Annotated in this window: 40 protein-coding genes and 3 pseudogenes; 22 read left to right on the top strand and 21 right to left on the bottom strand. The window is 71.3% G+C overall.

Going from position 1 to position 43,222, the window contains the following annotated elements; translation table 11 throughout:
- Window positions 1-1,186 (bottom strand): hypothetical protein (locus tag ACZ4VI_RS31510; protein ID WP_468004809.1); only part of this gene is annotated, 1,186 nt, incomplete at its 3' end.
- Between the two features lie 297 nt (window positions 1,187-1,483).
- A complete protein-coding gene (locus ACZ4VI_RS31505) occupies window positions 1,484-1,879 on the bottom strand; it encodes a hypothetical protein (RefSeq protein ID WP_468004807.1) in 396 nt (131 codons plus the stop codon).
- Between the two features lie 140 nt (window positions 1,880-2,019).
- Between ACZ4VI_RS31505 and ACZ4VI_RS31500 the strand changes: the two are divergent.
- Window positions 2,020-2,222: pseudogene (locus ACZ4VI_RS31500) on the top strand (IS630 family transposase); the annotation flags it as partial.
- Window positions 2,223-2,350: 128 nt separating this feature from the next.
- Here ACZ4VI_RS31500 and ACZ4VI_RS31495 read toward each other — a convergent pair.
- From ACZ4VI_RS31495 to ACZ4VI_RS31480, 4 genes are all read right to left on the bottom strand, one after another.
- A complete protein-coding gene (locus ACZ4VI_RS31495) occupies window positions 2,351-2,533 on the bottom strand; it encodes a hypothetical protein (protein WP_468004805.1) in 183 nt (60 codons plus the stop codon).
- A gap of 39 nt (window positions 2,534-2,572) precedes the next feature.
- Window positions 2,573-3,388 (bottom strand): bestrophin-like domain, encoded by an 816-nt coding sequence (locus ACZ4VI_RS31490; protein WP_468004803.1) that lies wholly within the window; start codon window positions 3,386-3,388, stop codon window positions 2,573-2,575.
- Between the two features lie 277 nt (window positions 3,389-3,665).
- The gene (gene treZ / locus ACZ4VI_RS31485) at window positions 3,666-5,417 is read right to left on the bottom strand and encodes a malto-oligosyltrehalose trehalohydrolase (protein ID WP_468004801.1); all 1,752 of its coding nucleotides are present in this window, start codon (window positions 5,415-5,417) and stop codon (window positions 3,666-3,668) included.
- Between the two features lie 62 nt (window positions 5,418-5,479).
- Window positions 5,480-6,469, bottom strand: coding sequence for a GNAT family N-acetyltransferase (locus ACZ4VI_RS31480; protein WP_468004799.1), 990 nt, complete (start codon window positions 6,467-6,469; stop codon window positions 5,480-5,482).
- A 129-nt stretch (window positions 6,470-6,598) separates the two neighbouring features.
- On the opposite strand from ACZ4VI_RS31480, the gene ACZ4VI_RS31475 reads away from it, so the two are divergent.
- Window positions 6,599-7,147: an FHA domain-containing protein gene (locus tag ACZ4VI_RS31475; protein WP_468004797.1), complete on the top strand. Its 549-nt coding sequence runs from the start codon at window positions 6,599-6,601 to the stop codon at window positions 7,145-7,147.
- Window positions 7,148-7,547: 400 nt separating this feature from the next.
- Window positions 7,548-8,528, top strand: coding sequence for a cytochrome P450 (locus ACZ4VI_RS31470; protein ID WP_468004795.1), 981 nt, complete (start codon window positions 7,548-7,550; stop codon window positions 8,526-8,528).
- Here ACZ4VI_RS31470 and treY read toward each other — a convergent pair.
- Window positions 8,485-10,869 (bottom strand): malto-oligosyltrehalose synthase, encoded by a 2,385-nt coding sequence (treY, locus tag ACZ4VI_RS31465; protein WP_468004793.1) that lies wholly within the window; start codon window positions 10,867-10,869, stop codon window positions 8,485-8,487. The genes ACZ4VI_RS31470 and treY overlap by 44 nt on opposite strands.
- Window positions 10,870-10,959: 90 nt before the next feature.
- Between treY and ACZ4VI_RS31460 the strand changes: the two genes are divergently transcribed.
- Window positions 10,960-12,171, top strand: coding sequence for an MFS transporter (locus ACZ4VI_RS31460; protein WP_468004931.1), 1,212 nt, complete (start codon window positions 10,960-10,962; stop codon window positions 12,169-12,171).
- Window positions 12,172-12,285: 114 nt separating this feature from the next.
- Here ACZ4VI_RS31460 and glgX read toward each other — a convergent pair whose 3' ends face one another.
- Entirely contained in the window at window positions 12,286-14,406 is a 2,121-nt protein-coding gene (gene glgX, locus ACZ4VI_RS31455) for a glycogen debranching protein GlgX (protein ID WP_468004791.1), read from the bottom strand.
- Window positions 14,407-14,542: 136 nt separating this feature from the next.
- Between glgX and ACZ4VI_RS31450 the strand changes: the two genes are divergently transcribed.
- The 4 genes from ACZ4VI_RS31450 to ACZ4VI_RS31435 all read left to right on the top strand — a co-directional run bounded on the left by ACZ4VI_RS31450 (window position 14,543) and on the right by ACZ4VI_RS31435 (window position 18,872).
- Window positions 14,543-15,367: a Tat pathway signal sequence domain protein gene (locus ACZ4VI_RS31450; RefSeq protein WP_468004789.1), complete on the top strand. Its 825-nt coding sequence runs from the start codon at window positions 14,543-14,545 to the stop codon at window positions 15,365-15,367.
- A 33-nt stretch (window positions 15,368-15,400) separates the two neighbouring features.
- Window positions 15,401-16,699 carry a copper amine oxidase gene (locus tag ACZ4VI_RS31445; RefSeq protein WP_468004787.1) on the top strand — a complete coding sequence of 433 codons (1,299 nt, stop codon included), beginning with the start codon at window positions 15,401-15,403 and terminating at the stop codon, window positions 16,697-16,699.
- 112 nt (window positions 16,700-16,811) lie between these two features.
- Complete coding sequence (locus tag ACZ4VI_RS31440) at window positions 16,812-18,062, top strand: SAV2148 family HEPN domain-containing protein (RefSeq protein WP_468004785.1); 1,251 nt, start codon at window positions 16,812-16,814, stop codon at window positions 18,060-18,062.
- Window positions 18,063-18,149: 87 nt separating this feature from the next.
- Window positions 18,150-18,872 (top strand): exonuclease domain-containing protein, encoded by a 723-nt coding sequence (locus ACZ4VI_RS31435; protein ID WP_468004783.1) that lies wholly within the window; start codon window positions 18,150-18,152, stop codon window positions 18,870-18,872.
- A gap of 37 nt (window positions 18,873-18,909) precedes the next feature.
- Here the strand turns inward: ACZ4VI_RS31435 and ACZ4VI_RS31430 are convergent, their stop codons facing one another.
- Both ACZ4VI_RS31430 and ACZ4VI_RS31425 read right to left on the bottom strand, forming a co-directional pair.
- Window positions 18,910-19,740, bottom strand: a complete 831-nt coding sequence (locus tag ACZ4VI_RS31430; protein ID WP_468004781.1) for an alpha/beta fold hydrolase — start codon at window positions 19,738-19,740, stop codon at window positions 18,910-18,912.
- A 51-nt stretch (window positions 19,741-19,791) separates the two neighbouring features.
- Window positions 19,792-20,655 carry a phosphotransferase enzyme family protein gene (locus tag ACZ4VI_RS31425; protein ID WP_468004780.1) on the bottom strand — a complete coding sequence of 288 codons (864 nt, stop codon included), beginning with the start codon at window positions 20,653-20,655 and terminating at the stop codon, window positions 19,792-19,794.
- Window positions 20,656-20,826: 171 nt separating this feature from the next.
- On the opposite strand from ACZ4VI_RS31425, the gene ACZ4VI_RS31420 reads away from it, so the two are divergent.
- The 4 genes from ACZ4VI_RS31420 (at window position 20,827) to ACZ4VI_RS31405 (ending at window position 26,139) form a co-directional block, all read left to right on the top strand.
- The gene (locus ACZ4VI_RS31420) at window positions 20,827-21,753 is read left to right on the top strand and encodes a carbohydrate ABC transporter permease (RefSeq protein ID WP_468004929.1); all 927 of its coding nucleotides are present in this window, start codon (window positions 20,827-20,829) and stop codon (window positions 21,751-21,753) included.
- An 11-nt stretch (window positions 21,754-21,764) separates the two neighbouring features.
- Window positions 21,765-22,607 (top strand): carbohydrate ABC transporter permease, encoded by an 843-nt coding sequence (locus ACZ4VI_RS31415; protein ID WP_468004778.1) that lies wholly within the window; start codon window positions 21,765-21,767, stop codon window positions 22,605-22,607.
- Complete coding sequence (locus ACZ4VI_RS31410) at window positions 22,607-23,902, top strand: ABC transporter substrate-binding protein (RefSeq protein WP_468004776.1); 1,296 nt, start codon at window positions 22,607-22,609, stop codon at window positions 23,900-23,902. Before ACZ4VI_RS31415 ends, ACZ4VI_RS31410 begins: the two co-directional genes overlap by 1 nt.
- Window positions 23,903-24,006: 104 nt before the next feature.
- On the top strand, window positions 24,007-26,139 hold the full coding sequence (locus tag ACZ4VI_RS31405) for an AfsR/SARP family transcriptional regulator (protein WP_468004774.1): 2,133 nt from the start codon (window positions 24,007-24,009) through the stop codon (window positions 26,137-26,139).
- On the opposite strand, the gene ACZ4VI_RS31400 is transcribed toward ACZ4VI_RS31405, so the two are convergent.
- From ACZ4VI_RS31400 to ACZ4VI_RS31390, 3 genes are all read right to left on the bottom strand, one after another.
- On the bottom strand, window positions 26,078-26,680 hold the full coding sequence (locus tag ACZ4VI_RS31400) for a peroxiredoxin-like family protein (RefSeq protein WP_468004772.1): 603 nt from the start codon (window positions 26,678-26,680) through the stop codon (window positions 26,078-26,080). The genes ACZ4VI_RS31405 and ACZ4VI_RS31400 overlap by 62 nt on opposite strands.
- 118 nt (window positions 26,681-26,798) lie before the next feature.
- The gene (locus tag ACZ4VI_RS31395) at window positions 26,799-27,329 is read right to left on the bottom strand and encodes a transposase family protein (protein ID WP_468004770.1); all 531 of its coding nucleotides are present in this window, start codon (window positions 27,327-27,329) and stop codon (window positions 26,799-26,801) included.
- A 200-nt stretch (window positions 27,330-27,529) separates the two neighbouring features.
- Window positions 27,530-28,624, bottom strand: coding sequence for an alpha/beta fold hydrolase (locus tag ACZ4VI_RS31390; RefSeq protein ID WP_468004769.1), 1,095 nt, complete (start codon window positions 28,622-28,624; stop codon window positions 27,530-27,532).
- Window positions 28,625-28,734: 110 nt separating this feature from the next.
- On the opposite strand from ACZ4VI_RS31390, the gene ACZ4VI_RS31385 reads away from it, so the two are divergent.
- On the top strand, window positions 28,735-29,472 hold the full coding sequence (locus ACZ4VI_RS31385) for a TetR/AcrR family transcriptional regulator (RefSeq protein WP_468004767.1): 738 nt from the start codon (window positions 28,735-28,737) through the stop codon (window positions 29,470-29,472).
- 399 nt (window positions 29,473-29,871) lie between these two features.
- On the opposite strand, the gene ACZ4VI_RS31380 is transcribed toward ACZ4VI_RS31385, so the two are convergent.
- Both ACZ4VI_RS31380 and ACZ4VI_RS31375 read right to left on the bottom strand, forming a co-directional pair.
- Complete coding sequence (locus ACZ4VI_RS31380) at window positions 29,872-30,021, bottom strand: hypothetical protein (protein ID WP_468004765.1); 150 nt, start codon at window positions 30,019-30,021, stop codon at window positions 29,872-29,874.
- A gap of 35 nt (window positions 30,022-30,056) precedes the next feature.
- The gene (locus tag ACZ4VI_RS31375; protein WP_468004763.1) at window positions 30,057-31,376 is read right to left on the bottom strand and encodes a tetratricopeptide repeat protein; all 1,320 of its coding nucleotides are present in this window, start codon (window positions 31,374-31,376) and stop codon (window positions 30,057-30,059) included.
- 224 nt (window positions 31,377-31,600) lie between these two features.
- Here ACZ4VI_RS31375 and ACZ4VI_RS31370 point away from each other — a divergent pair, with 224 nt between their 5' ends.
- The 9 genes and pseudogenes from ACZ4VI_RS31370 (at window position 31,601) to ACZ4VI_RS31330 (ending at window position 37,797) form a co-directional block, all read left to right on the top strand.
- Entirely contained in the window at window positions 31,601-31,972 is a 372-nt protein-coding gene (locus ACZ4VI_RS31370) for a DUF6415 family natural product biosynthesis protein (protein WP_468004761.1), read from the top strand.
- Between the two features lie 87 nt (window positions 31,973-32,059).
- Complete coding sequence (gene tgmA / locus ACZ4VI_RS31365) at window positions 32,060-32,293, top strand: putative ATP-grasp-modified RiPP (protein ID WP_468004759.1); 234 nt, start codon at window positions 32,060-32,062, stop codon at window positions 32,291-32,293.
- 74 nt (window positions 32,294-32,367) lie between these two features.
- Window positions 32,368-32,604: pseudogene (locus ACZ4VI_RS31360) on the top strand (MvdC/MvdD family ATP grasp protein); the annotation flags it as partial.
- 157 nt (window positions 32,605-32,761) lie between these two features.
- Window positions 32,762-33,127, top strand: a complete 366-nt coding sequence (locus ACZ4VI_RS31355) for an MvdC/MvdD family ATP grasp protein (RefSeq protein WP_468004945.1) — start codon at window positions 32,762-32,764, stop codon at window positions 33,125-33,127.
- Window positions 33,120-34,325: a methyltransferase domain-containing protein gene (locus ACZ4VI_RS31350; RefSeq protein WP_468004757.1), complete on the top strand. Its 1,206-nt coding sequence runs from the start codon at window positions 33,120-33,122 to the stop codon at window positions 34,323-34,325. Before ACZ4VI_RS31355 ends, ACZ4VI_RS31350 begins: the two co-directional genes overlap by 8 nt.
- A 283-nt stretch (window positions 34,326-34,608) precedes the next feature.
- A complete protein-coding gene (locus ACZ4VI_RS31345) occupies window positions 34,609-35,811 on the top strand; it encodes a S8 family peptidase (RefSeq protein WP_468004755.1) in 1,203 nt (400 codons plus the stop codon).
- Window positions 35,812-35,885: 74 nt separating this feature from the next.
- Entirely contained in the window at window positions 35,886-36,440 is a 555-nt protein-coding gene (locus ACZ4VI_RS31340) for a DUF1697 domain-containing protein (protein WP_468004753.1), read from the top strand.
- A gap of 96 nt (window positions 36,441-36,536) precedes the next feature.
- Window positions 36,537-37,160 (top strand): mycothiol-dependent nitroreductase Rv2466c family protein, encoded by a 624-nt coding sequence (locus tag ACZ4VI_RS31335; RefSeq protein WP_468004751.1) that lies wholly within the window; start codon window positions 36,537-36,539, stop codon window positions 37,158-37,160.
- 58 nt (window positions 37,161-37,218) lie between these two features.
- The gene (locus tag ACZ4VI_RS31330; RefSeq protein ID WP_468004749.1) at window positions 37,219-37,797 is read left to right on the top strand and encodes a TIGR03086 family metal-binding protein; all 579 of its coding nucleotides are present in this window, start codon (window positions 37,219-37,221) and stop codon (window positions 37,795-37,797) included.
- A gap of 24 nt (window positions 37,798-37,821) precedes the next feature.
- Here the strand turns inward: ACZ4VI_RS31330 and ACZ4VI_RS31325 are convergent, their stop codons facing one another.
- The 6 genes and pseudogenes from ACZ4VI_RS31325 to ACZ4VI_RS31300 all read right to left on the bottom strand — a co-directional run.
- Window positions 37,822-38,571, bottom strand: a complete 750-nt coding sequence (locus ACZ4VI_RS31325) for a sirohydrochlorin chelatase (protein ID WP_468004747.1) — start codon at window positions 38,569-38,571, stop codon at window positions 37,822-37,824.
- 2 nt (window positions 38,572-38,573) lie between these two features.
- Window positions 38,574-39,452: an ABC transporter permease gene (locus ACZ4VI_RS31320; RefSeq protein ID WP_468004745.1), complete on the bottom strand. Its 879-nt coding sequence runs from the start codon at window positions 39,450-39,452 to the stop codon at window positions 38,574-38,576.
- Window positions 39,439-40,233 (bottom strand): ABC transporter ATP-binding protein, encoded by a 795-nt coding sequence (locus tag ACZ4VI_RS31315; protein WP_468004743.1) that lies wholly within the window; start codon window positions 40,231-40,233, stop codon window positions 39,439-39,441. Before ACZ4VI_RS31315 ends, ACZ4VI_RS31320 begins: the two co-directional genes overlap by 14 nt.
- Window positions 40,234-40,267: 34 nt before the next feature.
- The gene (locus ACZ4VI_RS31310; protein ID WP_468004741.1) at window positions 40,268-41,374 is read right to left on the bottom strand and encodes an aliphatic sulfonate ABC transporter substrate-binding protein; all 1,107 of its coding nucleotides are present in this window, start codon (window positions 41,372-41,374) and stop codon (window positions 40,268-40,270) included.
- Between the two features lie 204 nt (window positions 41,375-41,578).
- Window positions 41,579-42,934: a sulfate adenylyltransferase subunit 1 gene (locus tag ACZ4VI_RS31305; protein ID WP_468004739.1), complete on the bottom strand. Its 1,356-nt coding sequence runs from the start codon at window positions 42,932-42,934 to the stop codon at window positions 41,579-41,581.
- A gap of 2 nt (window positions 42,935-42,936) precedes the next feature.
- Window positions 42,937-43,222 (bottom strand): annotated as a pseudogene (locus ACZ4VI_RS31300) (sulfate adenylyltransferase subunit CysD); the annotation flags it as partial.

The following is a 43,222-nucleotide window of genomic DNA, read 5'->3' as shown; positions in this document are numbered from 1 at the left end:
TCATGGCCACCGGCGTCGACCCGTTGCTGCCCTGCACCAGCGTGCCGTCGCCGATGTCGAAGCCGATGCCGTTGTAGCTGTTGGCGGAGATGACGGTGACCTTGCCGGCCCAGTCGCCGCCGTGACCGGCGTCGATCACTTCCTGGGGGCTGGCGAACGGCACCAGAGCGCCGCCCACGGTCGCCGACACCGGCAGGTTGACGTCTCCGGCCTTGGCCTGGACCAGTTGCCCGTCGGCGATCTCATGGTTCATGTGGTCGCGAGCGTCGATCGACCAGTTGGACACCTTCACCGGACTGCCGCAGCTGACCGGCGCGGCACACGAGTCCTGCCAGAGCGGAACCCCACCGACGAACAGGTACACCTGGCCGCGTTGGTCGATGGCGGAGGAGCCGTTGCGCGGTGTCCGCGGGCCGGCATCGATCACCGCCTGCGTCGTGGGACGCGAAGGTGTCGCGCAGATCCCGTCGTCGCAGGTGGCCTGCCACACCGGGGCACCGCCGACCATCTTGTAGATCCGGCGGGTGTCGGTCGTGGCCAGCAAGACGCCGTCGGCCAGCCCGTGCACCGACGTCACCGGCTGCGGGCCGGTCGGTCCAGAGGAGACGTTGCTACCGGAGCCGGCCGCCCCACGCTTGGACCGGGTGCTTGCAGTGCATTCGACGTTCGGGTCGTCGTACCAGAGACAGACCCCGGCGCCCGTCGCGATATCCGCTGTGATCAGCGTCCTGACCGGCGTGCAGTTACCGGTCGCGGCAGCAACCCAGCCCACCCTGTCCAGGTAGTACTCCACGTGCAGCCAGTCTGTGGTCGGCTGGACCCGGAGCGTCTTGCCGGCCGGGATGTTGATGGTGGTGTCGACGCCCGATTCGACCTTGATGCTGACGTTGTTGGTGTACTGCCCCTGGAGTCCGAGCTTGGCATTGACGATTTTCAACGCGAACCCGGCTTCGACGGAGCCGCCGACGTTGATGGTCGTGGTCTCAGTCCTCTCCCACCTGCCGGTGACACGGTAGTTGGGCACCGGCCCTGGGCCATGCGATACGGACGGTGGCACCACCTTGCGGTAGTAGTAGCTGACGACAGGGTCCGATCGATGCTCGTACGACTCGCACGTCTCGATCGGAGTCACCGGCCCGGGCTCGTCGCGCCAGTCGGCATGTGCAGGCGCAGTCACGGCGCTCACTGCGATCAACGTCGCGACCACGAGGACTAAGTAGGTACGGGCTATTCGCCAGCCGGGCCGGCCCAGCACCGGCATAGGTCTGTGACGTGTCAACTCGATACCTCTCGCATGTGGGAACGGAACTTCGCTGCGGTCCTGGCCGCAACGGACGCCGATGACGTTCTCGGCTGGACAGTGCTGATGGACTCCACCGTGTACCGGGTCACCAGCCCGCCACCGGAGCCCTCAAGAAGGGGCACCGGACCCAGACGGGTCCGGTGATCACGCACTGACAGGGGCCGGAGACGCGCCGGCCGGCTATCGGTAGATGGTGAAACAGGGCAGCCCGACGCTTCGCCAGCCGTTGTCCCAGTACCAGCCCTCAGCGCAGATCCGGTCCCCATGGTTGAAGGATCGGTTGAGCGGCACGTAGTCACGGTAGGTGCGGTACGCGCCGACGTATTCGTCCTTCGTGTTGACGTCGAACCCGGGCCCCCATACATGCACGTGATATGTGGCCGGGATGTTCCAGGTCTTCACGGCCACCTCCAGGGTGCCGATCCACAGCCCACTGTCACGGCTGATCAGACTGGTCTGGCGATTCGTGAACGTCCCGGCTGCCGCAGCCGGACCAGAAGAGCCGAACAGAAAGGCCGCGGACGCAGCCAGGACCGTGCAGAGGGCGGCGATGCGTCGGCCGACGAAGCTTCTCACTCTTACTCCTCCATCGTGGGTGGTCACTTCACTCTGGCACCTGGCCCTTTCAGGTTGCTTACAGCCGCCTCAGCGGGCCTGTACGGGCACCCGCAGCAACGGCACCCGGTCCAAGGCCGTGGTGACCGAGGTCGGCCCGGTCGACATCGACGGTTTCGCGGATCTGGCGGGCGTTCGCCCTGGCCCCGCACCGATCACAGACGTTCAAGCTGTCCACGGACCCGCTGATATCGACAAGGTCCGCGATGTCGTCGGCCTCTGGCTCGACCCGCTGGAGAAGGCCCTGGACCGGCCCCAGCCCGTCCTGCCGATGGTGCCTGGCGTCCCCGAACGCCGAAGCCACGTAGTGAAGGCCAGTGCGGGCGACCCGTCCATCGAGGCGGTCGGCGATCCGGTAGCTGATGGTGTGTCGGCGTCGTCGAGAGCGGTCCAGGCCAGCCCCGCGAGTCCACCGAGACATCGGCCGCCCGGTCAGAGCTCCGGCGGCGCGGCGACGGCACTCTTCGCCAGGACTTCAGCAGTGCGCGCGGCCCAGCGCTGTTGGCCGGTCCGGTGGTGGATGTCGAGGGCCAGGCGGGCGTGTTCGACGGCGTCCGTGCGGGCGCCGGTCGCGTGCTCGAGTTCCGCCAGGAGGGTCAGTGCCTGGGAAGGCATCGTTCCCCTGTCGTACAAACCCGGTATACGCCGGGGGGATCAGGTGATGCGCGTACCGCCCTCGTCGCAGGGGAGTGCGACCTTGGGGTGGTCGGTGGCGAAGTCCTCGGAGATGTCGTTCGCCGTCTCCAGCATGGCATCGCCCGTGATCCGGATCTGCCCGGTGAAGGGCCGGTCGATGTCCTGGATCAGCAGCAGGGAGCCGGTGAACAGGACAGCGAGGGTGCACAGGAGGAGAAGGTGCGCCGGGCCGCGTCTGCGGGGCAGGCCGAAGGCGAAGGCCCCGACCGTGGCGGCGAGCGACAGGACCATGAACCAGTAGACGACGGGGGGGATGGCGGGCGTCGCCTCCCCGAGCCGGGTGTGGCGAGCCTGGGAGCGCTCGTCGTCGGCCTGCACCAGCGCGTCGAACGTGGCGTCGCCCTGGTGGGCGAGGTCCTTGAAGGACCTGCGGAACTCGGTGGACCACACGGAGGCGGTGGGCGAGGCCTGGGCGCCGCCGTCGGCCATCGTGGGCCACTCGTGGTTCTCGATGGCGCGCGCGTAGCAGACGGCGGCGGCCTGCAGCCGCTGCCGCTGCGGCTCGGGGGCGTAGTCGGCCACCTCGTAGAGCTGGTCGACCCGCCGTGCCTCCAGGTCGACGGCCTGGCCGGCCGCGCCGAACGACTCGGCCGCGACGACGATGACGAAGGCGACGAGCAGGACGGCCAGGGTCTCCAGCGGGCTGATGAGATCGCTGACGGACGCCTCGGCGTCCTCCTCCGCGTCCGCCGTGCGCTTGCTGCGGACGCGGTTGGCGATCAGGCCGACGGCCAGTGCGACGGCCATCGCGGCGATGGTGAGGATCGTGGTCATGTTCGCGGCCCCGAGGGAGGTCGACGTACCGGACGCCCCCCACCGGCCACAGCCCACCACGCGGCGGGCCCCTCGCGCCAGGGACAGGCCGGGCCATGATCCAACTGGCCCACAGTCCCGCCCCCGGCCGGCTCACCCGTCCGTCAGGAGCACAGCCCGCCCCGGGCCGGCTCCAGCTGTCCGTCGGGAGCACAGACCGCCCCGGCCGGCTCACTCGTCCGTCAGGAGCCCAGCCCGCCCCGCCCGGCTCGGCCCTCCGTCAGGGGACCCGGCCCGCTCAGCTGTCCGTCAGCACCACCGCGCACTCCGCCGGGAGGCGCAGCAGGCCGTCCGGGCCCGGGGGGTCGAGCGGCTCCCAGGCGGCGAGGACACGGTCGCGGCCGTTCGTGCCCAGGGGGATACCCACCGGCTCCTTGCCCAGGTTGACCGCGATCCGCAGCACCCCGCGGCGGAACGCCAGCCAGCGGGCGTCCTCGTCGAAGGCGACCCGGACCGCCGCCAGGTCCGGGTCCGTGAGGTCCGGCAGCGTGCGGCGCAGCGCGATCAGCTCGCGGTGCCAGGCCGCAAGGCGGTTGTGCGGGGGGCGTTCCCGCTCCGTGCGGTCCAGGACCGAGCGGTCCCGGGTGGCCGGGTCCTGCGGATCGGGAATGTCCTCCTCCGCCCAGCCGTGCTCGGCGAACTCCCGCCGCCTGCCGCGCCGTACCGCCTCCGCGATCTCCGGGTCGGTGTGGTCGGTGAAGTACATCCAGGGGGTGGTCGCCCCCCACTCCTCGCCCATGAAGAGCATCGGCACCGAGGGCCCGGTGAGGACCAGCGTCGCCGCGCAGGCGAGCAGACCGGGGGAGAGGGTCGCCGAGAGCCGGTCGCCCAGCGCCCGGTTGCCGATCTGGTCGTGCGTCTGGGCGTACCCCAGGAAGCGGTGCGCGGGCGTACGGACCCGGTCCACGGGACGCCCGTGGTGGCGGCCCCGGAAGCTCGAATACGTACCGTCGTGGAAGAAGACGTGGGTCAGCGTCTTGGCGAGCGCGGCCAGCGGGGCGCGCGCGAAGTCGGCGTAGTAGCCCTGCGACTCGCCGGTCAGCGCCGTGTGCAGGGCGTGGTGGAAGTCGTCGTTCCACTGCGCGTGGATGCCCAGGCCGCCCGAGACGCGCGGGGTCGTCGTACGCGGGTCGGCCTGGTCCGACTCGGCGATCAGGAAGTGCTGGCGGCCTTGCTCGCGCGCGAGCTCGTCCACGGCCTCGCTCAGCTCTTCCAGGAACGTCAGCGCCCGGTTGTCGACCAGGGCGTGTACGGCGTCCAGGCGGAGCCCGTCGATCCGGTAGTCCTGGAGCCAGGCGAGCGCGCTGTCCCGCAGATACGCGCGGACCTCGTCCGAGCCCGGCGCGTCCAGGTTCACCGCCGCGCCCCACGGCGTGTGGTGCGTGTCGGTGAAGTACGGGCCGAAGGACGGCAGATGGTTCCCGGACGGGCCGAGATGGTTGTGGACCACGTCCAGGACCACGCCCATCCCGAGGCCGTGCGCCCGGTCGACGAACCGCTTGAGCGCGGTCGGCCCGCCGTACGGCTCGTGGACCGCCCACGGCGCCACGCCGTCGTACCCCCAGCCGTGCGTCCCCGGGAAAGGGCAGAGCGGCATCAGCTCCACATGGGTGATGCCGAGCCCGGCCAGCTCGCCCAGGTGCTCCGCCGCCGCGTCCAGGGTCCCGTCGCGGGTGAAGGTGCCGACGTGCAGCTCGTACAGGACCGCGGCGCGCAGCCGCAGCTTCGGCGCGTCGTTGAACCAGACGTACGCGGAGTGGTCGACGACCGCGCTGAGGCCGTCCGGGCCGTCCGGCTGGCGGCGGGTCCGGGGGTCGGGAAGGACCGGCCCGCCGTCCAGGGAGAAGCCGTAACGGTCGCCGTCCTTCGCCTCGGCGACGCCGGTCCACCAGCCGTCCCGCTCGGTGTCCCGCTCCAGCGGGTGTCCCGTGCCGTTCAGCTCCAGCGTCACCCGGTCACGGGCCCGCGGGGCCCACACCTCGAACAGCACCGGTCGATCCCCTCGCGTCCACGGGCCAACGACTACAGCGACTACGGCGTCCATCCTGGCAGTCAGGACTGGGCGGCGCCCGGCGTGTCCCACACGAAGTTGATCGCCCGCTGGAAGGTCGCGTACCCCGTGCGGGCGAAGGCCTTCGCCATCGGGACGTTGCCCAGGTCGGTCGCCGCACGGATGCGCGGCACATTCCGACCGGCCAGGATGCGGGTGCCCTCGGCGAGGATGTCGTCGATGTAGCCCTTGCCGCGGTGTGCCGGGAGCACACCGATGTAGGCGATCGTGTGGTGGTAGTTGTTCCGAGCGGGCACGACGAAGCCGACCGGCTCGCCGGTCTCCGGCAGCTGCGCGACCTGCCACCACTCCCGGGGCGAGGCGTAGTGCGCGAACTCCTCGTCGTAGTGCTGCTCCGCCGCCTCGCGGGCCGACATGCCGGACGCGAGCTCGGCCTGTCCGTGCGCGTCGAGCGTGCCCTCCATGACCGGGGTCATCAGGGACACCAGGTCCTCGCGGTCGCGCACCGGGCGGAACTCAAGACGGCCCTTCGGCTCCGGTACGGGAGTGCCGGGCAGCCACTCCAGGCGCAGCCGCTCGACCAGCGGGTGGGCCCCGGAGGCCTCCAGTACGGCGAAGAGCGTCTCCAGCTCGGCGCGGGTCTCCGGCACCTCGCGCCAGTCCGACGGAATGAACCGTCCGAACTCGGGCCGGTCCGCACCCGCCGGTACGACCGCGGCCGTCGCCGTCTCCAGGAGACGCAGGCCGACCTCGGCGCGCTCCTGCTCAGGCAGCCCGGGGTCGAGGTCGAAGAAGTCGAGGGCGAGCGGCGCGCCGCCCTCCTTGTTCGTCCACCAGGCGACCCTGGCGAGGACCCGGTCGCCGCGCAGGGCGACCCACATCCACGCGGGCACGCGGCGGCCGGTGGCGAGGTCGTCCTCGAGTTCGTGGTCGAGGACGTAGCTGAGGCGGCAGAACAGCTCCAGCTCTTGCGGCCCGGAGAGCGGGCGCAATATCAGGCCGTCGGGCGTGCTGATCGAGGACGCGGTCACGTCATATCCCCCTGGGAGTCGAGTGCGTGGAACGTACCAGCGATCTTGGTCGGGTCGGTACGGGGTTGTTGCGTGGGCGGACGGCCCCGTTCTGGACACCTCGGGCCCGTCGGACCGACAATCACGGGTGTGACGACGCCTTTCGAGTTCTCCACGCACCACGCTCGGCTCTCCGACGCCGAGCGTGACCGTGCGCTGGTGCTGCTCCGTGAGGGTGCCGCGCAGGGCAGGCTCTCCCACGACACCTTCCTCTTCCGGATGGAGCGGGCGCTCGCCGCGCGCCGGCCGGACGAACTCGCCCTCCTCACCGCCGATCTGCAGACTGAGTCCGGCTGGACGCGGCGGGTGGTGGGCGCGGTGGAGAAGATGTCCGCGTTCACGGCCAAGCTGGGCCGCGCCTGGCACGCCGAGCGGCTGCCGAAGCTGCTGCTGCCCGAACCGGGGCCGTACCCGCTGCGGATCGGCCGCGACCCCGCGAACGGGCTGCGGCTCAGCCACGAGACGGTCTCCCGGCTGCACGCCGAACTCTCCCTCCAGGGCGGGCTCTGGGTCCTGCGCGACCTCGGCTCGACGAACGGCACGACCGTCAACGGACGCCGGGTCACGGGCGCGGTGGCGGTCCGGGCCGGCGACGCGGTCGGCTTCGGACAGATGACCTTCCGGCTCTCCGTGCGCTGAAGGTCGTTCACCCGTTCACCCGTTCACCCGTTCGGCGGTATGCGGGCTGCGGGGGGTCCCCGTCGGTGGTCAGGTGAGGAGACGCACTCACGCTGGACCGACAGGGGGCGCGATGAGCGACGAGTCGAAGCCGTGGATACGGCCGGACGGCTGGGCGGACCTGCCGCCCATGGCGCCCCACCCCTCCGCGCGCGCCCGGACGAGCGGCGCCGTCACGGCCCCCGACGCGGGGCGGGTGCGGGCGGACGGGTCCTCTGCCGCCGGGCGGGTACGGACCGACGGGTCCCCAACCGCTGGGCGGGTGCGGACCGACGAGTCCTCTACCGGCGGACGGGCGCGGACGGATGGGTCCCCAACCGCCGGACGGGTACGGACCGACGGGTCCCCAACCGCTGGGCGGGTGCGCGCTGAAGGGCCTGCCGCCGGGCGGGTGCGGACCGACGGGGTCGGCGGTGAGCGGGTGGTCAGTGGGGCCGTCGCGCCCAGCCCCCTCGATCCCGGCGCCACAAGCAACCCGTACCGCGTCCACCGCGTCCTGCGCGAGGAGTTCCCGCTCACGTACGACCCGCTGCTGCGCGCCTGGGTCCTCAGCCGGTACGCCGACGTCGCCACCGCCCTCACCGACGCCCGCTTCACCCACGGCCACCGGCCCGGCGACCCGCCCTGCGCCCGGACGCACACCGACGTCGACGAGCACGAGCTCCGCAGCGCCATCGCGCGCACCGCCCATGTCCTCGCCCGCCGGATCGCCGACCGCCCCCAGGCCGACCTGGTCGCCGACTTCTGCCGCTGGCTGCCCGCCGGCACCGTCGCCGCCGCCATCGGCGTGCCCTACCGGGACATGATGCGCCTGGTCCGCGGCCGCGCCGCCGCCGCGCTCGCCGGACAGTGCACCGCCCAGATCTCCGTACGGGAGAAGGCCCTCGCCTCCTTCCTCGCCAACGTGCTCGCCGGCCCCGACCACGTGAGGGACCTCCACACCGCGCCCTCCGGGCAGATCGCCCGCGCCTGGACCGAGTCGCTGCGCCGCGACCCGCCCGTGCAGATCGCCGTCCGCCGCACCGCCGCCGAGGTGCGGGTCAGCGGCGGGACGATCCCGGCGGGGGAGCCCGTCGCCCTGCTGATCGGAGCCGCGTGCCGGGACCCGGAACGGTTCCGGGACCCCGACCGCTACGACCCGCTGCGCGACGACCCCGGCCAGCTCACCTACGGCAGCGGCGACTGCCCCGCCGTCCTCCTTGCCGGGCTCGAAGCCGAGTACGCCCTGCGCGCGCTCCTCGACGCGATGCCCCGGCTCCGGTTCGCCGACGGCTTCCGGCCCGAGCGGACCGGCCTGATCACCCGTGCCCCGCGGAGTCTTCTCGTACGGCCCGGCGGCTGAGCAGCGCCACCGGGCGCGCGTCGAAGAGCTCCGCCGGCTTCACCGCGCCGCCCGCGAACTCCCGTACGCCGTCGAGGAGATCGAACCAGCGGCCCGGCGGCAGGACCAGCTCCGTGTCCTGCCAGCCGCCCGCCTCCGCAAGCCGCAGCGGCAGGCGCGTGACCGCCGTGACCACCTCGGGCGAGGCGCCCGCGCCGCGCGCGAAGGCCAGACAGTACGGCGCCGCGGCCCCGGTCACGGTCAGCGGCGTGTACGAGTCCGGCGCGGCGAACACCTCCGGGCACCGCCTCCGCAGCGCGAGCGCGGCCCGAACCAGCGCGGTCTTGTCGTCGTCCGCGCCGACCTCGAAAGGCCGCCGGTTGTCCGGGTCGACCAGTGCCCGGTACTCCCGCTCGGTCCCCTGGTAGAGCTCCGGCACCCCCGGCATCGTCAGCTGGACGAGGGCCGCACCCAGCAGGTGCGCGCGGATGTGCGGCTCCAGGGCGAACGCCGCCTCCGAGGCCGCCCGGAGCGGAATCCGGCCGGGCCCGGCCGCCACGAAATCGGTCACGGCCCGCTCGTACGCCGGATCGGGCTCGGTCCAGCTCGTGTGCAGTCCCGCCTCCCGTACGGACTTCAGCACGGCCGGGCCGAGCCGCTCCGGGTCCGGCGTGCCGAAGCCGAACGCGGTCTGCCACGCCGTCCACGCCAGATGCGGATCCGGCGCCGGCACCCCGGCCACCTCGTCGATCAACTCCTGCCACACGCCTGGGCATTGGGAGAGCACCGCGATCCCGGCGCGGACGTCCGCGCTGCGCTTGGTGTCGTGCGTGGAGAGCACGGTCCCGGTGCCCGGCCAGTCCCGGGAGAGCCGCAGGCAGTACGCGTGGAACTCCTCGGGCGCGACCGCCGGCCGCCCCGGGTCGCCGCCCACCTCGTTCGCCGAGAGCAGGGGGGTGTAGCGGTAGAAGGCGGTGTCCTCCACGGACTTGGCGCGCAGCGCCGAGGACGTCTGCGCGAACCGGGCCCGGAACGCCCGGTGTTCGGGCCCGTCGCCGAGCCGGCCAAGGGCCAGGTCCCTCACGGTGTCGACCGCCGAGGCCTCCTCCGGCACGGCGAAGGCCGCCTTCGCCCCGCGCGCCGCCTCCGGGGTCAGGACCGACTCCCCGTCGGTGCGGTAGAAGCGGTAGACGGGGACCCGGACGAGGAGTTCGCGGATCGCGGTCAGCAGCGCCCAGGGGGCGTGGTCGCGCAGCCGGGGGTCGGCGGCGCAGATCCGGTCGGCGAGCCGCGTCAGCACGGCGGTCTCCGCGGCCAGCTCGTGCGTCACCACCTCGTACGCGGCCCGGTGGGCGGTGGCCTCCCAGTGGCCGCCCCGGTCCCCGGCCCTCCCCGCGAACTCCCGGTATGCCTCGGAGAGTTCATCGGCCCCGACGCCGTCCACGAAGACGCCCTCCACCTGCCGCAGGGCGTCGTAGCCGGTGGTTCCCGCGACCGGCCAGGTCGGCGGCAGGGCCTCCGGGCCGGTGAGGATCTTCTCCACCACCGTCCAGCACCGGCCGCCCGTCGCCTCCCGCAGCCGCTCCAAGTACCCCTCGGGGTCGGCGAGTCCGTCCGGGTGGTCGATCCGTAGCCCCTCGATCACCCCGTCCCGTACCAGCTCCGTGATCTTGGCGTGGGTCGCGTCGAAGACCTCGGGGTCCTCGACCCGTACCCCGATCAGTTCCGAAATGGTGAAGAAGCGCCGGTAGTTGAGCTCGGTCCGGGCCAGCCGCCACCAGCCGAGCCGGTACCACTGGGCGTCGAGCAGCTCGGCCAGGGGCAGCCCTTCCGTACCCGCGCGCAGCGGGAACTGCCGGCCGTCCAGGTGCAGCGCGCCGTCGGCGACCCGCATCCGGTCCCGTACCTCCGGCAGCCGGGCCGGCAGCACGGGCAGCAGGATCCGGCCGTCCCCCGCCGCCCAGTCGATGTCGAACCAGCGTGCGTACGGCGAGTCGGGGCCCTCGCGGAGCACCTCGCGCAGCGCGTGGTTGTGCGTGGGCGACGCCGCCATGTGGTTGGGCACCAGGTCCACGACCAGGCCGAGACCGTGCGCCCGGGCCGTCGCCGCGAGGGCCCGCAGCCCGTCCTCGCCGCCCAGCTCGGCCCGGACCGAGCGGTGGTCGGTCACGTCGTAGCCGTGCGTCGAGCCGGGCACGGCCTCCAGGACGGGCGAGAGGTGGAGATGGGACACCCCGAGTCCGGCGAGATACGGGACGGCCCGCTCGGCGGCCGGGAAGGGGAACTCGGGCTGGAGCTGGAGCCGGTAGGTGGCGGTGGGGACCTTCGGGGCGGGGGGCTGGGACGGGAGCGAGGGCGTCATGCGAACGTACGTACCCGGCGCGGCGGCTTCTGTGTCATCGCCTCATGCGTCCGTTCGTGTGCATCGCGTTACGTTCTGGCGATGCTCCGGATGTATCGCGACACCCTGGCACTGCTCGGACCGGTCCTTCCGGTCGTCTCCTTCCTGGGGCGGTTGCCCACCGCCATGTGCCAGCTCGGCAGCCTGCTCCTGGTCGCCGAGACGAGCGGGTCCCTGACGACGGCGGGGCTCGCGGGAGGCGCGCTGGCGGCGGGGCAGACGGTGGCCGGTCCGGTCATCGGGCGGCTCGCCGACCGGCGCGGACAGCGCGGGGTGGTGCTGAGCGCGTCCCTGGCCAACGCGGTGGCCGTGGCCGCGCTCGTCCTCGCGGCGTTGGCGCACGCGGCGACCGGCTGGCTGATCGTCCTCGGCGCGCTCGCCGGCGCGACGGTGCCGCAGGTCGGACCGCTCGCCCGGACCCGCTCGGTCGCCCTGGCCCGGCGCTCCGGCGCGGACGACCGGCTGGTGGGCACGGTGCTCTCGTTCGAAGGCACCCTCGACGAGGTCTCCTTCGTCCTGGGCCCGGCCCTCGTGGGCCTCGCCGCCGCCCTCGCGCACCCCGCCGCGGCGCTGCTGACGGCGGCGGCGCTGCTGGCGACGTGCGGCACGGCGTTCGCGCTGCACCCGACGGCCGGGGTGACGGTACGGGCGACCACCCCTTCGGGTGCCGCCGAACGGACGCGGCTGCCCCGCTCCGTGTACGCCCTCCGGGTCACGATGGTGCTCCAGGGCGCCATGTTCGGGGCCTCGCAGGCCGGGATCACCGCGCTCACCGAGAAGCTCGGGGCGCCCGCGCAGGCCGGACTCGTCTACGCCGCGATGGGGGTGATGAGCGCCGCCGTGGGCCTCTCGATGGCGGCCGTCCCCGCGCGGATCGGGCTGCCCACGCGGTGGCGGGCGGCCACCGCCGCGCTCGTGGTGCTCTCGGTCCCGCTTCTGTTCGTGGACTCGCTCGTGGCCCTGTACGCGGTGGTGGTCGTCCTCGGCGCCGCGTACGCGCCGCACCTGATCACGGTCTTCGGCCTGACGGAGCGGACTGTCCCCGCCGCGCGGCTCGCCGAGTCGATGGCCTTCCTGACGAGCGGTGTCGTCGGCGGCCAGGCCTTGGCGCTGGCGCTCTCGGGCCGCTTGGCGGACACGCACGGCGCGGCGGCCGCCTTCGCGGTGGCGGTGGTGGCGGCCGTCTTGTGCGCGGCGCTGTCCTGGTCGGTGCGCCCGAGCACGCCGTCCCCCGCGCCCCCGAATCCGGCGCCCATCCCCTGACCGCCGCACGCGGGTTGTGCCCACCCGTTCCGCCCCAGCGGAACGAATGCCCACAACGGGGGATGGGGAGGGGGCCGCCGCCCCCGCGGGGTGCATGGGGGTGCGGCCCGACTCCTACGCCGGGCGCTTCAGGACCGTTAGGCTCAAGGGGGCCAGGGAGACGCGTTCGCCTGCCGCCACCTTCGGGCCCTCCTGGGGAGGGATGCCCTCCGGGTGGGAGGTGTCGACCACCACCCGCCAGCTCTCGCCGTGGCCCACCGGGACCTCGAACTCCAGCTCCTGCGCCGACGCGTTGAACATCAGCAGGAACGAGTCGTCCGCGATCCGTTCCCCCTGCGGCCCCGGCTCCGAGATCGCGTTGCCGTTCAGGAAGACCGACAGCGCCTGTGCGTGCGCCGCCTGCCAGTCCCGCGCCGTCATCTCCTCGCCCTCCGGCGTGAACCAGGCGATGTCCGTCAGCTCGTCGTGCGTGCCCTCCACCGGGCGCCCGTGGAAGAAGCGACGGCGCCGGAAGACCGGATGGTCCCGCCGCAGCCGCACCATCGCCCGGGTGAACTCCAGGAGCGTGCCCTCCTCCGAAGCGCCCGGCTCCGGCCAGCGCACCCACGACACCTCGTTGTCCTGGCAGTACGCGTTGTTGTTGCCGCCCTGCGTCCGGCCGAACTCGTCGCCGTGGCTGAGCATCGGCACCCCCTGCGAGAGCATCAGCGTCGCCAGGAAGTTCCGCATCTGCCGGGCCCGCAGCTCCCGGATCCCGATGTCGTCCGTGTCGCCCTCGGCCCCGCAGTTCCACGAACGGTTGTAGCTCTCGCCGTCCCGGTTGCCCTCCCCGTTCGCCTCGTTGTGCTTGCCGTCGTACGACACGAGGTCACGGAGCGTGAAACCGTCGTGGCAGGTCACGAAGTTGACCGAGGCGAGCGGCCGGCGGCCGTCGTCCTGGTACAGGTCGGACGAGCCGGTGAGCCGGGACGCGAACTCGGCGAGCGTACGCGGCTCACCACGCCACAAGTCCCGTACGCAGTCCCGGTACTTGCCGTTCCACTCGGTCCACAGCGGCGGGAAGTTCCCCACCTGGTAGCCGCCCTCGCCGACATCCCACGGCTCGGCGATCAGCTTCACTTGGCTGACCACCGGATCCTGCTGCACGAGGTCGAAGAAGGACGACAGCCGGTCCACCTCGTGGAACTGCCGTGCCAGCGTCGCCGCCAGATCGAAGCGGAAGCCGTCGACATGCATCTCCGTCACCCAGTACCGCAGACTGTCCATGATCAGCTGGAGCACGTGCGGGGACCGCATGAGCAGTGAGTTTCCGGTGCCGGTGGTGTCCGTGTAGTACCGCCGGTCGTTCGAGAGACGGTAGTACGAGGGGTTGTCCAGGCCCCGGAAGGAGAGCGTGGGGCCCAGGTGGTTGCCCTCGGCCGTGTGGTTGTAGACCACGTCGAGGATGACCTCGATCCCCGCCTGGTGCAGGGCCCGTACCGCCGACTTGAACTCCAGGACCTGCTGGCCCCGGTCGCCCCAGGAGGCGTACGCGTTGTGCGGGGCGAAGAAGCCGATCGTGTTGTAGCCCCAGTAGTTGGAGAGCCCCGCGTCCACCAGCCGGTGGTCGTTGACGAACTGGTGCACCGGCATCAGTTCCAGCGCCGTGACGCCCAGTTCCTTCAGATGCCCGATGACCGCCGGGTGCGCGAGCCCCGCGTACGTGCCGCGCAGCTCCTCCGGCAGCTCCGGGTGGAGCATGGTCAGGCCCTTCACATGCGCCTCGTAGATCACCGTCCGGTGGTAGTCGGTGCGCGGGCGCCGGTCGTCGCCCCAGTCGAAGTACGGGTTGACCACGACCGAGGTCATCGTGTGCGGCGCCGAGTCGAGGTCGTTGCGCGAGTCCGGCCGCCCGAAGTGGTAGCCGTACACCGCCTCGCCCCACTCGACCGAACCCGAGACCGCGCGGGCATAGGGGTCCAGGAGCAGCTTCGCCGCGTTGCAGCGCTGCCCCCGCTCCGGCGCGTACGGACCATGGACCCGGAATCCGTACCGCTGACCCGGCATCACTCCCGGCAGATAGGCGTGCCGGACGAAGGCGTCCGTCTCGCGCAGCTCCACCGCCGTCTCCGAGCCGTCGTCATGGAGCAGACACAGCTCGATCCTGTGGGCGGCCTCCGAGAAGACCGCGAAATTGGTTCCTGCGCCGTCGTAGGTGGCGCCCAGGGGATACGCCTGTCCCGGCCAGACCTGCATAGATACGACTCTTCCATTCTGATCCGGGTGTTGGGGTGCACTCCGGCCAGATCCTGCCCGAAAGTGGGGCAACCTCCTAGGACTTCGGGCCCTCCTACCGGGTGACCGCAGAACGAGGGGGATCAGAGGGGGAAGTGTGTACGAAATAGTGCGCCGCCATCTGGGGAAGGTGGTGGCGGGCACGGCCCTGGCGGTGACCGGGACCGCGGTGATGGTGGGGATCACCCTGCCGGGGACCGCGGGCGCGGACGACACCGCCGGGAGCTCCCGGGGCCGTACCGGCGCGTCCGTACCGTCGCCGTCGGGGGGCGCGTCCGACGGTACCGCGCCGGAGCCGGCCGCCCTGGCCGACGTGCCGCCCGAGGGGAAGAAGGGCGTGGGCACCGATCCGCTCACGGACGACGAGCTGAAGCGGGCCGAGGCATTGGCGCTGACCCCGCCGGGCGCGTCCGCGCAGCGCGACGTCGAGGGGGCACGAGGCCCGCAGCACCTGGCCACCGAGCTGGCCGATCCGCTGCCGGAGGAGGCCGACACGCCGGGCGCGCCGCGCCGCGCCGAGGTCCGGTTCTACGACTACAAGGCGGACGCTCTGCTCACCCGCACCGTGAACCTGGAGACCGGGAAGGTCGAGCACACCGGCGTGCAGCGCGGCGTACAGCCCTCCGCGCACCCGGAGGAGCTGCGCGAGGCGCTTGAGCTGATCCTCGCGAGCCCGCTGGGCAACGGAGTCCGCGAGGACTACAAGGACGCCACCGGCAAGTCCCTGACCTCGGCCGACCAGCTCTGGTTCAACGGCGACGTCTACCGCACCTACCGCGAGACCAACGTTCCGGCCGCGCTCGCGAAGTGCGGCGAGCATCGGTGCGTCCGGCTCGTCACCAAGATCCTCAACGGCTCGTGGATCGACACCCGGAATCTGATCGTCGACCTCAGCGCCAGGACCGTCACGCGCGTCGGCTGACCACCGACTGCCTACGAGGGAGTTCCGCACGCCATGCCCCACCCGTATCTTTCGCGCGCCCGCAGGCAGGGCGCCGTCCTCGCCGCCGCCGCGCTGCTCGGCACCGCCACGGCGGCCGCAGGACCGGTGAGCGCCGCCACCGCGGCCCCGGCACCCACCCGGCCCGACTGCTCCGCCGCGTACCGCATCGAACAGCAGCTCGACGGCGGCACCACCTGGCGCATGTGCTGGCGCTACGACACCGACTCCGGGCTCGTCCTGGACAAGGTCACCTACCAGCCGAAGGGCGCGACCGCCCCGATACGCGTCCTCACCAGCGCCAAGCTCGCCCAGATCCACGTCCCGTACGACGACGGCAACGCCGAGTACGACGACCTCACCGGCGCCGGCTTCGGCTGGGGCCTGCAGAACCTGAAGCCGGCCGAGTGCCCCGGCGGCACGCTCCGGACGGTGAAGATGCCCGAGCGGGGCAACGTCACCGGCCTGTGCACCACGACCCGGGCGCGCGGCCACGCGTACCGGATGGCCAACGACGAGGGCACCAAGGTCTGGCAGGCCCAGGGCAAGGACCTGCTCGTCTACACCGTCAACAAGGTCGCCTGGTACGAGTACATCACCGAGTGGCGGTTCTCCTCCGACGGCACGATCGCCGCCAACGTCGGCGCCACCGGCAGCCTCTCGCCCGGCGACTACAGCGCGACCGACGGCCGTGGCTGGCCCATCGGCCCCGGCGCCCGCTCCTACGCGACCAGCCACGCCCACAACGTCTTCTGGCGGCTCGACTTCGGCCTGGACGGCAGCGTCAAGGACCGGATCGAGCAGTACGACTCCAAGGTCACCGCCCCCGGCCGCAACGGGGGCCCGACCGTGAAGACGACCCGCACCCCGGTGACGAAGGAACTCGCGGGCGACGCGAAGAACATGCGCTGGTGGCGGGTGGTGAGCGCGAGCGGCAAGAACAAGGACGGCCATCCGCGCTCGTACGAGATCGTGCCCGGACCCTCGAACACCCACGCGGGGCGCGGCTTCACCAAGCACGACATCTACTTCACGCAGAGCCGCGCCTGTGAGCAGTTCGCCAGCAACAACATCCTCGACTGCGGGGCCGGCAAGCCCGACAGCGTGGACAAGTGGGTCAACGGCGAGACGCTCACCGACCCCGCCGTCTGGGTCAACATCGGGTTCCACCACATCGCCCGGGACGAGGACCAGCAGCCGATGCCGGTCCACTGGCAGGGCTTCCAGCTCGCACCCAGGGACGTCACCGCTATGAATCCGCTCACTCCGGCCGATCTCGTCGGCCAGAACGGGGCTCCGAATCAGGGGAGTTGAGCAAGCAGCCTGGCGATCCTGCTGCACCGCCTCCCGCTCGCGGAGTACCCTTCCTTGATCGTCGTCAGACGGCGGTGGGATCGGGCGTCCAACAGCAGAAGGCGGTGCGCGGGTGAGCTCGGGAGGTCTGGAGCTGCCCCCAGGTGACGCGGGTCACGAGGGGGGCTCGCCCGACCCCGTGGACGTACCGCCCGGCGCGGTCTCCGTCGCGAGGCCGATGGAGATCGGGGCGGAGCTCGACTGGGGCGCCGAGGCCTGGAGCGAGGTGCGGACGCGCGCCCAGCGGGCCGGCCGGGCCTACATCTGGCTGAATCTCGTCGAACAGCGGCTGCGCGCCGTGGTCGCCGCCGTGCTGCGTCCGGTGTACGAGCCGGTGCACGGCGAGGAGTGGGTGGTGGCCGCGGCCGGGCCCGCCGGGCAGGAGTGGGTGCAGCGGGCCGTCGCCGTCCGCGAGGTCTCGCGCCGCAAGGGCTACCTCCTGGACCCGGCCGACGACAACGTCCTCAGCTTCCTCACCCTCCCGCAGCTGCGGGAGCTGATGGTGCAGCACTGGCCGTGCTTCGAGCCGTACTTCGACGACCGGCGCGAGGTCGAACTCGCCCTGGACGAGCTGGAGGTGACGCGCAATGTCGTCTCCCGCAACCGTGCCCTGTCGCTGACCGTCCTCGCCCAGTCCGAGCGGGCCTCCGCCCGGCTCCTGGAGATCCTCGGCAGCGGCGCCGGTGTGCCGTCCGCCGACCGGCTGCCGGTCGACGCGGTCGAGGACCTGGTCGGCGACCGATACGCGGACGTGGTCTCCGTCCACCCCGACCGGGTGCGGCTGCAGCGCCAGTTGCCGGCCGAGGACCTCTTCGGCGGGGCGCGCCGCCTCGACGCCACGGGCATAGGCCTGAACCTCCTCGTGCAGAACTTCTCCGGGCGCCGGCTGGTGCGGCTCGCCGAGTCCGGCTGCCGGATACGCCTGCTGTTCCTGAATCCGGCGAGCAGCGCCGTCAAGCGGCGCGAGCGCGAACTGGGCCTGAAGAAGGGCGAACTGAGCCGTTCGGTGGAGATGAACATCCTCCACATGCGGCGGGTGCGGGCCCGGCTGCGCGACCCGGGCGCCTTCCAGATCCACGTCTTCGACGAGACCCCGCGCTTCACGGCGTATCTGGTGGACGGGGACGGGCCGGACGGGGTCGCGGTCGTCCAGCCGTATCTGCGGAAGGCGCGGGGGATGGAGGCGCCGGTCCTCGTGCTCCGCGGGGGCGGGCGGAACGTGGTGCGTTCCGGACAACAGGCGCGTGACGGCGAATTCGGACTTTTCGCCACATACAGGGAGGAGTTCGAGTCGGTTTGGCTCGACTCCCGACCGGTCTCCTGAGCTTCGGGGGAGGTCGCCCGAGGGTCGTTGTCAGTGGCTCGTGCGAGGGTGTTCAGCACCACGGGGGAGATCACGTAAGGAGGCCCGATGGCTTGGCACGGGGAAGCGCTGGTCGGATTCGACCTGGAGACGACCGGCACCGAACCGCTGGAGGCGCGGATCGTGACGGCCTCGGTCGTCGGCGTCCACGGCGGACGGGTGGTGCGGCAGCGGGACTGGCTCGCCGACCCCGGGATCCGCATCCCGGCGCAGGCGTCCGCGATCCACGGCATCAGCAGCGAGCGGGCGGCGGCGGAGGGGCGGCCGGTGGCCGAGGTGGCCGACGAGATCGCCGAGACCCTGACGGGGTACTGGACCCAGGGCGTCCCGGTCGTCGCGTACAACGCCTCGTTCGACCTCACGCTCCTCTCCGCCGAGCTGCGCCGCCACGGGCTGCCCTCGCTGAGCTCACGCCTTGGCGGCGCGCCGATAGGCCCCGTCGTCGACCCGTACACCATCGACCGGGCCGTCGACCGCTACCGCCGGGGGAAGCGGACCCTGGAGGCGGTCTGCGCCGAGTACGGAGTCGTCCTCGAAGCGGCCCACCAGGCGGCCGCCGACGCGCTGGCCGCCGTGCGGGTGGCCGTCGCGATAGCCGAGCGGCACGCGGCGGTGGCCGCGCTGACCCCGGCGGAGCTGCACGAGCGTCAGATCGACTGGTACCGCGCCTGGGCCGAGGACTTCCAGGACTTCCTGCGCCGCAAGGGCACCCCGGAGGCGTTCGTGGACCCGTCCTGGCCCCTGCGGGAGCCGGCCACGGTGACCGGCTGAAGCAGGACGCCTGTCGTGCGGGTGGAGGCCGGCGCCGTCAGCCCATCGGGTTCTCCGCCAGGAAGTCCAGGAGCAGCGTGTTGATCCGTTCCGGCTGGTCGAGCTGGAGCCAGTGGCCCGCGTGCTCGACGCGTTCGTAGCGCCAGGTGCCGTCCACGTGCTTGCCGGTGCCGGTCATGGACTGCTCGGTGAGGAAGCGGTCGCCGGTGGACCAGACGCCCATGACCGGACCCGGCAGCGGCGGGAGGGGCAGGGGCGGACCGAACTGCACCTCGGCGGGGAGGCCCGCCCGGTAGACGTTCAGCGCGGCCGTCAGCGCGCCCGGCGCCCGCAGCGGCTCGACGATCGCGTCCGCGTCCGGGTGCTCGCCCAGCATCTCCCGGAGGTTGGCGAAGTCGTCCCGGGCGAGCCAGTCCTCGGCGAGCCCCGGGAACTGGAACAGGATCATGTACCAGGACCGCTGCTTCTGCTCGAAGCCCGCGTCGCGGATGGCCGCCAGGTGTCCCACCGACAGGATGCTCAGCGACGCCACCCGCTCGGGCGCGATCTGGGCGAGGCCCTGGACGATGCCCGAGCCCCAGTCGTGCCCGACGAGATGGACGCGGTCGGCGTCGAGGCGGGCGAGGAGTTCGAGCAGGTCGCCGACGTGCTTGGCCGGGTGGTACGCCTCATGGCCGCCCTCCGGTCGGTCCGACGAGCCGAACCCTCGCAGTGTCGGAGCGACACACCGGTACCCGGCCGCGGTCAGAGCCGGCATCTGGTGGCGCCAGAGATGGTGGCTGTCGGGGAAGCCGTGCACGAGCAGGACGGTCGGACCGTCTCCGCTCGCCTCGACGTCGAGCGTCACCTCGGACAGTTCCACGCGCATCACAACACCCCGTTCGTGAGTGGGAATTCGCGAGCCGACCCCGACATGATGTCAGAAGGGGTACCACCGGACCGTGGGATCACCCTCCCGCAGCGACGCCACGCGCCGCTCGAATTCGGCCAGCGCCCTGGGGTTCGTCGGCGCATGCTGGGCCACCCAGGCGCAGCTCGCGGTCTCCCGGGCCCCGCGCAGGACCGCGCACCCGTCCCACTCCCGTACGTCCCAGCCGTAGGCCTCGGTGAAGGCGTCGTACGCGCCGGGATCGAGTCCGTACCGGTCGAGGAAGAGGGCGAGCACCACCAGATCGTGTTCGCGCAGATCCGAGGAGAAGGTCTCCAGGTCGACCAGGACCGGCCCTTCGGGGCCGACATGGACGTTGCGGGGGAGGGCGTCGCCGTGGATCGGGCCGGGGGTGAGGTGCGGGGTGAGCGCGGCCGCCGACGGGGCGAAGGAGTCGCGCCGCTCGCGCAGGAAGGCCGCGTCGGCCGGGTCGATCGCGTCGCCGGCGAGCCGCAGCCATCGCTCCACACCGCCGAGGAGGTCGCGGGGCGGGAGCGTGAAGCCCTCCGGCTCCGGCAGGGCGTGGATGCGCCGCAGCAGGGGCGCCAGGTCCCGCGGCTCGGCCGGCCGGACGGCCTCGGGCAGCCGGTGCCAGAGGGTGACCGGGTGGCCGTCGACGAGGCGGGGCTTCGGCTCCGCCGCCCGTACGGCCGGTACGTCCGTCTCCGCCAGCCACTCCGCGAGCGCGAGCTCCCGCTCCGCGCGGGGGAGCAGCTCCTCGCCCCGGCCGATCTTCACCACGAACGCGCCCACGGCGAAGACCGCGTTCTCTCCGAGCGCGAGCAGGAACGCCTCCGGATCACGGGCCGGCAGCCCCGCGGCGGCCAGGATCTCCCGTGCCCGTGCCTCGTCCATGCGTCGCTCCGTCCCTCCCGGCCGGGGCGCCCGGCCTGTGCGAAATCAGCCAAAGTCTCGCATCCGCGCAGGTGGCCTTGACGGGCCGACGGACCGTCAGGACCATGACGGAGGCCGGTGCGGTGTGGCAACAGGCGCATAAGGGGTCAACTCTATGAGTGTGCTGTGAGTGTGGCGACCGCGACGAAGCGGTCCGGCGGACCAGCGGCCGCCGGCAAGAGACCACGCGGTGCCGGGCGGGACCACGGCGCCTGGTTCCTGGTGCTGCCCGCGCTCATCCCCATCCTGATCCTCAGCGTCGGCCCTCTGCTCTACGGCATCGCGCTCGCCTTCACCGACGCCCAGTCCGGCCGCACCCAGGCCACCCAGTGGGTCGGCACCCTCAACTTCCAGGACCTGCTGCACGACACGCTCTTCTGGGACTCGTTCCGGATCGGCCTGCTCTGGGCCATCGGCGTCACCGTCCCGCAGTTCCTGCTCGCCCTCGGCCTCGCGCTCCTGCTCAACCAGAACCTCCGGTTCCGCTGGCTGGCCCGGGCGCTCGCGATCATTCCCTGGGCCATGCCCGAGGTCGTCGTCGGCATCATGTGGCGGCTCGTCTACAACCCCGACGCCGGCATCCTCAACGAGACGATCCGCGACCTGGGCCTCGGCGACGGACGCGACTGGCTCACCGGACTCGCCACCGCCCTGCCCGCCGTGATCGTCGTCGGCGTCTGGGCGGGCATGCCGCAGACCACGGTCGCCCTGCTCGCCGGCCTCCAGAACACCCCGCACGAACTCCACGAGGCCGCCGCCCTCGACGGCGCGGGCGCCTGGCGCCGCTTCCGTACGGTCACCTGGCCCGCCCTCAAGCCGGTCGCCCTCGCCATCACGGCCCTCAACTTCATCTGGAACTTCAACTCCTTCGCCCTGGTCTACGTCCTGACCAACGGCGGACCCGGCGGCCGCACCCGGCTGCCCATGCTCTTCGCCTACGAAGAGGCCTTCCGCTACGGGCAGTTCGGCTACGCCGCCGCCATGGGGTGTGTCATGGTCGCCGTCATCTCCGTACTCCTCGCCCTCTATCTCGTCGGACGGCTGAAGGAGGAACGTTGAGGGAAGGCCCGGTGAGCACACTCCGTACCAGCAGACCCGCGCGGTTCGGCCAGTACCTCGCGCTCCTTGCGTACCTGGTCTTCCTCGCCTTCCCGTTCCTCTGGCTGGTCTCCACCGCCTTCAAGCCGGCGACCGAACTCGGCTCGCTCCACCCGACCTGGATCCCGGAGGACCCGACCCTCGCCAACTTCCGGCAGGCGTTCGACGAGCAGCCGCTGCTCCAGGCCGCCGGGAACAGCCTCGTCGCCGCCCTCGCCGCGGCCCTGATCGCCGTCGTCATCGCCACGCCCATGGCCTATGTGATGGCCCGCCACCGCGGCCGGCTCTCCACGGCCGCCACCGGCTGGGTCGTGATCAGCCAGGCCTTCCCGTTCGTGCTCGTGATCATCCCGCTCTTCCTCGTCCTTAAGAACCTGCACCTGATCAACAGCCTCTTCGGTCTGGTCATGGTGTACGTCGTCTGGTCGCTGCCGTTCGCGCTGTGGATGCTGGCCGGGTACGTACGGGCCGTGCCGCCCGAGCTGGAGGAGGCCGCGGCCGTCGACGGCGCCGGGAAGCTCCGTACGCTCGTCTCGGTCACCGCCCCGCTGCTCGCCCCCGGCATCGTCGCCACCGCGCTCTTCGCCTTCATCACCGCGTGGAACGAGTTCTTCTTCGCGCTCGTCCTGCTCAAGACCCCGGAGAAGCAGACCTTGCCGGTCGTCCTCACGCACTTCCTCGGCGCGGAGGGCGTCGCCGACCTCGGCCCGCTCGCGGCGGCCGCGTTCCTCGCCACGATCCCCTCGCTCGTCATCTTCGCGATCATCCAGAAGCGCATCACCAGCGGGATGCTGACCGGGGCGGTGAAGTCCTGATGCGGGTACGGAGGTTGGCGGCGACCGCCGCCGCGCTCGCGCTGCTCCTCACCGGCTGCTCGGCGGGGGACGAACCCGACGGCGGCCCGATCCGGCTCCGCTTCCAGTCGCTCGCCTGGCAGAAGGAGTCCGTCGACGCCAACAAGGAACTGGTGGCGGAGTGGAACGCCGCGCACCCCGACATCCAGGTCGACTACGTCCAGGGCAGCTGGGACTCCGTCCACGACCAGCTCCTCACCTCCTTCGAGGGCGGCGAGGCGCCCGACATCATCCACGACGCCTCCGACGACCTGGCCGACTTCGCCTACGGCGGCTACCTCGCCGACCTGACCGACCTCCTGCCCTCACGCCTGAAGTCCGAGATTCCAGCGCGCAGTTGGGAGACGACGACGTTCGGCGACGGGATCTTCGGCGTTCCCTTCCTCCAGGAACCGCGCATGATCATGGCGAACAAGAAGATCCTGGAGTCGTCGGGCGTACGGATTCCCACCCCCGAGAAGCCCTGGAGCTGGGAGGAGTTCCGGCAGGTCACCCACGACCTGACGGCGAAGATGGGCCAGGGGAGATACGCGATCGCCTGGCCGCTCAAGGAGCCGGTCTCGGTCAGTCTCAACCTGGGGCTCTCGGCCGGCGGACAGCTTTTCCACCGCGGGGCCGACGGCAAGGTGACCCTCCGCTTCACCGAGCGGGACGACATCGTGCCCGGGACCATCCACGACCAGGTGAACAGCGACCTCAGCGCCTCGCGCTCCACCCTCGGCACCGGCGGATCGGACGCCCTGCCGGGCTTCTTCGGCGGAAAGTACGCGATGGTCCCGCTCGGCTTCTCGTACCGCCAGCAGATCGCCCAGCAGGCGCCGGAGGGCTTCGAGTGGATCGTCCTGCCCGCGCCCGCCGGGCAGAACGGGCTCGCCCAGGGCGTCAGCCCGCAGACACTCTCCATCGCCGAGGACAGCCCGCACAAGAAGGAGGCGGCGGCCTTCCTCGACTTCTTCCTCCAGCCGGCCAACATGGTCCGCCTCGCCCGCGGCGACTGGATGCTGCCCACCGGGACGGCCGCACTCGCGGACCCGTCCCTGCACACGGCGAAGGACGGCTGGGCGACCGGCGCCGCCGTGGCCGAGCATCTGCGCTCGGCGCCCGCGCAGTCGGTCCGCGGCTATCCGGAGTGGAAGGACAAGGTCGCCACCCCGGCCTACCAGGAGTACTACAGCGGCGCGATCGACGCGGCGGAGCTGCGCAAGCGCCTGGAGAAGGACGGCAACCTCGTCCTCGCCCGCTACCAGCGAGATTGAGCCGCGCGAGGACGGGACGGGAGGACGGCAGGGGAGGACGGGACGGGAGGACGGGACGGGAGGACGGGACGCGGGGACGGCAGGGGAGGACTAGATTTGCAGGTATGAGCGGGCAGAATGCGTTGCGCATTCAACTGCTCGGCGGCTTCCTGGCCGAGGTGGGCGGCCGCGAGATCGCCGACGAGCGGTGGCGGCTGCGCAAGGCCAAGGCGCTCGTCGCCCTGCTGGCCCTCGCCCCTGGCCACCGCCTGCTCCGCGACCAGCTCCTCGACGCCCTGTGGCCGGATCTGTCCCCCTCCGCCGGAGCGAACCAGCTGCGCAAGACCCTCCACGAGGCGCGCCGGGTCCTCGACCCCGACCCCGCGGCCACCTACACGTACATCGCCTCCGTCGACGAGTTGCTCCGCCTCGCCCCCGCGACGCTCACCGAGGTCGACGTGGACGCCTTCGAAGGGGCCGCACTCGCCGCGCGCCGGGAGAAGGACCCCAGCGCCTACGAGGCTGCGATCGCACGGTACGGCGGCGAGCTGCTGCCCGAGTTCCGGTACGAGGACTGGGTGGCGGACCGCCGCGAGGCCCTGCACGCCGAACACCTCGCGCTGCTCGTGGGCCACGCCCGGCTGCTCGAGGCCCGGGCGGACCTGGACGGGGCCGCCGCCGCGTTGCACACCGTGCTGGCCGAGGACGCGACGAACGAGGACGCGGCCTCCGCGCTCATGCGCGTCCACGCGCTCGCCGGGCGCCGCCATGACGCCCTCGCCGTGTACGAGCGGCTGCGTGGAGCCCTCGCCGACGAGGTGGACGCCGTGCCCGACGTCCGCACGCAGCGGCTCTTCGAGCGGATCAGGGCCGGCCTCGCCGAGCAGCCGGCCGGACTCACCGGGGAGCTGTGGGAGCAGGTGGGGGACCTGCGGGTGCTGTCCGGGGACGCAGCGGGCGCTGCGGCCGCCTTCGGCACGGCCGCCCGGCTGCCAGGCGACGACGAGGCCGTACCCGCCCGGCGCCACCGCAAGGCGGCCACCGCGCACCTCATGGGACACCACCCGGCCGAGGCGGAACCCCACCTGCGCGCCGCCGAGACCGTCGTCGCGCACCTGGACGACGAGGCCGAGGCGGGCCGGATCGCCGGAGCCCGCGCCACCTGGCTGTACGAGACGGGCGACATGGAGGGGGCGCAGGACCGCGCGGAGGCGAGCCTCAAGGCCGCCGAGCGGTTCGGCACCGGCGCGGACGTGGCCGCCGCGAGCGAGACCCTCGCCATCGTCTGCCACTACCGGGGCGCCTGGCGGGAAGGGCTCCAGCTGGAGATCGAGCGGTTCGGCGAGACGGCCGACACCGACGCCCAGCTGGCCCGGATCTTCGACATCCACTGCTGCATCGGTCAGTACCACCTGTACGGCGACGGCCTGTCCGAGACGGTGGAGGCCTACGCCCGCGACACGCTGGATCTCGCCGAAGCTCGCGGAGCGCGCCGCGCCCAGGCCTTCGCCTGGTGCCTGCTGGGCGAGGCGCTGCTGCTCCAGGGCCGCTGGGACGAGGCGCCGGGCTGCCTCGAACGCAGCGTGGAGCTCCACAGCTCGCTCGACAGCCGATCCGGGGTGCTGCCCTGGCAGCGGCTCGGTGAACTCGCCGCCGGACGCGGGGACAGCGCCAGGGTCTCCGACTGCCTGCACCGGGGGATGGCGCTCGCCTCGGCCGGGACGATGGCCCGGCACGCCTGGGGGCGGCTGTACGCGACGGCCGCGTTCGACGCGTTGGAGCGGGGCGCTCCGGACGAGGCGCTGCGGGCGGTGCGCGCGGCGGCGGTGGCTGACGAGCGGGACGGGAGCTGCCCGAGCTGCTCGGCGCTGCTCAACCCGGTGGCCGCCGAGGCCTTCGCCGCGCTCGGCGACCTGGACGGAGCCGTCACCCGGGCCGGGGCCGCGGCCGAGGTCGCCGGGATGTTCAGCAGCTCGGCCTGGAGCGCGATGGCCGAGACCGCGCAGGGCGCCCGGGCCACGGCGCAGGAGGACCCGGCCGCCGCCCGGACGCACTTCCTGGCGGCCGCCCGGCTCTACGAGCGGGCCGGGCAGCCGTTCTGGTCGGCCCGCTCGAAGGTTCAGGCGGCGTCGGCCTTCCCGGACACCCGTACGGGCACCAGCACCGAGGACCGGGCCCTGTTGGACGACGCGGCGGTCACCTTCGACCGCCTCGGCGCGGTGCGGCCGCTGGCGGCGGTGCGGGCGTTGTCGGCGTAGCGGCAGCGAGCACGTCGTCGACCGAGAGGGTGTCGGCGTAGTGGGCCCCGTAGTGCGCCATGCGGACCACCCCGTCGGGGCCGATCAGGAAGTCCGCCGGATGCCCCCGGATACCGCCCTCGTGCCCGAAGGGCAGCATGCCGAGGTAACCGGCGCCCATGGCCCGCATGTTGTCGCCCATGACCTTCGCGTGGAGCATCCCGCCCAGGGACTCCTCGACCCCGTACGCGCGGAACAGCCGCTTCTCCGGGTCGGCGAGCACGTCGAACGGGATCTCGGCGCCCTTGAGGAGCTGGGAGCGGATCGCCTCGACGGGGGAGTGGAACACGGCGAGCGTGGTCAGGCCCGCGGCCCGCACCTCGTCCGCGCGGCGCACCCATTCCCGTACGTGCAGGTTGCACAGCGGGCAGTTGGCGAAGCGGTAGAACTTCAGGATCACGGTCTGCCCGGGCCGCCCGACGGGGGACACCTTCTCCCCGGTCAGCGTGGTGCAGGCCAGGTCGGGAGCCCGGTCGCCCACCGCGAGTCGCGTGCTGGTCATCGAAGCCTCCTCGGTCCCGCGCCTCGCCGGCCGACGGTCGGGCCGGGTCCACGGCGCGTATGCCTTGAAGTCTCACCGGCCCGCGTTCCCTGAACGTTCCCGGAGCAGGCACGCTCCGTCAACGCACATCCTGGACCGCACTCCGACCGTGGGAGACACCGTGCGGGTGGTAGCGCGGTGCCTGCTGCGAAACGGGCGGAGCGTGTAGGAGCCGGAGCAGTCGCATTCTCCCCGCCGGCGCGGCGATCTTTCGGCACAACCTGGATCCGGGACGTCCTACGAGTTCCGCCGCGATGGCATGCAATAGCTGGCGAAGCCCCGTGCTGGCCTGGCGGTATCGCTCGCTGACCCCATCAACCTGCTCGACGAACGTCCGGCGCTCGCATTCGCTGTTGACGCAGAAGAACCGGCGTACCGTCAGCAGAATGACCGCCGACCTGCCAGCAACGGGCCGATCGGAGATCCTCCGTTCGTAACGGCTGTGCACACGTCTTGACCGGATCCCGCAGGCGGAGCATGGCCGCAGAACTGTTCGACTGAAAGCTCGCACGACGACCAGGTAGTCGTCCGTCGTGACGTCTTCCACCGCAACACCGTCGACACCTGGGAACAGCAACTCTTCGATCGATCGAGCAGTAACCCCCACCATCGAGAGTTGCCCCGGAGGAACGATCCGCCAGTCAAGGCGCTCGAACGTCGTTCACGGAAGTGCGGACAGAACCTTCAATCTCCCCAGATGGTGCTCATGACGTGGCCAAACCTGCTCAGTTGATCTCCCCACCCGTCGGGTGGTGCTCTGGGGTGTCTGGATGGCTCGCTCCGGGCCCGGGCCCGCTGGCCGCAACCCGTTCAGATGTCTGCTGCAGCAACTGACTCGCCGGCGACCACCACCGGCCGTACGTGAGCGAGCAGCAGGTCGAGGAACCGCTCCGGCCGGCGGAACGCCGCGAAGTGGCTGCAGTCCTCGATCAGTGCGAAGTCCTTGACCGGGGCATGGACGTCGTCGAAGAAGCGGCGGGCGAGGTCGGGCGACGTAAGGACGTCTTTCTCGCCCTGGAAGAAGAAGAACGGGATCTCGAACTCGGTACCGTCCGCCCAGTCGTCGAACCCCGACGTGCCTGCGGTGACCTGCTCCGAGAAGCTCATGCCCTTGACGAAGTGCCCCAGCTCGCGCAGCGAGTGCAGCGGCGAGAGCCACAGGGACCCCATGACGACCTTCTTCATCGTGTCCAGGGTCAGCGGGTCGCTGGTGGCCAGCAACTTGGCGTGCATCGCGCGCTCGCGGGCGGTCCAGCTGTGCTTGTCGGCCTCCAGGGCCTCGACCGCCGCGAGTTCCTCGTGTTTTCGGGCCGCCCGCAGTCGGGCAAGGAGTGCCTGGTGTATGGACTTGTCGCGGCCGGAGTCGTGGATGTTCTGGTCGGTGCCGACGTACGCGGAGTAGCGCTCGGGGAACTCGCGGGCGAGCCGCAGGCCGAAGGCGCTGCCGTAGGAGTGGCCGAGCAGGACGACCTTGTCGACGCCGAGGCGGGTGCGGATGTGGTCGGTGACCTCGACCGCGTCCGCGTAGATCCGCTCGAAGGTCATCTCGCCCTGTCCGTCGGCTCCGCTACGGCCGAGGGTCTTGAGGGTGCCACGCATGTCCCAGCGGACGATCGTGAAGTGCTTCTCCCAGGATCTGGTGCGCGGCCCGAAGATCGCGGTCGAGGCGCCGGGGCCGCCGTGCAGCTCCAGGACGACAGGGTTGGCCACGTCCTCGCCGCGGACCGAGACCCACTGGTCGATGCCGCCGATGCGGACGAAGCCCTGCTCGTCGATGCCGTTCGGGCTGTCGACCTTCATGAGGGAGGCGTTGTGGGAGCGCTTCAGGGCTCGGTGGCCGAGGATTCCGGCCGTCGGTGCGGCGAGGAGTGCGGCGGCGGAGGTGGCGACGATGGTGGCGAGCATGACGACTCCCTGAGATCCGCGTCCATAAACTGTGTATGCCGTAATCAGTTGGCTATACGTTATAAACAGTTAATGTGTGGCGTCAACACGTGACGGTGAGGGAGTTGAGGATGAGCGCGACAGAGCCCCGGAAGTCGACGGGGAAGCAGGGCGGCGGCGCGAAGGCGAGCTTCGCGCTGCTGTGGGGCGAGCAGGGGCAGTCGAGCCGGGGTCCGAAGCCCTCGCTGACCGTAGGCCGGATCGCCGAGGCGGCGATCGCGATCGCCGACAAAGAGGGCCTGGACGCGGTCTCGCTGGCGCGGGTCGCCAAGGAATTCGACGTCACCGCGATGGCGCTCTACCGGTACGTCCCCGGCAAGGCGGAACTCGTCGACCTGATGGTCGACCTCGCGATCGGCCCCCCGGTCCCAGTCGCCGACATCCCCGGCGGATGGCGCCCGCAGTTGACCGAGTGGGCCCGCCAGTGCTCGGCCGTGTACCGCCGCCACCCGTGGATCCTGACGGCCACCGGCATGCGCCGCCAGATCATGGGCCCCCATCAACTCGGCTGGCTGGACACCGCGTTGGCCGCGCTCGCCGGAACCGGCCTGTCAGCCCCCCAGCGGCATGACACGTTCCTACTGCTCGTGGGCCACATCCGCAACATCGCCCAGCAGACCGTCGAACACGACGAGGCCGCGAACGGGGAGTGGGCCCACCTCACGGCCGACGTCCTGGAACGCCACGCGGACCGCTTTCCCGCCCTCACGGCAGCGGTCGCAGAGGGCGCCTTCACGCCACAAGCCGGGGATGCGCTGGACTTCGGCCTGGAGCGGATCATGGACGGCGTGGCGGCCCTGCTCCCGTAACGAGCTCGTCGTAGCCGCCAGTCAGGTACCCACCGATCAGCCTCCTTCCACTTCCCGCTCCCGCATTTCCCCAGTTGGTTCGCTTCGAGAACCAACTGGGGCGAAGAGCGCCACTGAGGAAAATTCGAGGTTGGCATCAGCGTTGGTGTGCCGACCATCCAAGGCCGCAGACGCCCGCTACCGGGCCCCAGCCATCCAGTGCCGATCAGTGAGCTGAGGGCAATGAACCAGTGGTGACCAGCCTGGAGAGCCGCTGGACGTCGGCGTGAGTGTTGGCGACTGTAACGGAGCGGGCCCCTGATCAGTGAGAACTACGCGATGGGGCCTGCCTGTGGCAGGCCGAGGGCCTGAAGGACAGTGCGGGCCAGGTCCGGTGTCCACGGGTCGGTGGGGCCGACCTCAGGGCCGCTCATCGCAGCGATCTGCCACAAGCCGGGCGAGCTCGCCGGGCCTGATGCCGCCAGCCGTCTTGGTGACGACCGTGCTGTCCGGCCGCTGACCGGCCTGCAGGCCGTACACGCCCGTCTCGACCCAGTTCACAATGTCCATGGGCCTTATCTGCCGTCTAACGCGTGCTGAGCCTCTCAGGCGTCCTGCTCGGGCAGCAGCGGTTTCGCGAGTTCCCGGAGCTCGGCCGCCTCTGGCATAGCCACGAACCGGTCGAGGCGGACGAACATGTCGTTGGCCGCCTCGCTGATCTTCACCGACCGGATGCCGTCTGCGCAGTCGATGAACGACGTCCAGGCGGACAGGGCCGAGTCGAGGTCACCCCTGCGGAGGTGGACCTGGCCGAGGTCGGCGAGGACGATCGCGCGGCTGCGGCGCCGGTCCAGGCCGTGGATGTCGAGGGCCTGGTGCAGGTGCTCGGTGGCCTGGTCGAGGTCGCCGAGGCGGGCGTGGATCATGCCGGAGTGGTGGGCCCATCGGCCGATGCTGAAGTGGGAGGCCCACGACTCGCCGGGCGGGGCGTCGGGTGTCTTCTCGATCGCCTTCTGGGCGGCCGTGAGCGCCGTGGTGGCGAGGCGGCGGTCTCCGTCGATGGCGGCCGCGTCCGCCAGGGTCGTCTGGTAGTAGGAGACGGCCCGCCCGTCGGACAGGTGCTTGGCCTCCTCGACGCAGCGCTCGGACAGGCGGAGGGCGATCGCGTGGAACTTCGGGCCGAGGTCGATCGCCTGAACTGCGAGGCCGCGGAGGGCGGTCGCGGCGAGTTCGGGGTCGCCGGCCTCGGCGGCGAGCTGGTAGGCGTGGCCGTAGTACTTCTGGGCCAGGCCCTCGTTGCCCTCGTCCTGGGCCATCCAGCCGGCGAGGTGGACGAGCTGTGAGGTGGCGGCGAACAGGGCCCGGCCGGTCTTCTCCTTGTAGGAGCCGTTCAGCCACGGCTCGACGTCGTCGACGAGGTAGCGCACGGCCAGGTGTCGGGCGTGGCCGCCGCCGAGCTCGGCGGCCGCGTCGCCGAGGACCTTGGTCATCTGCCGGATCGCCGCGACCTCGCCGGAACCGACGCTGACGCCGCCTGGCTTGTTGACACGGCGGGTGATGGCCTCGGAGTCCGGCAGATTCAGAGCGCCGAGAGCGTAAGCGCTCGTCGCGGCGAGGAAGTTCCGCCGTAGCACGTCGCTCCTTCCCAACTCGATGACTGACGCCACGGTATCCGCGCCGAGGCCCAGAGACCCGGAAGATTCTCCGGCCGGTGCCGCGCTGAGGTCGAGGACTTCGACGATGTACGGCAGCCAGTAGCGCGGGTCCCGTTTGCCGACCATCCACCTGCGGGCCGATTGCCGGTCGACGCCGTTCGGGCCCCGGCCTTCCGCGATGCCCAACTCGCGGGCGAGCTTGGTCGGCCCCCAGCCGCGCGCGTCGCACGCCTGCCGGATGAGCTCGCCGATGTCCGGGCTCTCGGGCACCCCCGCCCCTTTCCGTCTTGATGCCGGGGACGTGAGGGTCCCTCCGGCCGGCCCACGCGGGCCTACGGCTGGCCTACAGCCTGGCACCTCCTCACGGCCTGTGCTCAGGCGTTGACTCAACACCACACCGAAGATTCGACGCCCCTCGTACGGAAACGGTGATCAGACCCGTGCAGCCCTTGGACCCCAACCACGCGGAAAGCGTCGCGCCCCCCGCTCCTGTGATGCCCGGCCAGAACGCGGCGACTCCCCAGCCCACGAGCTACGACATGGCCGCCGATGTGCGGCTCGCCCTGGACCTGGCCCGGGGGCGGCCGACCGGCCCGGCGTGCGACGCGCTGCGGGTCCGGCTGCGCGGCTACATCCGGGCGCTCGCCGACCCGGCCGACGCCTACGCCGACAAGTTGGCCGATTCCCGAGCCCGGGACATCGCCGTCAACACCGTCCGCCACGCACGGGCAGTCGCCGAAGACCCCGTGGTCGACCCGGCGGCGAACCTGCGGCTGTTGGCGAAGGCCGTCGACCACCTGGCCCGCTACGCGGCGCACGAGCGGCAGAACACTATCGGCTTCGGCCGGCCCGGCGCCGGCCCCTGAGACCCCCCGCCCCGCCTGGGGCCGGGGAACCACCGGCCGCCCGTCCCGGGCGGTTACGGAACCCGTCACATCAGAGAGGAGAGCGCCTTGAGCGCTATCGCTACGGCGGCCGTGGTGCGGCCGCCGATGGAGCCGTTCGCGATGCGGTTCGCCGCACGGCAGACCAGCGAACCGGTCGACACCAACGGCGTCACCTACGACACGAACCTGCAGATCGCCATCACCCGCGAGGGCAACCCGTGGGCGATGACGGCCGCCGGTGAGACCAGCAGCAACACCAACTCCGACAGCCAGAACGACGAGGGCACCGACTTCTACTAGGAGAACCCGAGGTGACGGAGCCTGACGGCGGGACGGTGCTGGTTCTCACCAACCAGCTCGACTCGACAGCGGACATGGTCGTCGACCGGCTCAATACCCGGGGCATCCCGGTGTTCCGGTGCGACACCGCTGGGTTCCCTATGGAACTCTCGCTGACTGCGACGCTCGGAGAGGGCTGGGGCGGGGTGCTCGACAACCGGCACCGCACCCTCGACCTGGCCAAGGTGCGGTCGGTGTACTTCCGAAGGCCCGAGGAGTTCCGGCTGCCCGACAGCATGTCCGAGGCTGGGCGGCGGTTCGCCGCCGCCCAGTCCCGGGCGGGTTTCGTTGGGGTAGCCGTGTCCTTGCCGTGCCTGTGGATCAACCATCCTGCGCGGGACCTGGACGCCAACCACAAGCCGTGGCAGCTGACCGTGGCCCGGCGGCTCGGCCTCGAACCCCCGCGCAGCATCATCACCAACGACCCCGATGCGGCGCGCACGTTCGCTCGACAAGGCGCACGAGGTGCGGCTGACCGTGGTCGGCGACCGGTTCTTCGCTGTGGAGATCCACGCCGGCTCCGACGCGGCCCGGATCGACTGGCGCACGGACTACAAGAGCCTCACCTACCAACCGACGACCATGCCCGGCCGGGTACGGCAGGCTGTGACCGCGTTCATGCGGCAATTCGGTCTCGTCTTCGGCGCGTTCGACTTCATCGTGACGCCGTCCGGCCAGTGGCGGTTCCTGGAGGTGAACCCGAACGGCCAGTGGTCGTGGATCGAGCACAAGACCGGCGTGCCCATCTCGCACGCCATCGCGGAACTCCTGGAGAAGGGCACGATGCATGACTGACCTCAGCGTTCAGGACGACGAGACCTCGCGGAGCCTGCGAGCCGGGCTCGCCGACGAGCTGGAGGCCGACGGGTCGCTGCGGTCGCCGCACTGGCGGAAGGCTGTCGAGACGGTTCCCCGGGAGGTGTTTCTGCCGGAGTTCTTCACCGACGGGACCGGCACGGACGGCATCACCCGCTACACCAAGGTCGGTCGCGACAGCGGCGAGAACGGGTGGCTGACCCTCGTCTACCAGAACAAGACGTGGGTCACTCAGCTCGACCACGGCACCACGACCGTCGCGGGCGAGGGCGTCACTGGTGTGCCGACGAGCTCGTCCACGTTGCCCGGCGTCGTCGTCGGCATGTTCGAGGACTTCGACGTGCCTGAGGGGCGGCGGATCTACGAGGCCGGCAGCGGTACCGGCTACTCGACCGCCCTCGCGTGTGCCCGATACGGCGACGAGTTCGTGACCAGCTGCGAGCACGATCCGCGGCTGTCCGCCCTCGTCCGCGAGCGGCTGGCGTCCCTCGGCTACCGGCCTCGGCTCCTGGCCGGGGACGCCGGGAAGGGCTGCTGGGACGGTGCCCCGTACGGCGGGGTCATCGCGGCGTACTCGCCCAGCCACGTGCCGGCGTCGTGGGTCGAGCAGACCGAGGAGGGCGGGGCGATTCTCGTATCACTTGACGGAGGCCTGGACGCGTACGGGTACATCCGGCTCGTCAAGACCGGTGACGGCAAGGCGGAGGGCCTGTTCCTCAACGGGCAGGTGTCGTTCATGCTGTCGCGCGAGCTCGCTCGCCCGGACATCGGGCCGCTGATGCGGGCCGCGCTCGCCGACCGCGACTCCGCCGAGCCCGTCGATGTGCAGGTCGACCCGGGCGCGGTGGAGAGCCCTGCGCTGATGTGGGCCGCGCAGATCGCGATGCCCGGCATCACCCGGCTCCGGCTCACGTCCGGCGACGTGTCGGGCCGCTGGTTCCTCCACCCGGACGGCTCGTGGGCCGTCCTGGAAACCAGCCCCGCAGGCTCCCCGCGCGCCTACGAGGGCGGCCCTCAGCGGCTGTGGAGCCAGCTGGAAGACATCGCCGCGACGTGGCTCGCCGACGGCCGGCCCGGCGTCGAGCGGTACGGGCTGACCGTGACCGGCGGCGAGAACACTGTGTGGCTCGACACCCCGGACAGGCAGATCGGCGTACTCCCGACGAATGCGGACTGAGGCGTTCGTCGAACCGGCGGAGCTGGGGACGATTCCGGCCAACGTCGAACTCCCGTAACCCTGCGTATCGATGGCCCCCGGGGTGAAACCCGGTGGCCTTAACGCGTGCCGGACTTGGGCGAGTTGGCCGATTTTATTATTACGAAGGCTTGTTGACTAAGTCACAGCTGCATGAAGGTCTTGATTTGCACTCGTCAATGAGCAAGGGTTTCGAGGCAGCCGCCGGAGAGTTTCCTTCCGGTGGCTCAACCCCCCACAAATCCTGACGAGGAGACCCCTCTTCATGGCAATACACAAGCGTGTCCGCCGGACGAAGCTCATCGCCGTCTCGACCGCGATCGCGGCCGCGGCCGGAGTCACCGTCCTCACCAGCCCGTTCGCCGGCGCGGCCCCCACGCCCGCCCTCGGAACGGTTCACGGGCTCGGCGTCGAAGGCGCCGTCGCAGGCAGTTACATCGTTCTGCTGGACGAGAAGGCCGACAAGGGCGAGCTCGCGGAGGAGTACGGCGGCACCCTGCGCCGCAGCTACGACTCCGCCGTCAACGGCTTCTCGGTGAACGGCCTTACGGAGACCGAGGCCAAGCGCCTCGCCGCCGACCCGGCCGTCGCCAAGGTCGTCCAGAACAAGAAGTTCTCCATCAACGAGACCCAGACCGACCCGCCGTCGTGGGGTCTGGACCGGGTCGACCAGACCGACACCGCGGGCGACAAGAAGTACACCTACCCCGACAGCGCGGGCGAGGGTGTCACGGCGTACGTCATCGACACCGGAGTCCGCATCACGCACAAGGACTTCGAGGGCCGCGCCACCTCCGGCTTCGACGCCGTCGACAACGACGACGACGCCTCGGACGGCAACGGCCACGGCACCCACGTCGCGGGCACCATCGCCGGCGCCGCGCACGGCGTCGCCAAGAAGGCGAAGATCGTCGCCGTCCGCGTCCTCGACGACAACGGCTCCGGCACCACCGAGCAGGTCATCGCGGGCATCGACTGGGTCACCCAGAACCACCAGGGCCCGTCCGTCGCCAACATGAGCCTCGGCGGAGGTGCCGACCCGGCTCTCGACGAGGCCGTGAAGAAGGCCATTGCCTCCGGTGTCACCTTCGGTGTCGCCGCCGGCAACGAGTCCTCCGACGCCGGCGAGGGCTCCCCCTCCCGCGTCCAGGAGGCGATCACCGTGGCCTCCTCCACCGAGGACGACCAGCAGTCCAGCTTCTCCAACTTCGGCTCCGTGGTGGACCTCTACGCCCCGGGCTCGGAGATCACCTCGGCGTGGAACGACAGCGACGAGGGCACGAAGACCATCTCCGGCACGTCCATGGCCACCCCGCACGTGGTCGGCGCCGCCGCCGTCTACCTCGCGGCGCACCAGGACGCCACGCCGGACCAGGTCGCCGAGGCGCTGGTCGCCGGAGCCACTCCGGACAAGATCAGCAACCCGAGCGAGGGCACGGCCAACAAGCTGCTCAAGATCGTCGAGTAGCGGCACCACCCGATGGACCGGCGGTCGCCGTGCCCTCCCCCACGGGGCGCGGCGGCCGCCTTATCGTGTCGGTCATGACAACGACGTACGCCGCGCTCCTGCGCGGAATCAACGTGGGCGGACACCGCAAGGTGCCGATGGCGGACCTCCGTTCAGTCCTCGAAGGGCTCGGCCACCACGACGTCCGGACCTATCTGCAGAGCGGGAACGTCGTCTTCACCACCGACACCGACACGCTGAGCGACGACGAACTGGCCACCGCGATCGAGGACGCCATCGAGAAGCGGTTCGGCTTCCGCGTCGACTGCCTCGTCCGCGACGACGCGTATCTCGCCGCCGTCGCCGAGGCCTGCCCGTTCCCGGCCGCCGAGCTGGAGGGCCGACAGCTCCACGTCACGTACTTCTCCGAACCGGTCGGCCCCGAGCGGTTCGCCTCGATCGACCAGAAGGCCTTCCTCCCCGAGGAGTTCCGGCTCGGCGACCGCGCGCTCTACCTCTACGCGCCCCGCGGCCTCGGCCAGTCCAAGCTCGGCGAGGCGCTCTCCCGGCCCGCCCTCGTCAAGGGGATCGTGGCCACCTCGCGCAACTGGAACACCGTGGTCAAGCTCGTGGAGATGACGCGGGCCTGAGCGCGTCCAGGCGCCGCCGGCCGGCGGGAAGTGGCCCACTCGACGGGGGCGTGAGTGGACCGGTCCGGGCTGCCACTGCTGGGCTACGCTCCTTCCATGACCATAGAGACGCAGCCGAAACCCGTCGTCGACTTCTATTTCGACCCCGCCTGCCCCTTCGCCTGGATCGCCTCCCGCTGGATGCTCGAGGTCGAACAGCACCGCGACATCGAGCTGCGCTTCCGGGTGATGAGCCTGTACCTCCTCAACATGGGCAGCGAGCTGCCCGACGACTACCGGGCGTTCGTCGACAGGACCATGGGCCCGGTGCGGGTGGCTGCCGCGGCCGCCGAGCAGCACGGTGAGGACGTCCTGCGCGGCCTCTACACCGCCTACGGCGTCCGGATCCACCAGGACAAGAACGACGACTTCGACGCCGTGATCGCCGAGTCCCTCGCGGAATGCGGCCTCCCCGCCGAACTCGCCGCGGCGGCCCATGACACGTCGTACGACGAGGCGGTCCGGCGCAGCCACGACGCCGGAAAGGACCCCGCGGCGGACGGCTACGTCGGCACGCCGACCATCCATGTCGACGGAACCGTCTGGTTCGGACCGGTCCTGCGGGCCATCCCGCGCGGCACGGAGGCGGCCGAGCTCTTCGACAGCTTCCGCGTGCTCGCCGGCCACTCCGACCTCTTCGAGCTCAAGCGGACCCGCACCGGCGGTCTCGACTTCAGCTGAGCGCACCGTGTCGCGATTCTTCAAGACCGGGGACGCGACGCTTCGTAGCCTCGGCGGCATGAACGACATTCACGCCCACCTCACCGTCGCTGCCGCCGAGGCAGCCCGCGTCGCCCGCGGCGTCACCGCCGACCAGCTCGGCCGGCCGTCCGTCTGCGCCGACTGGACGGTACGCGAGCTCGTCAACCATCTCGTCCTCTACTCCGCGCACGGCCTGGAGCACCGGGCCCTGCGCACGCAGCTCCCCGAGTCCACCGTCCAGCGGGACTTCGCGGCCGACGCCGACTGGGCGGAGCGGTACGCGGCCCAGCTCGACCGGGCGCTCGCCGCCTGGGAGAAGCCGGACGCCTGGGAGGGAGACGTGGACACCGGCTATGTGACCATGCCGGCGCCGGTGATCGCCGCGCTGATCGTCAAGGAACTCACCCTGCACGGCTGGGACCTGGCCCGCTCCACCGGCCAGGACTTCACCGTCCCCGACGCGACGGGAACGTTCGTACGCGGAGTCGTCGAGGAACACGCCGAGGTCTACCGCCAGTACGACGGCTTCGCCGCCCCGGGCACGGCCCCGGAGAACGCCTCCGACCTCGACCACGCCCTCGCCACCAGCGGCCGCGACCCCAGGTCCCAGCCCTAACCGGCGACCCCGCGCCGCCAGGTCCTAGCCGGCGGCCCGCGCCGTCAGGTCCGCCGCGCGCGGCGCCCCGCACTCCTCGTACCGCTCCACGAGCAGCCGGGCCAGTTCGGGCGACGGGCCGAGGACGTCCGCCAGGACGTCGGCCTCCGCCGCGCCCGCCGCGATGCGGTCCGGGAGGCGGCCCGGGGCGATGACATAGGGGGCCACCGCCACGCGGCGCACGCCGTCGGCGCGCATCGCCCGGACCGCGTCCTCGGTCCTCGGCAGAGATGCGGAGGCGAACGCAGGCCGCACGGAGCACCAACCGGTGCGCCGCAGCTCCCGCGCCGTATGTGCGATCGCTGCGATCGCCTCCGGGTCGGTGGAGCCCGCCGAGGCCAGGACGACCCCGGTCGAGCGCTTGTCGCCGGGGGTCAGCCCGGCCTCGTACAGCCTCCGTTCCACCGCCGCGACCAGCAGCAGCGAGGGGCCGAGCACCTCCGCCTGGCGGATCCGCAGGCCCGCCGGGGCCTGCCGCAGCACGGCGGGGATGTCGGCCTTCGCGTGGAAGGCCCGGGTCAGCAGCAGCGGCAGCGCCACCACGTCCCGTACCCCGTCGGCCGCGAGCCGGTCGAGCACCCCTGGCACCGACGGGAGGTTGAAGTCCAGGAACGCCGTCTCCACCCGCAGCCCCGGGCGCAGCGCCCTGGCCCCGCGCACCAGCGCGTGCACGGTCGCCGCGTGCCGCGGATCGCGGCTGCCGTGGGCGATGACGAGGAGAACAGGGGCGCTCATGGTCAGCTCTTCACCAGCAGACCGCGGCCGCGCAGCACCGCACGCTCGAGCGGGCTGAAGATCAGCAGGTCGATGGCGACGCCGACGAGCAGGATCAGGATGATGGCGAGGAAGATCCCCGGCATGTCGAAGTTGTTCCGGCCGTTCTCCAGCAACTGGCCGAGGCCCAGGCCCAGATCGGGCGAGGAGGCGATGATCTCGGCGGCCATCAGCGACCGCCAGGAGAACGCCCAGCCCTGCTTCAGACCAGCCAAGTAGCCGGGCAGCGCGGCCGGCATCACGATGTGCCAGGCACCCTTCAGGCCGGTGGCGCCGAGCGTGCGACCGGCCCGCAGGAAGAGCGGCGGGACCTGGTCGACACCGGCCACCAGGCCGTTGGCGATCGACGGTACGGCGCCCAGCAGGATCACCGCGTACATCATGCTGTCGTTGAGGCCGATCCACAGCACGGCCGGGGCGACCCAGGCCACCGACGGCAGCGACTGCAGACCCGCGAGCACCGGCCCGATGGCCGCGCGGACGAACCTCACGCGGGCGACCAGCAGCCCCAGCGGCGTACCGATGGCGAGCGCCAGCAGGAAGCCGAGCAGCGCACGCGACACACTCGTCCAGAGGATGCCGAAGAGCGTGCCCTCCAGCCACATGGTGGTCAGGCTGTCCCACACCGCGGACGGCGACGGAAGCTTGGACTGGTCGGTGACCTCGGCCATCACCAGGAGCTGCCAGACCACAAGCACCAGCACGACGGCCGTGACCGGCGGCAGCACCTTCTTCAGCAGGACCTCGCGCACCGGCGTACGGCGGACCTGCACCGCGTCCAGCGCGTCGAGGCCCGCTTCCAGACCGGCCAGATCGTCGGTCTTCGTATCAGTGCTGGCCATGACGGCGGATCTCCCCACGCAGTTCTTCGGTGATCTCGACGGACAGCTCCGCCACGTCGGCGTCCTCGATACGGCGCGGCTGCGGGATGTCGATGGTCCACTCCCGCGCGATCCGCCCCGGCCGGGACGACAGCAGCACCACGCGCTCGGCAAGGCGCACGGCCTCACGCACGTTGTGGGTCACGAACAGCACCGACAGGTTCGTCTCGCGCCAGATCCGGGTCAGCTCGTCGTGCAGCACGTCCCGGGTGATGGCGTCGAGCGCCGCGAACGGCTCGTCCATCAGCAGCAGGTCGCTGGCCTGTGCGAGCGCCCGGGCCAGGGCGACACGCTGGCGCATGCCGCCGGACAGCTCGTGCACCCGCTTGCGGTACGAGCCCGAGAGCCGCACCAGTTCGAGCAGGCGCTCGGCCTCCGGGCGGCGCTCGGACTTCGGCACCCCGCGCAGCTTCAGCGCGAGTTCGATGTTCTTGCCCGCGGTGAGCCACGGGAAGAGCGCGTGCTCCTGGAACATCAGGGCGGGCCGGCCGCCGGGGGTCTCGATGGACCCCGCGGACGGCCGGTCGAGCCCGGCGACCAGGTTGAGCAGGGTGGACTTGCCGCACCCCGAGGCCCCCAGGAGGGTGACGAACTCGCCCGGGGCGACATCGAGCGAGATGTCGTCGAGGACGAGCTGCCCGCCGGCGGGTCCGCCGAAGGACTTCGAGACATGCTCGATACGGGCGGCGTGCGTCACCGCCGTACGGTCCTCGGCCTTGGCGAGCGTCGCGGTCGTGGCCATGGTCGTCACCTCCTGGGTATGAGCTGCGGACTTGTTACTTGACGCCGAGACCGGCGTCGGAGACCGCGGGCCGGCCCGCCGCCTTCAGGACCTTGTTGAGGGGCCCCAGGTCGTAGATGCCGTCGAGGTCGGGCTCCTTGAGGAGACCGGCCTTCACCGCGTGGTCGGCCTGCGCCCGGAGGGTCGCGGCCAGCGGGTCGTCGGTGAACTGGAGCGACGGCCACGCACTGTCGATCACCTGGGCGCTCAGCGGCTTGCCGGTGAGTTCCTTCAGCTTGGCGTTGGCCGACGCCTTGGCCTTGTCCGGGTTGGCGTTGATCCACTCGTTCGTCTTCGACGAGCCGCGCAGCACCGCCTCCACGACGTCCGGGTGCTCGGTGAGGAACTTCTGCGACACGATGATGTTCGTGATCACGAACTTCTTGTCGGGCCACAGCGTGGACTCGTCGAGCAGTACCTTCCCGCCCTCGCTGACCAGCTTGGACGCGGTCGGCTCCGGCACCCAGGCACCGTCGATCGAGCCGGACTTGTAGGCGTCCGGGGTCACCTTGTTGTCCGTACGGAGCACGGAGACGTCGCCCTTGCCGCTCTGGGCGTCGACCTTCCAGCCCTTCTCCGAGATCCAGTTGAGGAAGGCCACGTCCTGGGTGTTGCCGTGCTGCGGCGTCGCGATCCGCTTGCCCTTGACGTCGTCCAGGGTCTTGATCTTGTCCGGGTTCACGACCAGCTTCACACCACCGGAGGCCGAACCGGCGATGATCCGCAGATTCTTCCCCTGGGACTTGGTGTAGCCGTTGATCGCCGGGGAGGGACCGATGAAGCCGATGTCGAGCGAGCCGGCGTTCAGCGCCTCGATCGCGGACGGACCGGCGTTGAAGGTCGACGCCTTCAGCTCCGTACCGCCCAGCTCCTTCTGGATGATGCCCTCTGCGTCGCCCACCAGGGCCGTGGCGTGGGTCAGGTTCGGGAAGTAGCCGACCCGGACCGTGTCCGCCGAGAGCTTCGCACCCTTCGGGGCCACCTTCTTCTCGTCGCTCTTCGCCTGGGACCCGTACCCGCACGAGGCGAGCGCGCCGATCAGCAGCGGCAGAGCCGCGGCGGCGGCGAAGGAGCGGCGCAGGGTGGTACGGGAGGCAGGCACGGGTGGTTCCCCTCAGGGTCTTCGAAGGCTTCTTCGGCTATGTCGTTCGTGGTACGAGTGAAGCGGCAGCGCGCCCTGTACCCGGCGCATGGGCGTCGTCAGCTCGCACATCGCGCGACCCCTCCGCGGCCCGCGCCGAGGGCGCCGGAACCCACGCGGCCGCCCTCCTTGGCGAAGGTGCGGTAGACGTCGTCGTACGTCATCTCAGAAGTCCCAGCCCTCGTCGTCCGCGGCGTTCGAGACGACCACGGCCTTGGCGGTGGCGAAGGACTCGCCCGCCATGCCGGCTGCGAGCGTGGTGCCGTCCGCCGGATCGATCAGCAGGAACGATCCGGTACGGCGCGAGTCGGCGTACGCGTCGAGCGCGAGCGGCTCGGCGGTACGGACCTTCACCCGGCCGATGTCGTTGGCGACCAGCTGTCCCGGCTCGGGGTGCTGGGAGAGGTCGTCCAGGGTCAGCCGGGACGGGATCTCCTTGACGATCGCCTTGACCGTACGGGTGGTGTGCTTGAGCAGCACCCGCTGGCCCACGGTCAGCGGCTGGTCCGCCACATGGCAGACCGTCGCCTCGACGTCCTGGCTGGTCGCCGGGGCGTCACCGCTCGGGGCGAGGAGGTCGCCGCGCGAGATGTCGATGTCGTCGGCGAGCCGGAGCGTGACCGACTGCGGCGCCCAGGCGATGTCCACAGACTCGCCCAGCGCGTCGATCGCGGTGATCGTGGACGTCTTCCCCGAGGGGAGGACGGTGATCTGCTCGCCGACCCGGAAGGCACCGGCCGCGATCTGACCCGCATACCCCCGGTAGTCCGGGTGCTCGGCGGTCTGCGGACGGATCACGTACTGCACGGGGAAGCGCGCGTGGCAGGCCGTCAGGTCGTGGCTGACCGGAACGGTCTCCAGGTGTTCCAGGACCGTCGGGCCGCCGTACCAGTCCATGTTGGCGGAGGGCTCCACCACGTTGTCGCCGGCCAGCGCGGAGATCGGGATCGCGGTGATCTCCGGGACGCCGAGCTCGGAGGCGTACGTCGTGAACTCCTCGGCAATCTTGGCGAAGACGGGCTCCGCGTAGTCGACGAGGTCCATCTTGTTGACAGCCAGGACCACGTGCGGGACCCGCAGCAGCGCCGCGACGGCCGCGTGCCGCCGGGTCTGCTCGACCACACCGTTGCGCGCGTCGACCAGGACCACGGCCAGCTCGGCGGTGGAGGCGCCGGTGACCATGTTCCGGGTGTACTGCACGTGCCCGGGGGTGTCGGCCAGGATGAACCGGCGCCGCGGGGTCGCGAAGTAGCGGTAGGCCACGTCGATCGTGATGCCCTGCTCACGCTCGGCCCGCAGGCCGTCCGTCAGCAGCGCCAGGTCGGGCGCCTCCTGGCCGCGCTTGAGGGACGCGGCCTCCACGGCCTCCAGCTGGTCGGTGAGGACCGACTTGGAGTCGTGCAGGAGCCGGCCCACCAGGGTGGACTTGCCGTCGTCGACGGATCCGGCGGTCGCAAAACGCAGCAGGGTGGTCGCCGAGACGTCGGCGAACTCGGCGAACTGCTCGGTCGTGCTCGTCATGGCTAGAAGTACCCTTCGCGCTTGCGGTCTTCCATCGCGGCCTCGGACATCTTGTCGTCGGCGCGGGTCGCACCCCGCTCGGTGAGGCGGGAGGCGGCGATCTCGGCGATGACGGCGTCCAGCGTGGTGGCCTCGGAGTCGACGGCGCCCGTGCAGGACATGTCACCGACGGTGCGGTAGCGGATCAGCCGCGTCTGGACCGTCTCGGTGTCCTTGGGGCCGCCCCACTCGCCGGCCGTCAGCCACATGCCGTTGCGGGCGAAGACCTCGCGCTCGTGGGCGAAGTAG

Source organism: Streptomyces sp. NPDC029169, assembly GCF_055563935.1.
This window is presented reverse-complemented; position numbering and strand designations above follow the sequence as displayed.

Bases quoted from the DNA above. Each gene is read 5' to 3' on its own strand.
- ACZ4VI_RS31495 (WP_468004805.1), bottom strand. From the start codon at position 2,533: ATGCCTTCCCAGGCACTGACCCTCCTGGCGGAACTCGAGCACGCGACC.
- ACZ4VI_RS31490 (WP_468004803.1), bottom strand. From the start codon at position 3,388: ATGACCACGATCCTCACCATCGCCGCGATGGCCGTCGCACTGGCCGTC.
- treY (WP_468004793.1), bottom strand. From the start codon at position 10,869: ATGACGCCCTCGCTCCCGTCCCAGCCCCCCGCCCCGAAGGTCCCCACC.
- ACZ4VI_RS31460 (WP_468004931.1), top strand. From the start codon at position 10,960: ATGTATCGCGACACCCTGGCACTGCTCGGACCGGTCCTTCCGGTCGTC.
- glgX (WP_468004791.1), bottom strand. From the start codon at position 14,406: ATGCAGGTCTGGCCGGGACAGGCGTATCCCCTGGGCGCCACCTACGAC.
- ACZ4VI_RS31445 (WP_468004787.1), top strand. From the start codon at position 15,401: ATGCCCCACCCGTATCTTTCGCGCGCCCGCAGGCAGGGCGCCGTCCTC.
- ACZ4VI_RS31435 (WP_468004783.1), top strand. From the start codon at position 18,150: ATGGCTTGGCACGGGGAAGCGCTGGTCGGATTCGACCTGGAGACGACC.
- ACZ4VI_RS31430 (WP_468004781.1), bottom strand. From the start codon at position 19,740: ATGCGCGTGGAACTGTCCGAGGTGACGCTCGACGTCGAGGCGAGCGGA.
- ACZ4VI_RS31425 (WP_468004780.1), bottom strand. From the start codon at position 20,655: ATGGACGAGGCACGGGCACGGGAGATCCTGGCCGCCGCGGGGCTGCCG.
- ACZ4VI_RS31410 (WP_468004776.1), top strand. From the start codon at position 22,607: ATGCGGGTACGGAGGTTGGCGGCGACCGCCGCCGCGCTCGCGCTGCTC.
- ACZ4VI_RS31405 (WP_468004774.1), top strand. From the start codon at position 24,007: ATGAGCGGGCAGAATGCGTTGCGCATTCAACTGCTCGGCGGCTTCCTG.
- ACZ4VI_RS31400 (WP_468004772.1), bottom strand. From the start codon at position 26,680: ATGACCAGCACGCGACTCGCGGTGGGCGACCGGGCTCCCGACCTGGCC.
- ACZ4VI_RS31395 (WP_468004770.1), bottom strand. From the start codon at position 27,329: ATGGTGGGGGTTACTGCTCGATCGATCGAAGAGTTGCTGTTCCCAGGT.
- ACZ4VI_RS31390 (WP_468004769.1), bottom strand. From the start codon at position 28,624: ATGCTCGCCACCATCGTCGCCACCTCCGCCGCCGCACTCCTCGCCGCA.
- ACZ4VI_RS31385 (WP_468004767.1), top strand. From the start codon at position 28,735: ATGAGCGCGACAGAGCCCCGGAAGTCGACGGGGAAGCAGGGCGGCGGC.
- ACZ4VI_RS31380 (WP_468004765.1), bottom strand. From the start codon at position 30,021: ATGGACATTGTGAACTGGGTCGAGACGGGCGTGTACGGCCTGCAGGCC.
- ACZ4VI_RS31370 (WP_468004761.1), top strand. From the start codon at position 31,601: ATGCCCGGCCAGAACGCGGCGACTCCCCAGCCCACGAGCTACGACATG.
- ACZ4VI_RS31355 (WP_468004945.1), top strand. From the start codon at position 32,762: ATGCGGCGCGCACGTTCGCTCGACAAGGCGCACGAGGTGCGGCTGACC.
- ACZ4VI_RS31350 (WP_468004757.1), top strand. From the start codon at position 33,120: ATGACTGACCTCAGCGTTCAGGACGACGAGACCTCGCGGAGCCTGCGA.
- ACZ4VI_RS31345 (WP_468004755.1), top strand. From the start codon at position 34,609: ATGGCAATACACAAGCGTGTCCGCCGGACGAAGCTCATCGCCGTCTCG.
- ACZ4VI_RS31340 (WP_468004753.1), top strand. From the start codon at position 35,886: ATGACAACGACGTACGCCGCGCTCCTGCGCGGAATCAACGTGGGCGGA.
- ACZ4VI_RS31335 (WP_468004751.1), top strand. From the start codon at position 36,537: ATGACCATAGAGACGCAGCCGAAACCCGTCGTCGACTTCTATTTCGAC.
- ACZ4VI_RS31330 (WP_468004749.1), top strand. From the start codon at position 37,219: ATGAACGACATTCACGCCCACCTCACCGTCGCTGCCGCCGAGGCAGCC.
- ACZ4VI_RS31325 (WP_468004747.1), bottom strand. From the start codon at position 38,571: ATGAGCGCCCCTGTTCTCCTCGTCATCGCCCACGGCAGCCGCGATCCG.
- ACZ4VI_RS31320 (WP_468004745.1), bottom strand. From the start codon at position 39,452: ATGGCCAGCACTGATACGAAGACCGACGATCTGGCCGGTCTGGAAGCG.
- ACZ4VI_RS31315 (WP_468004743.1), bottom strand. From the start codon at position 40,233: ATGGCCACGACCGCGACGCTCGCCAAGGCCGAGGACCGTACGGCGGTG.
- ACZ4VI_RS31305 (WP_468004739.1), bottom strand. From the start codon at position 42,934: ATGACGAGCACGACCGAGCAGTTCGCCGAGTTCGCCGACGTCTCGGCG.